Raw genomic sequence first — 57671 nt, 5'->3', positions numbered from 1 at the left:
TTAAATGTATACCTAAATACGGCTGCATGATCAGTAGGGGTCATTTCCGTTTCAATCCCATTTTCAAATGTAACCCCGTAATAATGCGCTTGAGCGATTTCATTCTCATGTTTGAAAGCTAATGCACGGGTATCACGATTTACCTCTGGCTTTCCCTCTGCATCTGACGGCATGACTTGAAATGTCTGCCTGTCTCCCATCCATGGACTTGTTTCATGACTTAAAGAAAACGCCTGAAGTGTTGGAAGATTATCATCATTATTACCTTCATTATAAGAGTAAAGCCAGTCAGAACCTGCATTTGTTACCGGTGTCCAAAAGTTAAATCCATGGGGAACTGCAACGGCTGGGAAGTTATTCCCGCGAGAAAAGGTCCCATTGGATTGTGTTCCTCTAAGTGTATTAACATAATCAGTAGGATTTTCATATGTTTTTGCGACTGGATTTCCGTTGATTTTAATATCATCGATGTGCCCTTTAAAAGTTGTCGGTCCTTTTGGATTATCGTATGCAATTAAAATTCGCTCTATTGTTTTCCCTTCAGCAATTTCACCAATTGAGGCATTTTTATAATTCCATTGATTGGCATAAAGTGTTTTCGAATCCCCCTGTTCTTGTGGATTCAGTTTTATACCATGCTGATCAAGTGCATTTAAGTCATGCAAATATGTGCCATCTGAAAAAGCTAAATCAACTGATGCGTAGGTACTTGCATAGTTTGTATGATTATTGTCAGTAAAAGCGGGAAAAATATAATAGGATAGTTCAGTATCCTTGGTTACACTAATATTTACATCAAGAATTTTATTGTAGGAGTACGCTCTTCCGTCTGTCAGATGTGAGCCTTCATAAGTAATTGCATTTTTTCCTGTCCACCCTACATTTGCCTTCGAATTATAAGTACTTGAAGGTCCATTCGTTATCTTTGTTTTCATATCTGAAGGTGGTGGATCAGGAACGTCTATTCCATTAGAAATTGCGAGTTCTGATAGTTGAATAATAGATTCTCCACTGTTTTTTGTAATTTTCAACTGGTAATATTGATATTTTTCCGAGTTATCAAATTCATATACTTTCGTTTGATAACGTTCATCAAACTTTTCACTAGTTCTCGTGTCAAGTGTTGTCCAATTCTCTGCATCGTTTGATCCAGATAACTCCCAATCTCGTGGATCTCTTCCAGGATAATCATCGGCTGATGTTAGCGCATATTTTACGACAGAATCCGGCTCTTCAAGCTCCACTTGAATAGTGGCAGTATCTTCAAACGTTAACCATTTTGTTGTATCATCGCGGTCTATTAACTTTTCTTTTGTCTCACTTGGCGGGTTTTCCCCAGATACTTTGATCTCTATAATCTCATCTGTAACATCACCTTGAATACCATCAAATGGAATATTACCATCTATTCCAGAGGACATTTTATTTCCATCTGCATCTTTTTCCACCGTAGTTTCCCAGTCTAGTTGCGGATCATCTGGCTCAAATGAAGTAAAATAATCTGTCGAATTAGCTGAAGCTGTTTGAGTAGGTAGAATAGGGATAATTCCTAACAGTAAGACGAAACAACATACATTAGCAAACATTCTCTTTAAATGTCTTTTGTTCATTTACCTTTTACCTCCCCTATTAATTACTATAGACTTTAAATTACTGTTATTCACTCCTTTCATTCAAAATATAAATTTTATTTTATCTACGTGCCTACTCTAAAGCTATAGATTAAATTTTATTAAGCACATAGTAAAATCCATGTAGGCATAGATATATAACCCATTTAATAGGTTAGTATTATTGCATTGTTCTAGATTTAGAATGCTATTCTAATAAGTAGCCAATAAATTAGAGTTTTATCTTTATGTGTAATATGCGTAAATCAATTACGGTAACAACACACTACAAGGGATTGCACCAATATTCAGTTCCAGGTGAGTTATATAAAGTAATACTATATTTGACCCGATAGATTATTGAATAAGATCAATCCCTCCACCAGTAATGTCTATGAGCAGGTAAGCTTAACAATATAAATGGTACCTAATAGTAATATCCTAACAACGCTTATTCATGGATAGACAAAATCTTAAACTATCCCCTATTTAAAAGGCCAAGTCATTTAGAGACAATATTTATCCCTTAACTGACCCAGCCAACAATCCTCTCACAAAATACTTACCTAGAAAAATATATACAAGAAGGGTCGGGAGTGCAGCAATCAATGCACCTGCCATTTGGACGTTCCACTGAACAATTTGACTTCCTGATAAATTTTGTAAAGCCACCATGACAGGTTGTTTATCGGAAGTTGTAACAGTGACAGCAAATAAAAATTCGTTCCATATGTTTGTAAATTGCCAAATGGCTACTACGACAAATCCTGTAATAGACAGCGGAATAATAACATGCCGGAAAATACCTAGAAAACTCGCACCATCAATTTTGGCGGCTTCAATCATTTGATCTGGAATATTGGCATAGAAATTTCTAAACATTAGGGTCGTAATTGGTAATCCATAAACGACATGTACCAAGATCAAACCGGGTATCGTATTATACAAATCAATTTGACGTAAAAATTGAATCATAGGAATCAAAATGCTTTGATATGGAATAAACATACCGAATAAAATAACTGTAAAAATTGTTTCCGATCCTTTAAATTTCCACTTAGATAGGACGTATCCATTCATTGCTCCAAGGATAGCCGATAATAATGTTGCTGGTACAACTAGGTAGATGCTATTCATTAAATTTGGTGCTAATTTTGAAAAAGCCTCTTTATATGAACTAAAATCAATCGTTGAGGGGAGGGTCCACATCTCGGCAAGTGATACTTCATCCAAGGGCTTAATACTTGTCACTATGATTACGTAAACAGGAGCCAAAAAAAGTAAGGCAAAAAATATAAGGATTAAATATTTAATCGTTTTACCTATAGGAAATGACATTATTGTTCACCCTTTCTACTATTCCATAAATACGGAACGATGAATACCGCCACCAATAAAAGCATGATTATAGCTATTGCTGCACCGTTAGCATAATAGTTACCTCTGAATGTCGTTTCAAACATGTAAACTCCAGGAACATCTGTAACAAAGTTTGCTCCAGGTCCCGTCATTGCATAAATCAAATCGAATATTTTCAATGAAATATGAGCCATTATAATCACGACACTCATAGTAATAGGCAGGAGCATTGGTAGAATTATTCTTCTATATATTTGAAATTCACTTGCCCCATCAATTCTTGCTGCTTCCCTTAATTCATCCGGAATACCACGAAGACCTGCCAAATACATTGCTAATGAAAATCCAGTCATTTGCCAAACTGCAGCAATAACAACTGCTATAATTGCTACAGGTAAACCAAATTCAATGCTTCCCCATTCGAAACCTGCCAAAATATTTGTGTCAGTATACCATTTTGGCGTTATACCAAAGAACTTTAAGAAATGATTAAATCCTGTTGATGGATTGAGTAACCATTGCCAAACAACCCCTGTTACAATAAATGATAATGCCATTGGGAATAAAAAGATATTACGAAACAGCGACTCCCCTTTTAGCTTCTGGTCAATTAAAACAGCAATCCCTAACCCCATAATAATGACTAGCCCTATAAATAAAATAGTGAAGAACAGTGTATTACGGAGATCTGCCTGAAAACGAAAATCACTAAATAAATATTTGTAGTTTTTGAGACCAGCAAATGAAAAGTCCGGCACAATTGTATTATAATTGCTTAATGATACATATCCCGTCCACCCGATGAAGCCATATACAAAAACTAAAATCAAAATTAGTGATGGGAGTAGAAAGGCTACAGCTGTCCATTTGTCTTTTGATATACGTTTTCTTTTTTTTACTTGCACCTCTTTTGACACTACTGCTTCCCCCCCTCTTAAACATTAAATTGTATCTAAAAATTTAAAAAATAAAACACAAAGTAGTTTCTTATAAATAAGAAAAGGCTACCTTATAAAGGTGGCAGCCTCTTCCATAACTTAATCTACATTTCAGGTGCTGCATTTTCTAGTGCCTGAATAAAATTATCAATATCTCCTTGTGTCACAAATATATTTACAGCCTGGTTGGCCTTTGTTAAAAATCCTTCTGATGCTGCTGATCCATGAGCAAGGCTTGGTACTAGACGTGCACTTGTAAAATCCTCCATCGCATCTTTTCCATAGTCATCATACTTTTCTGGATCCGCATCTACACGAGCAGGAATTCCACCTTTTAATGGATTAAATGTATCCTGTCCTTCAACTGAACCAAGAACGGTTAAGAATTTCTTGACATCATCAGTATTTTTTACACCTTTTGGAAGTCCAAATGTATCAGTAATCACTTGAAACATCCCTTCTGTTTCAGGGAAATCGAAGTAACCAAAATCAACATTTGTTTCCATATCTAAGTCATTGGAAAAATATCCTTTTGCCCAGTCACCCATATTCAACATTGCCGCTTCTCCATTAGCAACAAGCTGGGCTGAATCCTGCCAATTACGTGATGCGTGATCTTCATTGATGTACTCTAGCATCTTTCCAAAAATCTCGGCCGCTTCAACAACACGGTCATCATTGAATTCAATTTCTCCATCAAATAATTTCTGGTAATCATCTGGACCAAGTACTCCTAATAGGATGTTCTCAAAAATTTGAGTAGCTGGCCATGACTCTTTGTCTCCCAAAGCCAAGGGTATGACGCCTGCATCATCCAACTTATCAGCCGCTTCGAAAAACTCATCAAATGTTGTCGGTATATCAATGTCGTGTTCCTCAAATACTTCCATGTTATAAAAAACTGGATTTCCACGATGGACGTTGACTGGAACCGAGTAAATATTTCCATCATCGCTAACAAGGTCAATCAGCTCTTCCGGGTATTTATCCATCCAATTGTTTTCCTCATAAAAGTCATTTAGTGGTTCCATTTTATCCGCTGCCACCCAACTCTTATTGAGTTCCTCACCACCATGTACTTGGAAGGTTGACGGTGGGTCGTTACCTTGCATTCTTGTAGCTAAAACAGCTTTAGCATTCGTTCCTGCCCCACCTGCGACTGCAGCGTTTTCTACATTAATGTCTGGATGCTCCTCTTCGAACAGTTCAATCAATGCAAGCAGACCTTCTTCTTCACCAGCACCAGTCCACCAGCTAAAAATTTCTACATTACCGTCTTCTCCAGCACTTTCACTTTGATCACCCTTATCAGTTTCATCATTTTGATCAGACGATGAATCAGAGCTGCATGCCGCCATAACAAGGGCAAAGGCTAAAAGAATAAAAATACCATACAATTTCTTTTTCATGTGATTAATCCCCCTCCTTTTGTTAGCGTTTACAATTACATTATAAAATAATTAACTAATAATTATTTCAATTTAAACTATATTAATTTACGAATTTCTTCACTTTTTTAAGATTTCTTTCTCATATTGCTTGGGTGACTGTTTATGATGATTTTTAAAAACCCTGCTAAAATAATTTGGATCTTTATATCCGACCATAAAACTAATTTCTTTTAGAGAATAATTATTCTTTATAATAAGCTCTTTAGCTTTATCCATCCGAATTTTCGTTACATAATCTATGAATGTTACTCCAAATTCCTCCCTAAAGAGACTTGAAAAGTAATTTGGACTTAATTTGACTGTAGCGGCAACTTCCTCCAAACTTATAGACTGGTGATAATTATCAAGTAAATACATTTTCACTTGCATCATAGGTTGTTTTGATTGATAAAATTCATTTATCTTTATCCCACACATATTGATAAAATTGCTCCAATCATTATAAGTTTGTAGAGACAATATTGAACTTTTAGGTGGGACAATATGATTATTATCAAACAACTTTTTTATTCTTATATATAAACGTTCCCTATCTGCTGATAGAAAAAGAGAATTATTTTCTTTGTAAAGTAAAGACGCCTCATTTCCTTTTCCTTTTTCAATAGATTCACATATATCAGCGATAATGTCTTCCAGCGTTTGATTATTCTCCTTCAAAAATCCATATTTTCGTTTCTTATCAGATTTAAGCTGAATGCAAGCCTCATATGCTTCATGATATGAACTTTGTAATTTATCCAAACTTTTATAAGAATAACCCGTACCGATAAAAATATTTTCTCCAATAGCAAAATGTATTTTTTGTGTGATTGCTAATACTTCATCTTTTTCTAAAACATTATTTGCTATCATATGCTATCATACATACAACTAGGTGATTTTCTTTATCAAGTAAAACAAACTGGTGATCAATGTTTTTTTCTATTTCAATTCTGATTTTATGTAAATCGTGATTATCATCAGTCATAAAAACAAGGAAAAATCCACTTTTCATTTCAGGATAAAGTTTTCTTTTTATCTGTAACGTATCCTTTGGTAATGGATGGTGCATAATTCCATTTATAAAGCGCTCTTTAAGCCACTCTTTTGACCTATCTCTCTCCTTCTGTTGCTGCCGGTCATTCTCAATATCTTTTTTCACGCGAAGCAGTGCTTTAACAATTTCCTCTTTTTTACCAGGCTTTAAAATATAGTCTTTAATACCGTATGCCATCGCCTGCTTGGCGTAATCAAACGAATCGTAAGCTGAAATCATGATAAATTTAATTGAAGAGTCATAGTTATATATTTGTTTGATCGCTTCTAGCCCATCAATCCCTGGCATCTTAACATCCATGAAAATAACATTGGGACTAAGTAATTGAGCTTGTTCTATGGCCTTTCTACCATTTACAGCCTCACCTACTACTTGTATTTCGCTAAAATTTTCTTCAATGAACTTACGCATTGCCTTCCGTTCAATAAGCTCATCTTCTGCAATTAAGACACGCATTAAGCATCGCTCCTGTCTTGATTATTTAGGTAACAGCAATCGTATTGTCGTACCTTTTCCCACTTTTGACTCAATTTCAATAATATTATGTACTTTATAAAATAGTTGTAATCGGCGAATCACATTTATGAGACCAATCCCTGTTGAATGGCCAACATGGTCTTCTTTTCTATCTGTCAGTGATGTTATTTGATTGATAGTTTCTTGATTCATACCTACACCATCATCATTCACTTCAATAACGACTTTCTTTGCAGTTTGAAAAATATGGATTGAAATAGCCCCACCCTCTTCTCTTTCTTCAATTCCGTGGATGAAGGCATTTTCAACTAATGGTTGCAAAGTTAACCGTGGAACTTGTCTATCGAGACAACTTTCATCAACCTTTAAATCAAAAAATACTCGTTCAGTAAAACGCGTTTGTTGTATATGGAAATATCTTCTTACGACCTCCAATTCGTCTCCAAGCATGACACTTTTATCAATTTTGCCTAAGCTGTGTCTGAGCAAAGCTGCAACTGATTCAATCAGCGAAGAAGTCGTTTTGGCATCTTCCAAATATGCCATTTTTGATAAGGTGTTTAAAGTGTTGAATAGGAAATGAGGATTTATTTGATTTTGCAAATGTTTTATCTCCATGTCTTTCAATAGCTGGTCAAGCTCAGATTGATCCTTGATCTCCTCTACTAAGCCATGAATATTAGTACGCATATCATTAAATGTATCCCCAAGAAACTTCAGTTCATCATTAGACTGAATTTTTACCGGTTCTCCCTGCAAATCTCCTTGCGATACCTTTCGAGCAGCATCTGACAATGCGTGAATCGGCTGAGTTATTCCTTTTGAAAACCATAACGCAAAAAAAATCGCAAGTATAATTGTTGTCAAAAATAGAAATGTTATAAACACAAAAAAGTATTCATTACGCTTTTGAAGTTCATCATATATAGGATGATACGCAGTTAATTCAGCATCCAGCAGTTCTAATGTTGCCTCCTGAATATATTGTGATGCTTTTCTTGTCTCCTCCAAATGATGTGTGTATTGTTCAATATCATCCAGTAAAACAAAACCAACAGTGAGCTCAGACTCATGAATGAAAGTATCGACAGTGTTGATATAATTTCTCAATTCTATTTTTTTATCATCAAACACTGTATTTAATACCTTTTCCTTTTCTTTAACTAGCTCGTCTTTAAGTTGATAGAATTCAGGTACACGGTTCGGTTCAGATTCACCAACAAAGGTTCTGGCAAACGTATATAATTCATCTGCTTGTTGTGATATTGAATTCAGGAGTAAAAATCTCTGAAAACTACTATGATAGGTATTTGTTAGTTTGTTGGAACTCACAAAAATAGAAATAGCTGTCACCTGAAATAGAACTAAAAAAACCAAAAAATATACTAGTAATTTCCCACGTATTGTACTCATGGTTCTTCACCATTTTCAAAATTCCTCTGCAAATCTTCTTTATGTATTATAGATGTATCAATATACCTTTTGTTCTCCAAAAGATCGTTTGCCTGCAAATCTATCATGATGTCCACTGCCTCTTGTCCCATCAATTCGGGGTCTTGTGCAATGGTAGCTTCAATCTCACCATCCTGAATTTTTTGAAGTGTACGCGGCAAGGTGTCAAATGCTAGAATCAGTACATCTTTAGTTGGTGCGATATCCCTTAAACCCTCAACTATACCAATCCCATCAAGAGCACTAGTGCCAGTAAGCACATTTATTTCAGGATACTCTTTAAGTAAAGTGTATGCAGCCTGAGCAGCTCCTATTTCAGTAATATTAGATTCTTCCAAGGATACTATTTTCAATCTAGGATGAGCTTCAATAACCTGTTCCAGACCAGCTATTCTCTCCTGCTGGCTGATTGAATCATTTCTTCCCGTAACAATTCCTATATACTGTTTACCTTTAGTATTTTTAATGATAGCTTGACCTAGTAGCTGCCCCGCCTTATAATTATTCGAGCCTACGTAGGCTTTCCTCTCACTATTTTCCACATCTGTATCGATGGTAATTATCGGTATGCCACGCTCGATCCCCTTATGGACAAGATCAACAAATTTTTGACCCTCGATACCGTGCGTGATTATTCCATCAACTTTTGCGGAAATCATTCGATCCAATAACGTTAGGGCTTCATCATTATCAGCTTTTTTCGGTGCAATATAATCAAGATATATCTCATTTTCACGTGCAGCCTTTTGGGCCCCTTTTTGGATCAGATTCCAATAGTCGTTGTCTGCTTCTTCAGCAACAAGGGCAAAATGATATGTATAATCCATTATCTCACCTGGCTCAGTCTTCATATAAAATGTCTTATAACCGAAATATAGCATGCATCCTGCACATATAAAAAAGAGTATAGCGCTTACAAAATAAAGTTTATATTTCATTCTCTTATCCACCAATTCCCACCCACCTATAATTCAACTTAAATTTTATTTTAGCATGATATCAAGTTGTTTAAAATGTGACTGGAGTATCAAACACTTGTTCTTTATTTGATAAGGTGTATTCAGTCCAGTCGTTGACTATGTTTTCATATTTTTCACAAAGTAACTTGGGTGCCGTATACCGCAAATGGCTTAGAGGATGGGTTAAAATTAAATGGCCGCATGTCTGAAAAACACTTAGGTGTGTGCTTTGAAACACAAGGTCCACCCGCTTCACTACATCATAAAGATCTTCCGTCTATCGTATTAAAGGCAAATGAGACGTATGAAAAACAGACCGTGTTTTCGTTTGAGAGTAAGTTAGAAAAAAAGGAACCTATTTCTTAACTTGAGAAATAGGTTCCTTTTAAGTTCATTAAAAATGTTGATGAGCGCCTACCTTATGATGGACTTATAAAAGATTTGTCTAAACCCCAAGTTGTTATAACGATTATTACATGTTATAATTGTTATAATTTATACGCGAGGTGAATTCCATGAAAGAATATGAAAGAAAGATAACCAAAATCGGAAATAGTTATGGCATAACATTACCACAAGAGTTATTAAGAGAAGCTGGCATTGACTATGGTGATAGGGTTGAAATTGAAAAAGTGGACGATAAAATCTATATACAAAAAAAGAAGAACATGATAATCCCCAAAGGACTAAGCCCTGACTTTTTCGAAGTTCTGGAAAAAAATACAAAGAAACACGAAGAAACATTGCGTGATTTAATCGATAGATAATGCGATATTTAACATATATTGAAGTAGCCGCTATCAATCAATATGTCATTGAACGCTTTAGTCCAGGTGAACAAATTGGAATTAAATCACCCAGCTTACTTGATTCGGCAGTAAATCGTCCAAAACAATCTGCTTTTGGAACGGACGCCTACAAGTCGATTTTTGAAAAAGCAGCAGCTCTTTTTGAATCAATTGCACAAAACTACGCCTTTCATAATGGTAATAAACGTACTGCATTTTTATCACTCGCACAGTTCCTATCTTATAATGAATACCATTTTGAAATGGCTAATCAAATAGAACAAGCAGATTTCACCATCAATGTCGTCAATAAAAAATATACCTTTTCTGAAATAGTTGCCATTATCGAGAAGAGTAGTTCTAGAATGGAATAGGGTGTTAAAATAGCGAATTCCATGGTAGGTATAGTTTAAACTCAAAGATTTAACTAAACCCCAAAAATGTAAAAGCAAAGCTATTTCCTCGTTTAAAGAGTAGCTTTGCTTTTAAATTTATCTCGGATCAAACAACTCCATCAATAACAGTGCCACCGCCCCAAGCGTCATCATCGCCCAATTCAGAAGCTGTTATTTATGAATTACATTAAATTAAAAAGAAGGAACACTTGTTCTGTGAATTTTATTTTGATATACTATAGTCAGAATCACATCTTGATAAACCCTCACAATTAAAAAAGGATGTGTTATAATGCAAGTAACAAAGCGACCTCTCGATTTTACTTCAATTGATACTAGCCTACACGTTGTGAAAGACGGACCTGCAGATTACAACAATAATAATTCAGAAAAACAAAGTAACAAAAGAGTTAACCTGCTCAAACGAATACCACTTCATCGTTTAATGGATTTAAAAATTGACTACGCCTTCAAACAGCTATTTGGTAATGAAAAAAACAAACAAATCACAGTTGTATTTCTGAATGCCATTATACAAAAGACAGGGCGGGAACCGATAAAAGATATTTCATTTATCAACGTTGAAGCCGGTGGAGAATATTTCGATGATAAACAATCAAGACTTGATTTCTTAGTTGTGACCACTGCTGACGAAAGAATCAATGTAGAAATTCAATTTACCAATAAATATAATATGATAAAACGTTCCATCTACTATTGGTCAGGAATCTACCGCACTCAACTACAAACGGGAATGAGTTATAAGGAGCTTCAACCAGTTATCTCAATTAACGTGATGAACTTCAACATGATTGACAAAACTGAGCGTTTTCATACGATGTATCACTTACATGAAGATGTAGATAAATTCAAACTGACAAATGTAATGGAATTTCACTTTATTGAAATGCCAAAACTACTAAAGGCTTGGAAAGAGGAAGAACTAGATCCCTGGAATGATTTCTTAGCAAGATGGCTATTATTACTTGGCATGGTTGACCATCGGAACAACCAATATTATGAAGATATTTATCGAGAATTGGAGGTGATCGCAATGGACGATAAAACATTGAAAAAAGCCTTTCATAACTGGGAAGAACTTAGTTTGACACCTGAACAATTTTTAGCCTATGAATCCCGACTAAAGCATATCATGGACGAAGAATCAGCTAAGCGTGAAGCTGAACTCCGGGCACAAGAAGCTGAAAAAGAAGGAATGAAAAGAGGTATGAAAAGAGGTGTGGAAAAAGGTGTGGAAAAAGGAGTGAAAAAAGGGGTAGAGAAAGGTTTGAAAGAAGGTGAAAAAGAAGGCAGTAGAAAAGCTAAAGAACTAATAGCACAACGCCTTCTAGCAGACGGTGCAGACATTGAGTACGTTATAGAAATAACGGAATTAACAAAAGAAAAAATACTTGAAATCCAGCATAATATAAAAAATTAATCGCCATAATTCCTTCACTCTCCAGTCTATCTCGGAGAGTTTTTATTTTGACCTGAGCTATGGAAACATCGAGCAATCTTTGCAAGAATATTCCATAACACAAATTAATGTTTTACTAGGAAACAAACCGCTATCCTCACCAACTTTATGACCTTCTCCTTCAAAAAAATTGAAGGTCGCTTTGCTTTTAAATTTACCTCGGATCAAACAACTCCACCAGCAACAGTGCCACCGCCCCAAGTATCGTCGCATCATCGCCCAATTCGGAAACAACAACACGCGTTTCTTTCGCTTCCTTCGTCAATCCTCTCATGCTGATTGTCTCGCGAATTGGTCTTAAGATGAAACGTTCTGATTTCGAGACACCCCCACCAATAATAATCAATTCAGGGTTTAATACATGAATAAGATTAGTGAGCCCTATTCCTATAATTGCTCCCGTTCGTTGCAGCAATTCTACGCATTCCTTATCGTTTTCGAGAGCGAGTTCATAAACCTCTCGACTAGAGGTGATATTTTTTCCTGGCATCCTTTTATTTGCCCGGTTCACGATTGACGGCGCTGAAGCGAACGATTCCAAGCAGCCTCTATTTCCGCACTCACAACGTTCCCCGTTCATATCGATCGTCATATGCCCGACTTCCCCAGCTAAATCCGTTGAACCGTGATACAGTTTCCCATTGATAGCTACCCCGGCACCGACACCAGACCCTAAATTAACAGCCATCATACTGGACACATCACCATGTTCTCCAAACCAAGATTCACCCAGTGTCATCGCACGCGCATCGTTTTCAACTTGAACAACTAAATCGAACTCCCTCTCAAGTTCATCTTTTATTGGAATATTGCTCAACTGCAATATAGGCGCGAACAAAGACGTTCCCCTTGCCACATCAACGACACCGTGCATCGCCATGCCAATTCCAAGAACTTTCGACCGCTCTTTGACATTTTGAAGTATTTTTCGAATACCACTTTTCAATAAATCAAGAAAAGACTCATTCGTCAATGGGGATTCAATCGAAACAACCACCCTGTCTTTTATTTGACCAGATAAATTACTAAGGATACACTCAATGGTTTTTGGCCCTGCGTCAACGCCAATCACATAAAAGCCATCTTTATTTACTAAAAGCATGGTAGGCTTCCGGCCGCCTTTTGATTCCCCTAACTCACTTTCTTTCACCAAATCCTGCTCAATAAGCTCACGCACAATACTGCTCACCGTTGGCGGAGTTAGCTTCGTTTCCTTAGCAATTTGCGCACGCGAAATAGGCTCGCTCGTGCGAATCTTATTTAAAATAATCGATTTATTAACCGATTTCATTAACTGAAAAGTACCCCGTTGCATAATACGTCCCCCAAAAGTTTAATAACTCTAGTATAGCATATAAAACTCCTATATACCTCAAATTAATTAAATTAATTAACTAGAAATTACAGTACGATATTTTTTAAATACCTACAATACAATCACAATTTGTAAAAATTAAATGCAGTGGCCTATCAACTGTGAGCGGATCGAACAAGTAAGTGCAACAATTAAGTAAGTCGACGGCTATCTCGCCGGGAGCCTAAGTCGAATCAGCACGAATGGGAGACTCGCGACGCTCGTTTGAGGCTATTACCGATCGACCGGGGTCTAGCGTTGCGCGACCTAAGGTAGAACCCGCGCGACCTGAGGCTGAGGCGGCGCGACTTCGGATGAAACCCGCGCGACATGAGATTGAGGCGGCGCGACCTCGGATGAAACCCGCGCGACATGAGACTGAGACGGCGCGACCTCGGATGAAACCCGCGCGACCTGAGGCTGAGGCGGCGCGAACCAGGATGAAACCCGCGCGACCTGAGGCTGAGACGGCGCGACTTCGGATGAAACCCGCACGACCTGAGACTGAGGAGGCGCGACTTCGGATGAAACCCGCGCGACCTGAGGCTGAGGCGGCGCGACCTCGGTTGAAACCCGCGCGACATGAGACTGAGGCGGCGCGACCTCGGATGAAACCCGCGCGACCTAGAGCCGTAGCTGCGCGACCCGGAGCAGATGCCGCGCGAGCTGGGGATGATCTCGCGCGACCGGGTTCTAATACTGCTCGAGTGAACATGCGAGTGAACATGTAAGTAAGAAAGCGAGGCACTTTACTAAACAAAATACCTCCCGACATTGACCACGCTGATTCCAATAATAACTACAATACCGACCAAAAATATTTTATCAACGGTTCTTTCCTCTATTTTGGCGACTAGGTTGCTGCCAACAAGCCCTCCGATGACACCACCTGCAATCATATATGGCAGCATGGATAAGTCAAATTTACTGAAACCTGTCGTTGAAGCTGTATATACGATGGATGATAATTGAGAGAAAAAGATAATAAAAATCGAATTAAGTCCGGCTTGCTTGGGCTTCATGGAAAAGAGAAGTGTTAAAATTGCCACGTTAAATGGCCCTCCACCAATACCTAAGAATGCAGCGAGCACACCTAACACAAACCCAACGCCAATAATGATTACTGGATTTGTGAGTTCATATGTTTTCAAGACGTGTTTATATTTAACAAAAATAAAAATCAAGACCATTAACCCTGCAATAATCGCAGCCTGGATGAGGGTGACGAGATCAGAGTTATTAATCATCTCGACCGTATAATTAAAGACAACTTTTCCGATGATTCCTCCTGTAATGGAGCTTAAAGCAATCATCATGCTGATTTTTAATTTAATTTGGATATCCTGTCTGACCGAGTTGATGAGAGATACCATTGACATGGAAAATACCGTTGAGGCAGATAAAATCCCGATGGTTGACACGTCGTATTGACCGAGCAAATCAAGGACAGGTTTAATGATTATTCCCCCACCCAGTCCAGCGAGCGCTCCAAAAACGGAGGCAATCAGTCCAATAAGTAAGTATAATATAGCGATGATGTCGACCTCCAATGCACAGCAAATTTTGGCTTTTAGATAAGCCGTCACTGTATGTGATAGGATATGTGAATAAAGCGCGATGCTGCTCCTTAAGAGGGAGCTTAAGCAAAATGGGTTTTTCCAGTAAGATGTGTTAGCCTTTGATTGAATATACTTTTTTAGAAGGCAATTCTAGGCAATTTAGTTGGCCGCCGAATACTGCGCCGCCGTCGATGCCGATAATATTATTTTCTCCAAAATACACTGTGTGGTCACTATAAATGTTGTTTAGCATGGGTGTGGGTGTGTGGCCGAACACGACGGTTTTGGTTCCTGAGTAATTTTGATGAAATTCATCACGGATCCATACTAAATCGTATGGGTCTGTGTCCTCGACTGTGCGCTTTGGGTCTACGCCGGCGTGGACGAAGATATAATCGTCAGTTTCATAGTAATAGTCAAGATTCTCCAGAAAAGTGACATGGTCGTGAAATGCTTCTGAATCAGGCATTGTCATATCTTTAATCGTTGAGTCGTAACATTGTAAGGTATAAAGGGCACCATTTTTCTCCCATCTTGCCAGGGCGCCTGGTTCGTTATGATAGGCAGCAACCATCATGTCGTCATGATTTCCTCGTAGGACGATTGCTCCTTCAGCTTTTAATTCAATGACCCGATTTAAGACCGCTCGTGAATCTGGTCCGCGATCGACATAATCACCTACTAAGATAAGTTGGTCTCGACTTGCGTTATAATTCGCCTTTTCAAGTAGTAATTCGAATTCTTCAATTTTCCCGTGAACATCGCTGATTGCCAGCATTCTTTTCATAATATCCCTACTCCTAAGTCGCAGTGTTATCATTTATCATATCATGATTTTCAAACTATCTGCCATTAAACTTCATAAAAATTAAAAATCTCTCATTCTATCCAGAAGAGAGATTTTTATCTTAACACCTATAGAAGGGGATTTCTTTTGGTGTATGATCGATTAAACTATTGCCTTTTCATTTTCAATAATAATTTTATTTAATTTCGTTGTGACAGGATTTGCCAGTGTATCGCCGACCGGACATGTCGCTTCGATAAACTCAACAAACTTTTCCACCTTTTCTCTTGGTTCGTCTGTATCGATGTGAATATTGTAACGAATTTCACTGTACCCTTTTCGAACGTCTGATAATCCTAGAAAGCCGTCTGTATCCAAATCGCCTTCAAGTTCCACCCAAAAATCATTGAATGTCATGTGGTGTTTTTTAGCAAATGCCCCGGCACAGATAGCTTGGCAAGCACCTAACGCCCCAAGCACGAGTTCAACGGGGTTCATTCCAGTATCAGTCCCGCCCAATTCCTTTGGTTCATCAACGGTTATCTCAAAATCACGGGACTTCACTTTAACTTGAACGCCTTCTTGCAAATGAGCGGTTGCTTTAAAAATTGATTTAGGCATGTGAAAAGCTCCCTTCAATGAATGATTATTTTCTATCTACATTCATTATATAACCTTTCATCCGTAAAGTCTGTGGACAGTTTGTGAAACATTGAGCAGGTGATAAGAATTATTCTTACAAAAACAACCTTTACATCTTCACACGTTTCGCATATTTTTCAATTAACGCTTGATTGCGCTCATCGCCACCCTTTACATTCGCACTTAGAAAAATCGGGGGTTCGGCTCCCGCTTCCGTCATAAGGTGAATCGTTTCGGCAATGATAGCATTGAGCATCGCTGCCCCAATAACCGTTGAACCTGGAGCGAAGCGGACGTCTACTTTTTCATGAGACAGAAGCGCGTCACCTTGAGGGATGTGTGTGTCCAATACGAAATCTGCTACTTCAAGCAATCGCTGACCGCTCGAGTGACGTGACGGCTGGCTAAGGGAGTACTCTGTTGACGTGACTGCGATAACGATAGCTCCTTTTCTCTTCCCATATAACGCGACATCGACGGGGACCGCGTTACGACCAGAAGTGGAAATGACAATCATCACGTCTTCAGGTCGAATATCTTGGTCAGCCATAAATTCTTTGGCATAATTCTCTTTCGTTCGAGTTCTGAAGATTTCACGGCGCTTTGGTGAAGCATGAGTGGCTCGTGTAAAATCGGATTGACTGGAACGAGTCCTCCTGCCCGGTAATATAATTCTTCCGCTAAAATATGGGAGTGCCCACTGCCGAATAAGTGGAGCACGCCACCTGCTTGCAGTGCCGTCGCTATATTTTCCGCTGCTTTCGTCATTGTTTCAGCCTCATCTTGAGTGACCTGCTTTAACAGTTTATCTATTTTCTGCATGTATTGATTGATCATTGAAAAGCCTCCTTATAATATGGATTCTCATTCTAGTATAAATCGATTTTAAAGACATTTCATTTTTCGGGTTTTTTGCTTAATTAATTATTCAATTTCTATTACCGTAAACCACCGTTTTAGATCGTATTCACTAACCGAAATTAATAATTAATGTGATTGCGTCGACTATGCATTCATGCTATATTCAAGCTAGTATTATACATTTAAAGTTTAGCACGTTTCATGTTTTATCCTAGATAAGCAGGTGATTATATGAGGTCCTTAGGAATAATTCTAATGTTAAGCGGCTTAGGCTTAATTGGCTGGTTTGGTTTTCAGTATTGGAACAGTATGGAATCTGTGCAGCAAATAGAAGGTGCCAATGTGGTGAAAGACAATACAGATGATTATACAAATCCTTTTTCAGCAGATGATAAACAAATAAATAGTGAGCTACCCACAAAGAATACGGCATTTCAATTAGGCGATCAGATGGCAACCCTCGTGATCCCTTCCATCGACCTTGTTTTTGATGTCTTTTTAGGAACAGACGATGATGTGCTCGCGAAAGGAGTTGGCATGTATCAAAGCGACCTCACGACGACACCGGACGTCGGTGGTCACACTGTCTTATCAGGCCATCGTGACAGTGTTTTTAGTCCAGTCGGAGAGCTTGAGCATGGTGAATCACTTTACGTGCGTTACCAAGGCATAGATTATCATTACGAAATTGAAAAAACTTGGATTACCGATGCTGAGGATCGAAGTGTCATTGTCGAAAAAGATGAACCCACCTTGACGCTATCAACATGTTATCCTTTTCGTTTCGTCGGCAGTGCCCCAGACCGGTATATTGTCGAAGCAAAATTAGTGGATCAAGGAGATTTATTGGATTTGGATTTTTAAATTTACAGACAAACGCAAAACCCACATCTCGTATCGATATGGGTTCAGATAAAACGTCTTTAAATTTCATTTGTCTCGAGCAACTCATAAACAAAAAGTTCTCCATCAATTTTTTTAACGACTAATTTTGTTCGAAAATCTTTGTCGTCGGTTGAATCTTCCTTATAGATTGTGAAGGATTCTAGTACCGTCACTTCCCAAGTTCCATCCTCTGTTTCATCGATCGATTCGATTTCCATATCAAGGAAGTCTTCCGTGATATTTTTTGAGTCAAGATAATCGATGTAATCACGGGCTTCCTCCCAGCGTGGGCTGTCCTCGACAATGTAATCTTCCATGTAAGAAAAATCGATATAGTTAATCGCGTCCACACTCGCGCGGGTATAACTTTCTAAAAAGTCATCCATTTCATCGGCTTCGGCTAGGTCTTTAGCCGCTTTGACAGTTTCATCGCTTGGTCCAAAAACTTTTTGTGACCCTTCCACTGTATCTGTTCCCTCGAAGGCTCCCCAGTAGTCGTCACTTATGTCAGCAATGCGCCAAGACTTTTCTTTAGTATCGTAATCAAGTGTTGTGACTAGTAATTTATAGGTCTCATATAATACCGGGGTGTCTTCCAGTTCATGATAATCTTCATTAAAGAGGTATTCCGTGACTATATTAATACTGGGCGTCTCTTCATCTTCATTAAAATAAATAGAATTGCGGTCGATATTTAGTTCCATGAATTCTCCCGAGTAATACCAATCACCAAACAGCTCATCAGCCATCTTTTCTTTAAGTTCTTTCTTAACCGTTTTTGAGACGTTCTTCAATGGATCTGTATTGTTCTCTGCAAAAGCTTCGACATATTGCTCACCGAAATTTGTCAGCAATTTAGTCACTGCTTTATAGTCATCTTCTGATAACACTTCCGCCTGGATGGACATATGTTCTTCAGAAATGTCGATTGGTTCTGATTCAACTTTGCCCCATGGCATCTTTACGACTGTTTGAACTTGTTGGGAGCCGTCTAAAATAAATGGGCCGACTGGCTTGGTGGATCCCTCGTCATTAATAGGAATTTCATCTTTTCCTATTTTAATTTGTGTGTTTTCTAGATCTAAGTCAACGACATTTTCTATGTAAAAAGTAACATCAGCAACATTGATATCCATATCTAAATAGGTTTCATCATCGTAATAATCAGCTAGAGTGATTTCGCCTTCTTTCGTCGTTTCCCCATAATCACCCTTAAATGATGCTTGTACGTTATAGATTCCTGGGATAAGCGGACCGTGCAATGTTTTTTTGCGAATATCCGGTTCAATCTCGTTAAAAGAAAATGTCAATCCTTTCACTGGGTCTGGATAATAGACAAACTGATCTGCCGCTTCCATTTTGTGAGCTTTATATAAAAATAAAAACTTCCCATCACGTTCAACAGTGAATAAATCATGCAAGACGTACTCGCCTTCTTCTTCAACCAACTTGATAAGGGCCTTTGCTTCACCCTTTGAAGCTGACGAACCATTTTCATGCATAACTAATTTTTGTAAGGCTTTTGGATTGTTTTCCATGACCGCTTTATAAAAACGTTTTTGTACCGCTTCTGGTGATTGATAGGACTGTGCCCATATGCTAAAGCCAATTAACAGAACCGCTATCCCCCCTACAATAGATAACATGCGCTTTTTCTTTTTAGACATGGGAGCGCTTGGAGTCTGATTAGTCTGTCTAGTGGTACGCCTTTTCTCTTGAGATATATTTTCTGAAGACGACTGCTTCATTACATTTTCTGTTGAAGTGCCCTTTTTTTTCGAATCATTTACTCGTTTTTTTCCATCAACAGGAGTTCCACAATGGATACACACCCTATTTTCCGGTTGGATTTCTTTTCCACATTCCTTACAAAATCGCTTCATTATACTTTCCCCCTGGTTTTCCTCGTTGTCGATCAAATCTTAAAACAACTCTTAAAATGAGACTAAAGTCTTGTTTTTTATAGTTATTTGGAATTATATCACAATTTAAGTATAAATAGTCGTATTTAAAAGTTTCAATCAAACGTTTGATACATACCAGGAAGTCTAAGTAAAAGGAAAACAGGGACCATATCTATAAAAATCACAAGAACATTATGCTCCTAGCGCCTCTTGCTCAAATAGCTCATAATCAAAGCGCTCTCCTCTTAACCTTAAATCAAAATAAAGTAACGCATAAAAACTACCGACATAGGGCACAAACAGCACATATGGTACGCTAAAGGCTATAACATCAGGAACTTGAGCTCCGTTTAAAACTGTCTTAAAAAAGGCTCCAATAACTAAAACGGTGATCATCGTAAACGATGATATAATCAAGAAAGAACCGAACACCTTCCAAAATGATCTACCAACAAGTTCAAGACTTCTGATTAAAGAGGTTAATAGATTCTTCTTCTCAAATACGACGGAAGGAGCGAATAAACCTAAATAAACATACAATAACATACCTGGAATAACGAAAAATATTATGCCCAAAAAATAAAGGAAACAGTATATTGTCGCTGCAAAAAATAGAGTAGGCATCACTTTAATAGTTTTTAAAAATGCTTGCTTTACTTGTGTGAAATAAGGGGTATCTGAATCTAAAAGTAATAAATAGAATACATTCGCCCCAGTAAAAGATGATTAAATTACCCGGAATCGATAATAGAAAAATGCGCTTCCCTCTATCCCTTGCGTACTTGATCAACTCAACAAAGACATTCTCTGAATATGTATATTTTTTAATTTCATGTCGATTTCCCCTTTAGAATATCCTATCCCACTTACTAATTAGTTTTCCCTTAATATTCACTTAGCACGACGATCCGAACGCCCAATATTCTTCCATAAGTTCTTCTAAATTAGCAGAGATACTTTTATCCTCGATATCTATACATCTTAATTCTTTAATAAGCTTTTCCATATTAGAGACTTCTTGATCCAATTCCCCTAAGTCTATCCATTCAGCAAAAGCCTTTCGCTGTTCTTTTTCTATTCTTAACAATCGCGTTGAAGCAGCCTCTCCTTGATCTAAATCATCCAGAATTTCTCTCACGATGGCTTCGTCTTTAATGTACTGCTTATTTTTTGGATCCTTCAATAATCTTCTTAGAACACCTCTCGCCCGCAATCCGTCCTCATATAACACAGCTTGTAACTCTGAACTACACATTAACCATTGGTGAAAAGTGTTCATTATTTCTTCCATCATTGTGTTCGTAACTTTGTCTATTTCGTGCCGCAATTGTTCTTTAAACTTGAATAACTTTTCAACGAGTTCAATTCTTAGTGTCGTTATGCGAATAATTTCTTCAAAATAAAACAAATGATATGCCATCGCTTCTGTCTCTGATTCATTTAAAACAGGAGCTAAATCTGTCATCATTTTTTTATATTCAGGAATGATGGGATTATACCGTTTAGCGCCATCTTGTTTTAAATCTGCCTTTAGCTTTTTGTTTGCAAACTCATATTGCCCTAAATATATGTAGAATCGAAAGCACTTTCGAGAAATCTCTTCATTTTCAATCAGTACTGCATCCTCATCACAAACAACGACTTTCTTGGGGCTAACCCTATCAATCGGACCTGTTGTCCTTAAAATGTGATAATAATTGCCGTCGACTTCAATGGGCAGACTCATATCTACCATTTGGTACCATTTCTTATAAGGTTGAATGGCATTTTCAAATATCCCTGCCACCGGCCTAAAAGTGATATAATGTCGTAACAATTTTCTCTCTCCTTACGAACTCTTTGTAGTTTGAATAAGTATAAATCGATGGTGGTGGACTGAGTAAAGCGGGTTATCGCCCGAGTGGAGACCTTTACCGCCCGAGCTGCTCCTCGCACCGACCGATCTGAACGCAATCAATTCTAATATAAAAAATTCTCACAGCATTTTAAATCTTAGTTTACCAAAAGAGTCTCTAAACCCCCATCCCACTATTAAATTTCATTCAACTTCCGGAAAATCATCACGATTCATCATATAAATAATATCGCCAACCACATCTTCAAAATCACTCGCCTGGTTTGTCTGCCTTACGAGCTGAGCATTGTCCTCATCTTTATTATTTTCAAAAACAACGTAATGGCTCGCCCCTTCAACCTCAACCCTGAAATACCTCGTACTATTTTGAATACCTGTAGCTGTCTGATTAATCTCATACTCCTCTTCGTAACCATCTGCATCCCTAAACGTCATAACCTTTTCCTTTGAAAAATTAATCTCGACTTGCTTCCCATCTGCCCCTACTGCATACCAATCTCCCGCATATTTATTTGATGGTTTACAGCTCACCAATAAAAACAGCACAAACACACCAAGCACAGTCATTTTACTTAAATTCTTCACGTCATCCCCTCCTGCTTTCCCAATCACCAACCATTATACTTAATACTCAAATAGACGTGCAGTGCAATAAGTACCATTTCAATACTTCAAAAAGACTAAAGCAGCAATCGTTCAGGTCTAAAGAACTAGTATCCTTCCCTCAACAAAAAAACTTCGGACTGGGACACCGTGCCTGTCCCCATGTCCCACACCCAATTCTCCCTTTTTATATAGCGTGCTTTTCTTGTTTAAATTTTACTTTAGTTGTTCCTTGTTTCATTGTTAAGACATTTCCATACAACAACCCAAACATGAGAACAATCCCGCATATCAGAAGGATAATATCACCTATTTTAAAGTATCCATAAATAGCAGCAGCTGTAAGTAGAGTGAAGAAAGGATATAACAAACTATATACAATTAAATACTCAGCACTTTCTGGCCTTATCCATAACTTTCTCTTTTCAAGATTACTTAAATTAACGACCTTTTGTAGATTTCTTTGATTTACTTTACTAATATACATACGTAAAGAAATAACAGAGATGATCATAAAAAGAAAAATAATAATTCCTAGCAGTGACTGGGTTTGAAATTCTATATATCCTGAGATAGACTCCAGTAATTTAGATAATAAAACTGTCATCCCAATTCCAAAAATACTGATAAAGCTTGCCTTCTCTTGTTTTACAGTCGGTGACTTTATCTGGTCTAAAACTTCCTGATCACTGACTTTATACACAGTATGTGGCATCAGCCAATAAACAAATGGAATGAACATTACCCAGATTGGTTGATCTGAATCAATAAGATAATGCTCGTTTTCAATAGATAGGAGCTTATATCTTAATCTCATACTCTTTGCTGTAAAATTCACTTCACATTCCATCTAATTACCCCCAGCCCCAGTTCGTTGGATTAATCGCCCTCCAACCACTTTTAATAGCCTCACATGTGTTTTCAACAAAGTTAGTAGCCATTTCTTTAACTTCTCTGCCAGCTTGATCTAGTTTTTGCCCTATATAAGCGGCACTGCGTAAGAACTTTGGTCTTTCGGATAGTGACAAGCGAAATAGTCAAAGAAGCCAATAACTCCATTTTTATTATGTAAAGGCGCCCTATTTATTATCATTAATTTAATTTCACCACTATTATGTCAAACCACGCTTTCGATTGGGGGTATTTTCATATCTCCTCCCCATCATTAAATGTGATATCAATTTGATTTTTATATAAGGCATATCTTGTTTTTGATAAAGCTAACGATAGTGTTCCAGCCAGTACACTCAAGACAATTCCTCCAAAAAACCACCATTTTGATGGGAATATATATAAAATGAAAAAACAGGCAACAGAGAGTATTATCAATACAAATGAGGATATAATTTGTCTAAGATAAAAATCATTTCCTTTACTTAGATATCGCTCCCACTCTTCCTTAGACAAAGTTACCTTTTGAATATTATCAATCATCTTTATTCCAAGATAGTATCCTAACATTAGCCCTAATATAAAAATAAAAAGGCAAATAATCACATAAGCAAATATGTTATCAAACGGAAGGATTTTTACTGAAAATAACTGTGTAAATGCAAAAAACACAAGAAAACCAAAGGTGAATTTTGAGGCATTTATTTTCTTACCTTCCGCCCTAAAGACTTCTTTTGTCTTGGCATCCAAGTATAGAGTATAACTATTCTCCCTTCCTGGATTTTCTGTATAAAATGGAACAAGTCTCAGGTTTTCATTATTTTGCAAACCGTTCATCCTTTCGTAAAAAATCAACTAAAAGTAAACTTTTAGAGCCTGATGTGACCAGTCACTGCATGCCAATCCCATTTGTAACATTTTTTATCAACAATATCTCTTATTATTCCGCTCCATTATATCATTATAAGCAGGCATCCCCTCAAGCATTTCTACATTATAATTCCGAATGGATAAATCGCCGCTTTTAAACATAGATTCCATTCCTGAAATAAAGGATCGCAATTCATGTAAGGCTTGTTTTGTCTCTTCAAGCGCCCGGCTTCGTATTCATCAAGAATAGTGAGCTCCTCGATAATTTCCCTTGCCTTTTCTTTTCCACGCTGAACATCTTCCACGACCTCAGATTCATCGATCCTTTTCACCGAAACAATTTCTTCTACATCTGCTAAAATTTCATTCGCATCGTCTGTAAGCTCAGTGGCCTTCTTTTCAACTTCATAGTTGCCGTCTTCCACATCATAACTTCTCAAATATTTCTGGCTCACGTTGCCATGCGTATTTGTTTCGAAAGTGTCTACTGCCTATATTATAAAAGCCCATACTTTGACTTTGTATGGGCTTGCTAGGTTTTATTGTTGATAGACTATATACCTTTTACTTTAAAGGCTCTGTTACTTCACCTTTCTTAAATTGACCTTCATTTTCTTCTTTCCAGTCACTAAATAGTTTTTTAAAACGGTCTTCTTCACTGTCTTTAAAACCTTCAAAAATAATTTCATCAATATTTTCCTGATTAAAATAAAATACATTTTCAGGTACTAATCCTTGAGGATAAAAACATCCAGAATAATCGAACATTGTTTGTTCCCCATCTTTTTCAATGATGGGACCACGGTTTAAAATCATTAATTTATTTGTTCCTTCTTTTAAATATACTATTGTTCCTATTGGTAGCAATGGAATTCTCCTCCTTGACTTTAGACAATAGTCTTTATTTTCCCTTTAACTTTTCTGTTCTCTTCCAGTTACTTAATACTACCTACCCTTCTTCAATATTTTCTCACGCTATAATGGGGGTATAAAATTTATTTTAGTTCCTGTAACGTTACTTTTAACTAAAGATTATACGGTATAAATTTCTTTTTCCTAAGTTGGGATGAATGGTAGTTGTATTACATAAAGATAATAATGATAAAAATACTATAAAAGAAAAAATCCCGATAAAATTACTGGTTTGTGTAAATGCGAAGCCTAAGGCTATGATAAAAATTAAAAAAAACAACTGAATAAAAACTGGAACCAGATATTGCCTAAAATACTTAGGCTTCAGTTTTATTGTCCTACTATTTAATTCTGTTAAGTCAACTAATTTACTCAACCTTTTCCCCAATAATTTACGCATATACAATCTAACATTAATTATAATTAAAGTAGATATAATTAAAAGAAATATATTTGACAGTACATTTGTTTGCATACTAAAATCCATGATAGGTTTTAATATTCGCGAAAGTACGGCGGAGCCACCCACACCTAAAATAAAGATGACACCTAAGTTATTGCCATCAGATGTTGACTCTTTTAACTTTTCAACTATTTTATAGTCAGCTTTATATACTTTCTGAGGCATCCACCAAAATAAAAAAGGGATTAAAATTGTCCAAACGGATTCCTCAATATCGATAATATAATAAGCGTCATCCACACTTAAGATTCTATATCTCCTATTTCTAGAGAGAAATTCTACCTCGCACTCCACTAGTTACCACGCCCAATTCATTGGATTTATTGCACTAACACCATCTGATATTACCTCTCCGGCCTGATCTATTTTACGAGCTACCAAATAGTAATGATTCGACATTGTCATAGAAGTGAATAAAGCCATATTTAACACTATTGGCAACTTTAAGCTTTTTTTCAGATTCTCTGAGATTCATACTCCTCTTCATCCTCATCAACTCGAGATGTCATATCAACATCTGAATGATTTAAAATATAGGTATACTCCTGAAAATAGTCGAATTTTATTCCCCCGGCAGGGAATTCCTCTCGTACTTCTTTTTGCTCCTCACCCGTAACCAGTTGCTTCCTACCATAAATCATCAATCGTTTGTTTCCACCTTTTAATAAAACAATTTGGCAACAAAGGTTCCATTACTTAATCACGATTCCTTTTTTATTAAGTTCTTTTTTTTCTCTTTTATTTGGTTTTTGAAATACTACATAATCCATATTAGCTTTCATAAAATAATATCTATGTATAAACTTGGTAGCTATATAAACACATAACAAGGTTAGAAAAAAGTCTACTCCAAGAACATAATAATATTTTAGTATTTCTGCCTCTCCCACAAATTGTCCTACGATATATCCTAATGCGGGGACAATCGCAATGACTGTCGCATATCTTGAGTTTTTATTGTTTTTATCACTATACTTTAGTTTTAAGTGTATATCTTTAAATTTAGTTATTTGATACTTTATTATCACATAAGAACTGATAATTATAGCAAAATTTAATATGATATAGTACATGATTGAATAAATATTTAATGAAAAGTAAGAAATAACCTGGAATATTGTATAAAACGTGATAGCACCAATTGCCCCATATCCACCCAGAAATTTAATTGTTTCTATTTGTGTAGAGTATGGATTTTTAATTAACAAACGCAAGCACCAAAGATTTAATATAATAGCAAAAGGGACCATTATCCATAAAAATTCTATTTTCATTAACGCTAGAAATGACAGTAACAAAGGGAGGTCATATAAAATTAATACGAATGTTGCTGAACCCCACTTTACGTTGTCAATATCAACAAAAGATAGCTGACTAATTACGAAAGGAGGTAAGTTTTTGTATTTTATATCAGGTTTTATTTTCATCTTCAAAATCTCCCCTAATGTAAACCTTTCTGCTCCAGTTGGAATTCGTTTCTAGTTAATATCTCCATTTTCCAAATTACTCTATTCTACGCGTGAGAGCCAAAGTACTTGATTGCTTCATCTTTACTTTTTCAATGGTCTGATTTTCATCCTTTTTCCCAAATTGGGATGAATGGTAGTTGTATTACATAAAGATAATAATGATAGAAATACTATAAAAGAAAAAATCCCGATAAAATTATTAGTCTCTAAAAACAAAAGTATTGCACCGATGACTATGAGTAAAAAAAATAAATAAGAAAAGATTGGGACAATACATTGCTTAAAAAATTTAGGTTTTAATTTTATTGTTTTACCATCTAATTCTTTTATGTCAACAAATTCATCTAATCTATCCCCCAACGAACCACGTATATGTAATCTTAGATATATAATAATTAAAGCAGATATGATTAGCATCAATATATTTACCAGCAACGTTGTCTGTATACTAAAATCCAAGATAGATCTTAATAGTCGAGAAAGTACAGTTGAACCGCCAATACCCAAAATAAAGATGCTAACTAAGTTATTGCCACCAGAAGTTGACGCTCTTAAATTTTCAACTGTCTCAAAATCTACTTTATAGACTCTCTGTGGCATTAACCAAAATAAAAAAGGGATTAAAATTGTCCAAATGGATTCCTCAATATCGATAATATAATAATCGTCACCCACACTTAAGATTCTATACCTTCTATTTCTAGAGAGAAATTCTACCTCGCACTCCACTGGTTACCACACCCAATTCATTGGATTTATTGTACTAAGACCATCTGATATTGCCTCTCTAGCCTTATCTATCACATTTCTAAGCAAGCATTACACTTTTAATTTTTGTAATAGCCAATACTCTTCAAATAATTTTCTTTTGTTTTTGGATATATTTTCGTATAAATTAAAATGAAGATCCAAGTGGTTAAGGCTGACGGTATTATAGGTATTAAGCCTATCGGATTTACAAAGATACCCGCAATTATCAAATACAATAGGAGAAGGTATATAATAGAAATCATAATAAGAAAGAGATAAGATGCATAAGAAAATGCTTGTATACCTACTTTCAAACCACGTTTGTCTAATTTGTCTTGTATTAATTTATTTGCTTTAATTTCATGAATTGCCTTCTTAAAAGGATATAAGAAAAAGTTTTTCATTATTCTTCCCCACCCATTGTTTTAATCATCAATCGTTTGTTACCACCTTTTAATAGGGCAATAGATCCGTTTGGTAATAGCGTACCCATTATTTAATCACGACCCCTTTTTCAACAAATTTTTTCTATTTTTTAGAGGGCTGTTGAAATATTACATAAGAAATATTTGCTCTCATAAAGAAAAACCTATGTATAAACTTCGCTGCTACATATACATCAAAAAGTGTAAAAAAGTAAAATACCACAAGGGCAATAAAGTGCTTTAATATGAACGTGTCTTGAGCACTTTGGCCTAACATGTAACCTATTGCCGGTGCTAACGCTAGTAATCCCATGTACTTAGATTGATTACGGCTCACCTCTTCTTTTAATGGATCTTTAGAATATTTATCAATTTGGTATTTTACTAGTATGGAAGAAATAAATATCGTCACAAAGTTTATGACTATATAATAATAAATAGATGTGATATTAAGAACATAAAACGACATGCCCTGTACCACAATAAATAAAGAGATGGCTCCAATCACGCCATAGACTCCTAGGAATAACACCATCCAAACTGAGTTGAGTACGGATTTTTTATTAAAAGTCTTAATCTCCATAAATGAATAATTATGATAAGCGGTGCAACAACCCATAAGACTTCTATCTTGAATATACTTAATAAGCCCGCAGCTAAAGGAATATCGTACAGGATAAGTATAAGTCCTATAACTGATGTTTTAACATCTGATATAGGTATGAATCCCAATTGTTCCATGAAATGTTGAGATAAATTTTGATGTTTAATAGTAGGGTTTATTTTCACTATTTTCCTCCCAATGTTTTAACTAATATAATTTTCATGTAAACCAGCCGGCAATTGTTTTTATGCCACTTTGCACACCATCTTTTATGTGATTGGTTAAACTTTTCCCTCCAATTTCAATACCTGCAACATATGAAACTACATAGGACATTCCAAAAGTACGTTTATTGGTCCGTTTGGCTCGTGGGATAAATGCAGGCGGAACAATCAAAATAACCAATAACCCCATCTTTATTATGCAGAGGTGCTCTACTAATAATCATTAATTTAACTTTTCCTTCATTGAGACTAGCAACACTACCTATAGGTAATATTTTCATCTTCTTCCCCTCCATTATTTAGATTGATATCAAGTTTATTTTTATATAATTGGTATCTGGTTTTTGATAAAATTATAGCCTGGGTTCCTGTCAGTATACTCAATAAAACCCCTCCGAAAAACCACCATCTGGAAGGTACTATGGTGAAACATACAAAGCAGGCTAAAGAAGCTAAAACCAATATCACGACAAATACTATCTGTCTAATATAATAATGATTACCTTGTTTAAGGCATTGTTTCCATTCTTCCGTGGATAAGGAAATCTTTTTCACATTTTCAAGCATTTTAAAGCTCAGATAATGTCCAAGTGATACACATAAAATCATTACAATAGAACAAACAGTCAGTAAAGCAAATTTATTATCAAGAGGAAAGATTTCAATAGGGAAAAACTGTACAAATGGATAGAATATTAATATCAAAAACGTAAACATGGGCGCACTTATATTTTTATTTTCCCCCTTGAAAATAGATTTGGTTTGAGTTTCAACAAATAAACTGTAACTATTTTCTTTACCGGGATTCTTTGCACAGAAGGGAACAAGTGTTAACTTCTGATCTCTTTTCATATCGTTCCTCCTTTCGACAATGATTAACTAAAAGCCGATTGCAAGAACCCAATGGTCCCACTCACGGCATTACCAATGCCTTTTTTACATCTTTACCAATATCTACTACCCCATCAACAATATCTCTTCCCCATTTATCATATACCATATCAAATCCTTTAGCTGCAAATGAACCAATCACAAGACCCGAGACAACTGCGATTGCTGTAGTTCCTATGATGCTCCAGTTCCCGCTTCAGATGCAACTGGACCGAGGTTTAAAAATATATAGGTCGTTTCTTTATCCACTCTTCAGCTCCTTTTACTGCTGAATCGCAATTGATTCAAATGTATCTACCGCTTCTTTCATTTCCTTTTGCAGGTTACTATAATCAATTAACGAATGATGAAGTAAACTCATGAAAGGTTCATAAAAGTGCCTATAAAAAGAATGGCCTCCAGAACCCAATCCTATCAGTATACCCAAGAAAACCTACACACCCACCATCTCTGCAACGAGTATCACAAAGGCCCGTACTCAATTTAGTATGGGCTTGTTCAAGTAAGTTGGTACATTTAGTTTTTATTTTTGTGATCTACTAACTATTCAAGCATTATTATTCTACAACATTAAATTTCGGATAAGGAACTTCTTTAATCTTTTCTTCATATTGGTTTTGAAAAAGCTCCTCATCTTCATCTACATATCCCTCATGATAAACTTCAGCAATATCTTCATGATTAAAGAAGTAAGCTTGTTGATCGGTTGGACCAGTGGGATAAATACAGGCGGAATAATCAAAATAACCAATAACCCCATCTTTATTATGCAGAGGCGCTCTACTAATAATTATTAATTTAACTTTTCCTTCATTGAGACTAACAACACTACCTATAGGTCAAATTTTCATTATATTTCCCTCCGTCATTTAAGTTGACATCAAGTTGATTTTTGTATAATAAGTATCTTGTTTTTGAAAGCAATGTGAGTTGACTTCCTGCGAGTATACTCATCATTATTCCACCAAAGAACCACCATTTGGAGGGAAATATGTACAGGAGAACAAAGCAAACTACTGTAAGAATCAGCAAAAGCATTGCAAAGATAGCTTGCCTAGGATAAAAACGTTTGGACTCTTTAAGATAATATTCCCACTCGGATTCTTCCAGATTAAACTTATTAATATTTGTAAACATTTTCCCACGCATGTTATATCCTAATATCATTGAAATAACGGAAAAGATTAAACACATCAATAAAAACGTATATAGGTTATTCATCGGTAAGAATTCAATTGAAAACAATCTTGTAAATACTAAGACTAAAAAGAAAATAAGTAAAAAGCTAGATGTATTTACTTCCTTATCTTCAGCCTTATAAAGATTATTAGTGTTCGCATCTATGCACAAAGTATAGCTATCTTCCTTCCCGGGATTTTCTGTTAGAAACGGAATCAGTTTTAATTGAGTGTTATCTTTCAAATTATTCATCCTTTCCATGGTGACTAACTAATCTTTCAAAGTATACCCAAGGAAACCTACATACCTTACTTCTCTGCAAAAATATTACAAAAGCCCATACTCAATTTTGTATGGGCTTGTTCCAGTAAGTTGGTACATTTGGTTTTTATTTTGTAATCTACTAACTATTCAAGCATTATTATTCTACAACACTAAATTTCGGATATGGAACTTCTTTAATCTTTTCTTCATATTGATTTTGAAAAAGTTCCTCATCTTCATCTACATATCCCTCATGATAAACTTCATCGATATCTTCATGATTAAAAAAGTATGCTTGTTGATCCATTTGACCACCTGGATAAACACATGCGGAATAATCAAAATAACCAATTACGCCATCTTTATTATGTAATGGAGCCCTATTTATAATCATTAATTTAACTTCACCCTCATTAAGACGGATAACACTACCAATAGGTAATATCTTCATCTTCTTCACCTCCATTGTTCCAGTTAATATCTAGTTTGTTTTTATATAATAAATATTTTGTTTTTGAAAATGAGGTTAATCCAGCGCCTGCCATTATGCCCGAAATAATACCACCAAAGAACCACCAGCTGGACGGAAAAATGTACAAGAAAACAAAACAAACGATAGTGATCAATAGCAATAACGATGGTAATATAAACTGCCTGAAATAAAATTGATTAAATGTTTCTAAGCAACGTTTCCATTCCTCAGAAGATAAAGTAACTCTTCTATAATTCTCCAGCATTCTCGGGCTTATATAATATCCAAGAAATACACTTAAAGACATCACAATAACACAAACGCTAATAAATTGAATAATATTATCTAACGGAATGATAGTAACGGGAAATAATTCTATAATCGGATAACCTAATATAATTAAAAAAGTGACTTTTGCAGAACTAATATTTTTAGCATCCGCTTTAAATATAGTATTTGTTCTGGAATCTATGTATAACGTATAACTGTCGTCTTTTCCAGGATTATACGTATAAAAAGGAACTAGACTTCGATATATTTCATTCCTCAAATCATTCATCCTTTCTCTAAATCTAACTAAAAGCGGACTTTAATGAGCCAAAAAATCCAGTCACGGCATCTCCAATATTTTCGGTAACATTTTTCCCAATATCTACAACACCATCAACAACTTCTCTTCCCCATTTATCATATACCATATCAAATCCTTTTGCAGCAAGCGAACCAAGTACAAAACCAGCTCCAACAGCGACTATTGGTATTAGTCCCCCAGACACTCCAAGAGCAGTTGCAACCGTACCAACAATAGCAGTACCCGCGATTCTACCAACATTCGCTGTACCTATATGTCCTATCGCCTTAATGGTTGCATGCTCCACATCCTCACCACTATACACCTGTGCACCACTATCCAGTGCTGCCCCAATAAAAGTTGGACCGTGTTTAGCTCCAAAATTAACTACATTTCGTACTTGATCTTTAAAGCGATCAGTGAGGGTAAGACTTATGTTTGCTCCAGTTCCCGCTTCAGATGCAACTGGACCGAGGTTTAAAAATATATCGGTCGTTTTCTTTATCCACTCTTCAGCTCCTTTTACTGCAGCATCGATAACTTCTCCTTTAGCTTTGCTTTTCAAAAAGTCTTTTATGAAACTAGCACCTGTGCTAACAACACCTGAAAACACAGTCGTGAATGTATTATTATCTACTTCCTCGTTTTTATAATCTTGATAGACGGCCTCTATATATGCACGGGAATCATTATCCATCTCAGATAATTCCGTTCCATTAAGCTCTTGCATTATAATTTTAAAGGTTTCTCTATCAATTTCTCCATTTTCCAAGTCAGCATAAACTGAGTTTAAAAATTCTTGACCATTTTTATCTAGTTTTGTTGACAATTCATCTTTCATCTTCTCAATCTCTGACAATGGCATTTTTTCTATATCTTCACCATATCTAGCTGAAATCGTGGTCCGATCTTTATTATTAATCCGATCCATTATATCATTATAAGCAGGCATCCCCTCAAGCATTTCTACATTATAATTCCGAATGGATAAGTCGCCACTTTTAAACATGGATTCCATTCCTGAAATAAAAGATCGCAATTCGTGTAAGGCTTGTTTTGTCTCTTCCAGGCGCCCGGCTTCGTATTCATCAAGAATAGTGAGCTCCTCGACAATTTCCTTTGCCTTTTCTTTTCCTCTCTGAACATCTTCCACGACCTCTGATTCATCGATCCTTTTCACCGAAACAATTTCTTCTACATCCGCTAAAATTTCATTCGCATCGTCCGTAAGCTCCGTGGCCGTTTTCTCCACCTTCGCAAAGCCTTCATCCACATCCGTCTCTAAAAACTCCTGATTGACGTAGCCACTGGAATTTGATTCAAAAGTACCCACCGCTTCTTTCATGTCCTTAAGTAGATTACTATAATCGATTAAAAACTGATGAAATAAAACCAAGAATGGTTCATGGGCATCTCTGTAAAAGGCGCGGATAGCCTCTCCTCCTTGCCCTCTCAAAGCATCCTCCAATGTATGAAAACCATGGACAGACTTTTGTAGCGCTTGAATTTGATCACGTTTTGATTCAATGTCTTGAACTGTAAAATCAATTCCATCTTGTAAACTGCTCACATCCAACACTTTCAATTTAAGCACCTCCTAAAAACATGTCTGTTGAAAAAATCCTGATGATGAGTACACCATATAGATTATTTCATTAAACGAATATCACCCGCGACCATTCGCTCCGTCTCTTGGAATTCCGCTACCGAATCATCTGTTGATTGAACATTATTTTCAAATAAAGCTTTAAACTGAACAAGTAATTCATCACACTCTTGTTTGATTTCATTGTAAAGTGTTACCACCTCAAGTTTATTGTCCCCTTCAATGTCTTGACCAAATGTCGTCTCCAACCCTTGAATGGACGAGCGCAGTTCTGAAATCCCTTGTTCGACAGGGACACGGGTTACTTTAATTTCACCACTCATGATTCACTCTCCACCTCCCGCTTTTGTGCCAATAAACTTTCTCGTCGTGATTCCAAAGAAGAAATTGTTCCTTCAAGAGAGCTGATTTCTTCTTCTAGCACTTCAATTTGGTCACCTATTTTGTCTTCTGCATCATCAATTTGCTCTTTAGGAATAGCCACAAAACTGACCTGTAATTGGTTCTCTCTGATATCATCCAAATCACTGGCGTTTTCACCGTGCAAGGTCTTTGATGTAAACTCAGGCTCAAGACAAATATCCTTTTTACCAATGAAGTCACTCTTATTACTCGCAAGCTTCGTTAGAGCATCTTCTAACTTACTTAGCTTCTCTTCCTTTTCCATAATTTGCATTTGAGCTGACCCTATCTGTCGCTCCGTTTCCATAAGATACGTATTAATACTGGCTAAATCTGACATATTTTCACCCCACCACGTCATCCTCATCCGTCCAATCTAATCTTAAACTAAGATTAAATACTTTTTTCAACTTTAAAAATTATTATACTTGATTATATACTGAATTTGTAGTGTATTTAGTACTGTTTCTCTAGCCGAAAAGCTTGATAAACATCGATTGTTAGTACTAAATAACTAGTAAAACTAGTTCTAATTATTCCCATCAAAAAACCTCGGCCTGGGACACCGTGCCTGTCCCCACGTCCCAAGCCGAAGTTTCATTAATGGGTTTTCATTTTATCGGGAAGTGCATGGATGGAATCTATCAATATGTCGAGCTTCCCCTCTATGCGATGTAGCAAATACAGCGTCACCACAATTGGAAACCCCACCTCTCTGACAAATGGAATCCAAGCGTCCATATAAATGACCTCCTTTTCAACAAGTTAATCTGAAAAATATCCCCCTAATAAAACAGACCAGCTAACAATCGCTGGTCCTGTTTTAATACATCCATTCACTTTAATAAATCTCAATCTCTTCCACCTGACGGTCAACAACACGCGCTAACTTCTTAGCAACAAGATCACCGCCGCCTGACGTAAACGCATCCTGAGCAATAATCTCATCCATCACATCATTAACCAACTGCTCATCAACCGGTTCAGCAGGATTATCCAATGAATACGTCACCGTTTTACCATCATAATTTTCAAATTGCAACTCCAACTTTTTCATCAGTCCACCTCCTTTCACGAAGTCAAAAAGACCTTTTTTAAAAAAATCCAGACGTGCCGCTCACCCATAAATCTACATGTCGGTTAAATTATTCTGATGTGATTTCAGAGTTGTCACGTCTTTCTACAGTGTGCAACTCGTGCTGTTGTAAACTTGCGATGCCTTGAGCGATCTCGAATAATTGTTCCGCCGTTGCGTTTTCTTTCACATTATTAAAGCTTTTCGCTTTATAAATAGGATCCCCAGTTTCAAGGTCATCCCCTGTGTAAAACACTAGGCGTAATGATGAACTCTTCATTTTAGCTTCTGCCATGTTTACCACCTCCTTCACTACTACAATCGTTCGAACTAGGACTTAGGTGGCATCTGATGATTAAATTATTTTCCCGTGGGAAATGATAACTACATATAGTTTAAGGGCTGTCCCTTACGTAAAGTTATTACTTTAGCTTTTAGACTACACATTTCTGACTACTTATTGTAGAATAATTAACAAATGTGTAAGGAGTCCTATTATGAATGTGATTAAACGTTCCAAGAAAAAGTGGATTTGGATAACGGTTTCAATTATCTTAATCTTGCTAATTTCCGGGGGAGCTTATGCTGCCCACTTATATAATAAAACATCAAATGTCATTGAAGAATCCCATGAAAAGGTCGGCCGAGATAATGAACATTCCGCTCTTCGCGAAGAAGCAGTAGACCCAATCGAAGATAACGTGACTGTGTTATTTCTTGGTGTCGATACGAGTGAAGAACGAGCTTATGAAGAAAAAAGCCGGACAGATGCTATGCTTGTCGCTACATTTAATAAAGATGAAGGAACTGTTAAACTACTAAGTATCCCTAGAGACACATATGTCTACGTCCCTGAAATCGGCTACAACACTAAAATCAACCATGCACACTTCCATGGTGGTCCAAAAGCATCAGTAGAAACAGTAGAAGATTACCTAAACGTTCCAATTGACTATTATGTCAGTTTAAATTTCGAAGCGTTCATCGAAGTTGTCGATTCATTAAATGGCATTACGTATGACGTCCCTTATGAAATGGAGGAAATGGATTCAAAAGATAAAACAGATGCCATTCACCTCTATCCAGGACGACAAAAACTAGATGGCGAAGAAGCATTGGCATTAGTGCGAACACGAAAATATGATAGCGATATAGAACGAGGCAAGCGTCAACAAGAGGTCATCGAAATCATTGCCGATAAAGTAACGTCCGCATCATCAATTTTCAAACTAAATCAGTTAATTGAAGCCATCCGCCCTAACCTAAAAACAGATCTATACATGAACGATATTAAAAGTTTCATGGAATATGGACTCGATAAAGACTTTAACATCGAAAAGATAAACCTTGAGGGTGATGGCGATTATATGGATGACGGATTATGGTATTTTCATGCAGACGAAGATAGTTTAATAGACGTGCAACGCGAATTGCGCAATCATTTAGATTTGCCTGCTTATAGTTCTGATGATGACGATGAGTATAACGAATATGATGATCACAATGATGTTGATAATAATGATGATTCATTTCAAGAAAACAATGACCACCAAGAAGATGACTCACATATTAAAGAATCATAGATATAAAAAGCAAAGCAGCTCTTAACTTTTCAGTTAATAAGCTGCTTTTTTCTCACATAGTTATAGTAATAATCTAACAGATACCCTATTCTCTTTTAAACCTCATCCTTACAGCAAACTCTAACACTTTCAATAGTCTTTTAAAGCGTACAGTTGGCTGCTTTAAAAATCGGTAAAACCATTCTAAATTTAATTTAATCCAAAACTGTGGTGCTCGCTTCACCTCGCCGGTCAACGTATCAAAACTGCCGCCAACGCCCATGAACAACCCTTTATCAAATTCCGGCATATGGCGAGCAATCCATTTTTCCTGCCTGGGCATACCAAGCGCTACAAAAATAAGATCGGGATTGGCTTTCCGTATCTTTTCAGCAATAGACTTATCAGCAATATCAAAAAAACCATGATGTCGACCTACAATGTTTATGTCAGGGTATTTCTTTTCAACTTCTTTAACTGCTTTTTCATTAACCGCTTCTTTCGCCCCTAAAAAATAACAGCTTAATTTTTCCTTATCTGCGTATTCTAGCAAATCAAACATTAATTCAAAACCAGGAATTCTTTCTTTTAAAGGATCATTTATCCAATTGGACGCTTTCACAATCCCAATCCCATCTGGAATAACATAATCAGCAGACTGAAGAATTGCTTTAAATTCGGCATCTTCACGAGATTTCATAACAAATTCAGGATTTGCCGTAACTAAAAAGCTTTTCTCCCCGTGTTCAAGACGCGGATAAAGGTCTTTTTCAAGCAGTGATTGCCTCGTTGTATTGTAAAAGTTAATATCCATAATCATAACTAGATTTTTTTCCATGATTTGAAACCTCTCTCACTAAACTGTCAAAATAAATTAAATTTACCATTTAAAAACAATGTGATATGTTGTCGAATTTATACTTTTCATTATGTCTATTGTACTATATAATAAAGATAACATTTAGTAAGTTAATGATTCTTTGTGTTCAAATTGTAATCAAAATGTGATTTACTAATCGCCTAATTCATAGTAGAATTAATATTGGTTTATTATTTACTGAAAAATGTCATATACAAAATTATGATATCATTTAATAATTAAGAGTGCTATCATTTTTAGTGATTTATGGGAATACGAGAAATGATTTAATCATTAGTCACAATGGTGAGGTCTGTCGTTTCCCCATTTAATATAAATAACGGAGACTTTTAAATAAAGGGGAAGTTTAATATGTCAAAATATAAAACACCAAATTCTAGGGTGGTGCAACATAAAAAGAAACGAAAGTTAAGGAAAAGAGTTTTCTTTGTGCTAATACCTTTAGTCGTCTTTTTATCAGCCCTCGGTTATGCGGCCTATCTTTACATGCAGGCTGATTCGGTACTTTCTGACGCTTACGATGATAGTGGTAAAGAAAAGTCAGATCTTCGCGAAAAAATTGTTGACCCGAAGTTTGATAATGTGTCCGTCCTAATTATGGGTGTTGATTCCAGTGAAAAAAGAGAGAACGCTGACACTTCACGGACAGATACCATGATGGTGGCCACATTAAACAAGGAAGATAATTCAGTTAATCTGCTAAGCATACCGCGTGATTCGTATGTTTATATTCCCGAAGTTGGACGTGAATCAAAAATCAACCACGCACATGCTTATGGCGGTACAGATGCAGCAAGAGAAACCGTTGAAAATTTATTAGATATTCCAATCGATTATTATGTGAAAGTCAACTTTGAGGCCTTTATTGATGTCGTTGACGCGATAGACGGAATTGATTTTGACGTTCCTTATGAATTTCAAGAACAAGACTCTAAAGACAAAGCCAATGCCATCCATTTATTAGCAGGAGAACAAAAGCTTGACGGTGAAGAAGCGTTAGCTCTTGCCAGAACACGTAAAAAGGATAATGATGTTGAGCGCGGCAAAAGACAACAAGAAATTATTAAAGCCATTATGGATAAATCAACTTCACTAAGTTCAATTCTGAAGTTTGATGATATTATTCGGGCTGTTGGAAGCAATATGTCAACAAACATGTCACCAAGCGAAGTGAAAAGTTTTGTTTCTTATGGTACAAAAGGAAACTTGGACATCAATACATTAACATTAGAAGGTAATGACTACCAACCAGGTTCCACATATTACTGGCAAATTGACGAATTGGCTTTAGAAGATACTAAAAAAACACTCCAAGAACATCTTGATTATCGGTCCACAACATTAACCGATAACAACGAACAAGAAAACTCTGTAGACAGAGCAAGCGGATATTAAAAAAGAGCTGACTTTAAAAGTCAGCTCTTTTTTTGAGTAAACATATTACTACCGCACAATTTGGTAGTGTTCTCCTCCGACCTATGGGTGAGGCCGCGCGACCTGGACGGGATGCTGCGCGACCTGAGTGGGTTCCCGCTCGACCTAAGCGAGTTACCGCCCGACCTGGACGGGTTACCGCGCGACCTGAGCGGGTTGTCGCCCGACTGAACGAATATTACGCAACAGAGAAGTTTTCCCAACAAATTAAAAAACGGGACCCAATCTCTTATGAGAACTGGATCCCGTTTAAATTCAACGTTCCTTAGTCAGTATCTCTCCCGAATCGCTTTAACGAAATTAGTCAACGGTTTATAGTTTTCATTAATCAGTCCTAAGCTTTCGATGAGTACTTGTAGAACTAAAATCGCAATACTAAAGATTAATGCCGAGCCCCACATCGTTGTCATTGAAAATAAAATCGCCGCTAAACTAAACATCGCGCTTAACGAGTAAATGAATAAAACCGTTTGTCTATGCGTAAATCCAGACTTGACGAGTCGATGATGCAAGTGCGAGCTATCCGGGCTCGTCATCGGCTGTTTATTAATAAACCTCCGCACCATAGCAATCAATGTATCCGCTATCGGTACACCCAAAATAAAAATTGGGATAATAAACGAGATCACCGTGACATTCTTAAACCCAAGCAAGGATAAAACGGCAATCATATAGCCTAAAAACAGCGCACCCGTATCCCCCATAAATATCTTGGCAGGATGAAAATTATAACGCAGAAAGCCAACCGTACTGAAAAATAGCAAAATCGCCATTGTAAACACATAAACGTTTCCCATAATAACGGCCATACCTGAGATTGTGAAAAGCGCAATCGACGACACACCTGCCGCTAAGCCATCAAGCCCATCAATAAAATTAATTGCATTGGTAACCCCAACAATCCAGAAAACTGTAATAATGGAACTCAATATTCCGAATTCAACTTGTCCTCCAAATGGCAAATTAATAAACTCAACCTGGAGTCCGCCCCATAGCACGATGACAGCTGCCACTCCAAACTGAATAAAAAATTTCAGTTTGGCAGATAAATCATACAAGTCATCAATAATTCCCATCACCAAAATAACAACCGCACCACCAACAATAAACAGATGATACGTATTTTCCGGACGTAAAATCACCAAACCTATCATAAAACTCGTAAAAATAGCCAATCCACCCAATGTGGGGATTGGATTTTTGTGTACCTTACGTTGATTTGGCTTATCAGTAATATTCCATTTTTTAATATACTTTATAAATATCGGTGTTATTAACAACGATATAATTAAACTCAAAAAGGCTAAGAGCGTTATCTTAATCATCTAGCCCACCTCGATTTTTTGGGAGCATATAGTATGCATAAGCTATAATATTCTATATTTCTAGTATACTTATATATTCTCTATCTATTATAAAGGTTTAAGGAGAAAAGTGCCAATGAAATTTTGAAGGTTCAAAAACACACCTTTTCACATCTCCTTTAGACCATGGTTGAGTAAACATTTTTACTGTTAGCCTTTTATATTATTAAAAATTTTACATTTTGATAATATCTAAAATAACACCTTTCTAAGTGGGGCGAAGCATTAATAAGACTTTGAAGATAAAAACAGAACCGTCTCTTATCTAAAAGACTGGTTCCTTTATACGAAAACAACGTGTATCTTTTTAGATTAATACACTTCTGTAATTAAATGAGTGAATTTCATAATTCCTAGTCCTTATGTGGCAAGGGTTTAAAAATATAAAAAAGATAGTACCTCCCAAATCTTGTATAATGGTAGTTGACCAAAACAACCAAAAAGAATGGAGGAGCGTACTCCCTATGACCATTATACGACATGGAACCTACCAAAAATATATGATGCCATTATTTCAGCGATAGATATGTACGCTATTTATTCTGAAGTTAGTAAAAAACCTCGACTGGGCGCGCCTACAGAACTGAATTATGCGGCGATGATTATTTCCGTCTTCATTCGATATGCAGAGCGCATTCCAACCATCAAAGACCTTATTAAACGTCTTAATGAAGATATAGCGTTCAAACTAAATTGTGGCCTTCTTGTTTCAGATGACATTCCGTCTGAAGCCTCATATTCAAGGCTTCTAACGAGTTTAAGTGGATCGAACATCCTAGAAAAGACTCAAGAAAAACTTATCCTTCAAGGCATCGAGGAAGGGTATATTATCGATGATACCGTCGCGATTGATGCGACTCATTTTGTAGCCCGTGATCAGGCACCGCCTAAGAAAGAAAAGCCTAAATCAGAACCCAAAAAACGTGGACGAAAGTCAAAGGCAGAACGTGACGAGTGGCTAAAGGATCAAGCCGTGAAAGAGGCTAACCTGCCCATTTATGAAAAGAAAATTGAAGCTCAGTTAGACGTATCGTTATCCGAGTTACGCACTGAAGTTCCTCAAGACCCGAAATGGGGCGTGAAGAAAAACAGCGATGGCAATAAAGGGCATTTAGCCGTTGGAACCTCAAGCCAATATATCTTACACTCTCTCTTTTCGTCTGGGAACCTAAATGATGGGAAAGCTGCCATCCCTCTCTTAAAGGGTATTGATGAGCGTTTATCCCTTCCCGATTTGCGATATCAGACGATGGATGCAGGGTATGATTTTGAAGCTATTTATAAACAAGTACATCACATGGAACACCAGTCCGTGATTGCTTATAATAAACGGAATGAACCCGAGTCGGTCAGTTTTGACAAACACTTTGCTCCGACTTATTTTCGAGAACATTCTTATCAATATGATAGTTATGATCCCGATATATAACATTGAAATAGACCCGGCCAAAAGAATGTCATGACTGTCCCTTATTGAATGAAGACCTCTGTCAAAAAATGTTTAAAATGAAAATTACGAAAAGCCTTAGAAGATATACCGCGCCCGCGAGAGGATTGCAGGCTTGGCAAAAGATTCACAACCACCGTACAGCTGTTGAGCGAGTCAATGGGTATCTTAAAGAATTCTTTCAGCTTAACAATGTTCGTTATCGAACCGGTAAACGTGCCAAAGTTCATATTGATATCGTAACGCTTATTTATAATGCTTCAAAATTAGCTGTTGATCGCATCAATCCTTTATTAAGAACAAGCCGCATAACATTTAACTTGATTTGAGAATTAGTTTTAAAACCAATTTAAAATTCTGTAGGTCTTTGAAATTTTAAAGAAAGCAATTATGAAATTGATTCAAATAATTAATCGAAACGTCTAGATCGCCATTTAACTTTCTAATTTCATCCATTAATAATTTTCACTCTACTTTGTTGTACTAGGTACTTAAAGATTTTGTTCATGGTCTTTTTAAGTTTCCGATAAATACTCGAAATTTAAAAGTGGAAGGATATAACGACTACAATAACATCACCATTCATAATTTCGTGTACATAGAACCTTTTAGCTATTATTTTTCATGTATTCTCTTTAAGTGTTTATAATGAATCCATGTTTCTTGTCCGTCTAATTTACCAAGATACCAATAATGTTTCCCTGTCTTTTCAGTCCTAATTGCCTCAAATTCTACATCTTTGTATTTTTTTAAATCAGGGAAAACAAAATTTTTTTTCCCACCCCAAGGACGAGTATAACCAAATCCAGTACCCTTAAGAACAAAGGTCTTCGGGTCATTGTCAATCATTATATGAAGACGACTGGAAACTTCTGAAGCCTTCATCCAGCCAACTACTCCATCTACTCCACTAGGCTTATTACTCAATAAATAAAATTTTTCATTGTAGTAAAAGGCTTGCCGTTTTATATAATATGAACTATGTTTATATTTTTTAGATGAGAATTTATCTTTGTGATCACGGGGGCTCATATATATGTAAGTCCCCTTAGTCCTTATATGTCCCATTCGACTAATAGCCTGCTCCTTGTAAACACTTTCTACCTTTTCTGGACTGGATTCAATATCAACTAAATTTTTTAGTTCATGTTCTTCTTGATTTAATGATAAATTCTTATAATTTTCCCTTTCCTCATTAGACATTTTTTTCCATCTCTTAAGAAATTCTTCATATTTGGGCAAAACATCTTTTACACTACCATATTCTTTCACACGTCCAAACTCAAGCCACAATATTTTTTCGCAAAACTGTTTCATTTGACCAATAGAATGACTAACAAAAATCATTGTTTTTCCTTGTTTCTTAAATTCCTTCATTTTACTCAAGCTTTTTTCCGCAAAGGCTTTGTCGCCTACCGATAAAGCCTCATCTATAATTAATATTTCAGGATTCACATTAATTGATATCGAGAATCCTAATCTTGATTTCATACCGCTTGAATAAGATTTTACCGGTTGATCAATAAAATCACCTAACTCAGAAAATTCTATGATACTTGGCTCAATCTCTTTAATCTCGTGTTTGTTAAATCCGAGCATTAAGCACTTCAGTTCAATATTGTCTCGACCAGTCAAGTCCCCTTTTAATCCTGCTGACACCGCTATTAGAGAGGCCTCTCCATTCACTTGAACTGTACCCGATGTTTGCGGAACAATTCCTCCTATAATGTTGGATAGAGTGGATTTACCAGATCCGTTAATACCAATAAAACCAACTATGTCTCCCTTTTCCGCTTCAAAGTCAACATCCCTTAAAGCATAAAAGTCTTCACCAAAATTCTTTGGAGAAATTAAGTCGAGCAGGCGTTCTTTTGTATCATTATAAAGTTTATATTTTTTACTTACATTCGTTACCACAATAGCTTTTCCCATATTAATCACGAGCCTTTATAAGTAATCAATGAAATGTCTCCTAAACTTAATGTGCAGTACTGAACCGATAATAAATAGTACAATGACTAATCCCCAAAAATATAATGTATATTGCCAATGCGTTATAAAATACCAATCTGTTCCAAAAAAGGCAGCACGGTAGCCTTGAATTAAATAAAACAGGGGATTTAACTTCATTAATTGCATAAGTTTAGGAAAATCGTCTAATAATGTTATTGGCCATAAAACCCCAGATAAATATAATAACATTCTCAATGTTGAATTTAGGAACATATGGATATCTCTTATCATTGTAGATAGCGTGGAAGTAATAAGTGATATAGAAAAAAGTAAACAAAAAGTCGCTATAATAAAGTAAATAAATTGCCAATAATAAATTGTGGCATAATAACCACTAAATTGAAAAATAACGATGGAAATAAGCAACATAATAAGATGGATATAGAACTTTGAAAATATAACATAGTTAGGAATAACGCTCATTGGAAAATTCATTTTTGAGAGCATTCGCAATCTCGAATAAATGGACTTAGATCCTTGTATAATCGATTGATAACAAAAAACCCATAAGAAAAAGCCTGCCAGTAACCATGTGAAAAATGGAACTTCCATTCCGGCTATCTCGATTGGAGCTCTCTTTCTTATAGTTCCGAATACAAACCAGTAAATTAAAATTTGTATTATTGGATTAATAATTTCCCAAGCCATGCCTAAATAATTATTCCTATTATGACTCTTTAACTCATATAAAGATAATCTTCTGATCAAATAAAAATGTTCAATTTGTTCTTTTAAAACAGTAATAGCTGATTTCATAAATATATCCTCTCAAATCTCGTTGAGTTAAGCATTAATTAAAAAGTTAAGTGTACAGTATTGAATTATACAAGTCTCAACTTAAAAAAACAATAAATAGTAGGTCTGTATCATTATAATACTTAACCTACTATCTATTTCAAGATTTCATTTACAACCCTCTCACTTGCTCTGCCATCATCTAAGTAACAAAACTTATTACTAAATGATGTTTCGTTTACCATGGGTTTGTTATTATTCTGTTCTACTTTTTTAATTTCTTTAATTAACTCATCAGTTTCCTTAACTAAAGGACCCGGCGCTTTCTTTTCAAAGTCATAATAAAACCCACGAAGTTTATCTCTATACTCATCAATATCGTATACATAAAAAAACATTGGTCTTTTTAAGTTTGCATAATCAAAAAAAACAGAAGAATAGTCAGTTATAAGCATATCAGACATTAAGTACAATTCGTTAATATCTTCATAGGAAGAGACATCATAAACGAAATTTTCAAACCCAGTTAAGTCAAGATTATCGGAGACAAGATAGTGCAACCTTAAAATTAAAATATAATCTTTCCCAAAGTTTTCCTGCATCTTTTGTAAGTCTAACTCTAGATTAAACTTATACCTTCCCCTTGTGTAAAATAGATTATCACGCCAAGTTGGTGCATAAAGAATCACATTTTTATCCAAAGGTAACTTAGCTTTCCTTTTAAGCTCACTGATTTTTTCATTATTATTAAAGTTTATCAAAATATCATTTCTTGGATACCCTGATTCAATAATCGTTTCTTTAAATTGGAAAGCTCGTTTAAAAATAGTAGTAGAATACTCATTCGCTGAAACTAAGTAGTCCCATTTATTTGCTTCTTTCAAAAAATTTCTTTTGTATCTTTCAGTATTTGTTCCTGGCATATAGACTTCGTCCATATCCGCAGCCAGTTTTTTTAATGGTGTCCCATGCCAAGTTTGGACATAAGTTGTGCCTCTTGGTTTAGGTATCCATAAGGGAAGTCGACTATTTGTAATCCAATACTCTGCTCGGGCCATTATCATAATCCATTTCAGCCCAAAACGTGATAAAGCATGTAGATCTTTATGTCTTAAGTTCTTTGCTACTTTTCTATCAAAGCTCCAGTATAACTTATATTGAGGATAGTTTTCTTTAATATATAAGTAAAGTGCCTTTGGATTATCACTAAACTGTTTTCCTGAAAAACTTTCAAAAACAATAGTGTTTTTCCTTTTTGGTAACCTACTTGCTATTTTAAAAAAACTTTTTATACTTTTTTTTACATACCGATTTCTTCTAATTAAAAGTATGACCTTTTTAAACTGGTTTAAGTTTTTCATCTTTTACACCGCTATTTTTTTTAGTATTTTTTAATCTTCTTACAAGACTTTTTTTATTTCCAAATTCAGCAATGGCTTTACTAATTTCAGACTTAGCCAATTCTGTCTTACCAATCCCATTAGAAAGATCTATTAGATAAATTCTAACATCTAAATTTTTTGGTACCAATTTAACTGCTTCCTTAGCAAAAGATATTGCTTTCTCATACTCCCCAAGATGTTTTAATATGTCTATTTTAAGTTTAATAGCTAATTTATCGGTTGGTAATAAATCTAAAGACTTTTCTACTAAATTATAAGCCCAAATAGGTTTATTTCTCTTAAAACATGTACTAGCTAACAGCCTATAATAAATATTTGATTTACTTCTATTACTACTATTATATTTCGGTACCCCTTTATTATCGATAACCTCATTCACAAATTCTTTTAGTTGGCCTATTTTCAAAAGATGCGGAGCCATCCCGTGTCCACCATAAGGTACTTCAACCAAAATTGAATTCGGAAAAGACTTTAAAATATGTTCATTAACATAACGATTGTCTAGCTTATTTTTAGGATCATACACTATTATAGGCGAAACAACCTTGTTTTTCGGAAAGGAAAGATTATGTTTAAATTCATACTTTTGAATAACTTTTTTTCTTCCATAAATGGGATGTATGGATAATCTTGGTGATATAGATAAAATCCTACTATTTAGAAGAGAGCCAAAATATAAGGTTAAATATGCACCTAGACTAAACCCGTATGAAACAATATCATCATAGCCTTTTGTTATAGGTTTAACAGCCGCTATAAAGTCACTTTGAGATAAATCTTGTTGATATGTTTGTTTCTTTCTTTTTCTTATAGCAATTATATCAACATTCTTTCTACTTAATAGTTTAAAAGCGAAAGGTTGAGTGCTCCATACCATATTAATTGAATCAAAAGTTATAACAAGTTGATTCGTTTTGGTGAATTTTTTGTAATACTCAATTCTACTTTCCCCATTATCATAAATAATTATCTTGCTATAACCAAGTTTATCGTTTGTAACTTTTTCGCCAAACTCATTCAAAGTTAAATTGAACTGATTAGTAAACTTACCATGATCACCTATAATTTTATATAACATAGATAATTTAATTCTCGCTTTATATGGAGAACTATCTTTATATTTATAATTATAGCTCTCTAATCGCTTAATACTTGTTTGCCAATCTTTTTTTGATATAGCGACATTAACATATTTGCTAAACATCCTTCTGTTATTTGGATGACATTGCAAACCATTAAATAAAACCTCGTCCATTTTATTTAATAATCCAATTTTTTTACACCAATCAGCCAAGTCAAAGTAAATTTGAGGGGGAATAATTTTTTGTTCTTTATTAATATATTTATCTAAATAAGATATAGCCGCATTCCAATTCTTATCTTTTTGTTCTAAGTATGCCATTTCTTTATTAATCTCAGGATTATTGGGGTGAATGGTTAATCCCTTTTTAAACATATCTTTAGCCTTGTTACTATCGTCCCTTAATAATTTTTTCCCTTTTAAAAAATAGTATCTTTCATCTTTTTTTACCATTAGGATAAATAAATTGATTCTACCTTTAATTTTACATATTAAAGATTTTAGCTTTTTTTTCACATTATTCACTTCCATCCTGAGAACAATTATAAATAAAATCTTATTAAATAAATATCGTTACATGTAAAAACACCCACGTTAATATTAATTGTAAACTTTTGAACAAAACTAATGATTTAACATTAATTGTTGCAATTAATTTACTTTAAAATACTATTTTACATTTGAAGACTTAAATTAACCGTAACAAACATCTCAATAATGATTAATAATCACTACTGTCCAGTACATACTTTTAATATTCATATTTATTTTCCAACAACATATCCACTACTCGTTTTGTAGCAAAGCCATCTTCTAAACCACAATATTTTTGATAAAATGCTTCATATTTATTTTCATAATTATTTTGGATTGCTCGAATGTTATTTATGCCGTCAACTAACTCTTCTGTCGTACGTAACAAAGGACCTGGAGCTTCGTTTTCGAAGTCCATATAAAATCCTCTGACTTCATCTCGGTAGGTTTCAAAGTCGTATGTGTAAAATAACATTGGACGCTTTGTATTTGCAAAATCAAACATAACTGAAGAGTAATCTGTTACAAGTATGTCTGTAATTAATAGCAAATCTTGAATATCAGAATAGTTCGACACATCCATAACAAATTCACCTAGTGAGCTATCGATATTTAATTTGTTACCTACAACAACATGAGTTCTTATTAACAAAATATAGTCATCCCCAAGCCTTTCCTTCATTTGAGACAAATCCAAATTCATTTCAAATTGAAACTTGTTTTTCTTATTTGTTTTATTATCTCTAAATGTCGGGGCATACAATATAATTTTTTTATCTAAAGGAAAACATAAATTGTTTTTTATCTCTATTGCTAGTTCATCTTTTTTATTTTTATAAAAAATGTCATTCCGTGGGTAGCCTGTTTCAATAATATTACCATTAAACCTAAAAGCACTTCTAAAGGCGTTAGTTGCATACCTACTTGGAGAAACTAGGTAATCCCAATTTGAAATCGCACCACTAACCCTTTCAACATAATCATCACTACGCCCTTGCACATTTTCTATATCATGTAACATCTTTTTTAAAGGAGTTCCATGCCATGTTTGGATATAAATGGTTTCAGGCCTCTTCTTTATATAAGTTGGGAAGTTTTGATTGTTAACCCATACCTTAGCTTTAGCTAAATAATAATAATAACTTGGGCTCAATCGTTTAACTCGTTTAGTTTCAAGATTTCTAAAGCGAATATTTTTATTACACACCCAAACAACTTTATAACCACTATCTCTATTTACTAACTCTTCATATATATTTTTTGGACTATCAGCATACTGTTTACCAATCCCGCTTTCAAATAGGATAAGCTTCTCGTCAACCGGAAAAATTTTTCTAGCTACTTTATAAAACTTTTTCATCGTAGGAAAATAAATTTCACTTTTCCTAAATCTTTTAAAAGCTGTTCTATAAAATTCAGTTTCTCCAATCGATTGTACCAATGACTTATTTGTAATTCTTTTGCTAACAGCATTATATATCCTTAAGCAATTATTTGTATCCCTATATTCCAAAAACTTACTAGCTTTTATTTTATTATTCTCTGTCATTTGAAAGTCAGAACTAGAGTATTTTTTCACCTTCGTAAGGATATCATTTAATTCAAAAACAATATCTCCAGGCAAATCCTTATCTAAATTTAGATGTGATCCGCGATTACCAATAAATCTTTTGCGATCGAACTGATAATATATTATTGGTTTGTTCAGGAAGCTAAAGTCAAAAGCAACACTTGAATAATCCGTTATCATCATGGAGCTTTCCTTTAACAAATCTTGGACATCTATTTCTCCTTGGCTAATTATTTTAACCGGTGCATCTTGGAAAAAAGGTGTATATTTTTGCATGTTTGGGTGTAAACAAAATAATATTTCAAAATTATATCTCCTTGCATACTCATGTAAAGTTTCATTTAAAACCAAATCCCTATACCTTTCAAAGTATTCACTTTCAAGAAACTTACTTTCTTCTACTAGCCATTCGCGCCAAGTAGGAATGATTAACAATTGTCTCTTAACAGTTTCAGCATTGTCGAATAAGCGATCAAATCTTGACAATCCTGTAATAGCTACTTCTTTTTTTGAATAGCCAAAATCATTAACTACTATTGACTTTTCACGTTCCGAACTAACTAAAAATAAATCAGTTGAAAATGATAGCGAATTCTTACCATAAAAGTGTTCTGTATTTTTGGTACCCAGAATGCCATGTTGCAAGAATACTTTTTTCCCCTTAACTTTTTGGATAAAATCAGTAGTTCTTAAGGGATATAGATAATCAGGATGGTGCGAGCCTATAATTCTCGATGCCATTAATACGTTTTTAATATGCTCCTTAGATTTAAAATACACGATATTACCTAAATGTTTTACATTCTTTAATTCTGGGGAATCCTCTTCTATGACATAATAAACTTTTTTATCGGGATGCATTTTTCTCATATACTTAAAAAAGTGGTATCCTGTATCTTGAGCCTTATAAGGCCTTTCACCTATGATCCATATATCTTGTTGTTTATAGAACATCCTAAACAGCCATGACCATCTTGTCATCCTTTTTAAATATGAATATGTTTTGTGTTCGAAACTGTCAACTTGTAAGGATAAATTAAATCTTTTAACTGTATAATAAGGACTAATTGAAAATATTTTATCTCCCCTTGCTGCGCTACTTCCTTTTGTACGGAATCTTGCTCTAAATCTTGGATTTCCTATCCGTAATTGCACTAGTTCTTTACAATCATGAAAAGCAATCTCAAAAAATAAATCATATACATCGTCTTTAAATAAAGGGTTTTTAAATACCTCGTTTAGATCCAAAATAACTTTATATTTGTATCTATTAAGACCATATTTCTTTCTAACATCGTCTTTAAGATGAGAGATAATAACAGGAAACGTACTTTCTTCAGAAGTTTCCCTGCCTTTAACAATTAAATTTATAGAATTTATTTCAGAATTTCTTGTGAATAGTTTTCCATTAAAAGTAAACTTATTTTTCTTAGATTTAAGATTATCAATTTGTATGCTTTTTTTCTGTGATACATTTTCATTTATTGCTACTGATATATTACCTTTAGCTGTTTTATAAAAGTTATAATAATCACTCTTTTCCCATTTTGGCTTTATGTCAAATATATTTGTGTTCAAAAATCTGCCCAATCTTATTAAGGATTGATAATATTGAATGGCTTTATCGTCATCTGATACTATTATTTCCGATTTAGTTTTTATTTTTTCTCTCTCATTATCATCTAAATCTTGAATAGCAACTTTTACATTTAGGTACAAATCATATATTCCATCTATGTTAAGATATGAAAGTAGTTCTTTAGTATTGATTTTAACCCAAAAATCCGAACCTTCAGTAACCTTCAAGTCATAATTAAAGTCAGCTTCTCTATTTTGAAAGATAAGATTTGTAACTCTATATCTATTGTCAACCTTACCTTTTATTAAAACACCATCATCTTTTTGAATGATTTCTAAGGTATCTTTTAATACTTTCTTTTTCCTTCTGAAGTTATGAGTAATTTTTTTTATTCGGTTAAAGAACATTTTAAGACTCCTTGCGTTAGTATATTAAGTAGTGTTTTTTTCATTTTTTCAATACAATATTATAACATAAAATGTAACTAGTTTAACACTTTCATTATTTATAATGTTTATTTACAGCTTTTATTATTCACATTTTACATCAGTTGAAGAACTGATCTGTACTTTTTAAAAAAGAGCACTTAACGTCAAATACATAGACAAATAAACACACATTAGTAAGACTAAGGTTAAGTATAAATTCACTCTTTTGTTTTGTACAATTAATGTTATAAACTTTTACAAACAGTACTTTTAAACGATAAGGGAGAGAAATTTAAAGTAGAAGGTCGACGAAAGATAATTAACAGCGTAATTATGTCTATTATTATCGTTTTCAGGGACCGAACACATTCAGAGAAGCATCAATGGAGATACAAGGAAATAGGTATAAGACCAAATGTACCATAAAGTTATATCAGGAACAATCTGAGAACATCGACCAATTAATAAAATTAATGAATGGATAGATTAATTATACTTCATATATTTCATTATTCATATATCAAATACTTTAACACTAAATCAGACGACTGTTATCAAAGTTACCTAGGTTATTCAGTAATACTATCACTTAGTGAAAGTATTGAAAACGATACTTTCGACTTTTTATTAATATAATATCTTTAAGTAATCGAGTAGAGGGGAAAACCAATAGTTTCCCGCCCCTCTCACACCACCGTACGTACGGTTCCGTATACGGCGGTTCAATTTATATTACAGTGTGTACTTTTAAATAGTAATCTTGGGCAAAGGGGATTCCCCTTTGCCTTAAATGTTTATTTGATAAGGCTCTTTGGACGACCTTCGATAGTCCAATAAAACGATATCCCTTTCGGCAGTATGTTAACCCTTTGGCTTCCTCTACTGGTATCCCGAGTTTGACAAGGGACTTTATTCGCTTTTTACTATTTTTCTTACGTTTCGTCAGTTGACGCAATTTCCTTTGAAATTTCTGAACTGATTTTCCGTGTGGTCTTGGTTGGAAATTCTTTTTATTTGTGTCATAGTAAAAACCAAATCCTAAGAACTTCGTTTTACTAGACCGAGAAACTCTACTCTTTTCCACGTTTACTTTCAGCCCTAATTTCTTCTCAATGAATTTTGTAATAGAAATAAGCACTCTATTCGCTGCCTTTTCACTTCTAACGAAAATGAGACTATCATCTGCATATCTGACGAAGTGAAGTTCTCTTGCTTCCAATTCTTTGTCCAGCTCATTCAACATAATGTTGCTTAAAAGCGGGCTCAGGTTGCCCCCTTGTGGGGTTCCTAATGGTGTATCTTCATATTTACCATTGACCATGACACCACTAACGAGATATTTTCTTATAAGCGAGATGACGTCTCCATCTTTTATCGTGTGGGAGATAATTCTCATCAATTTATCGTGATGAACGGTGTCAAAGAATCTTTCTAAGTCAATGTCTACCAGCCAGCTATATCCATCGTTTATATATTCTAACGCTTGAATTACTGCCATTTCACAGCTTCTACCAGGTCTGAAACCATAACTATATTCGCTGAATTGTCGCTCAAATATAGGGCTTAGTTTCTGGGTAATCGCTTGTTGGACCACTCTATCGACAACCGTCGGTATTCCTAGTTTGCGCATCTTTCCATTTTCCTTTGGAATCTCTACTCTCGTAATGCCGGTGTCGGTTTGTATTTCCTTTTCCGGATTTGGGAACGCAGTTCGTTCTTATACTTCCTTAGATGTGACTTCAATTCTTCTACAGTCACTCCATCCACTCCACTTGCACCTTTATTACGATAGACTCGCTTATAGGCCTGGTTCATATTTTGATTACTTAAAATTTCTTCTAAAAGTTCCACACTCGTTTCTTCCTTTCCTTTCACGTGACGAAAGACACTTCTCTTTTGAGTATCCTCTGAGATACGCTCATACTTTCCTCATTAACACATTCTGAAGTATATCCTTCGTGCAATCATGGCGTTGAAACACTATAAATTGTTCAGCCCTTCATGATTAGAATCACTACTACGGCTTCGGCTGACTTCTCACGATAAACCTTTTTCGACCAGCTTTCTTATTAGGGGACTCCTCAGCTGTTCGTGAGACCTCCCAAGGTAAGACAACTATCCTTCCTCTTTCACTCGTCTGATTTACCCTATAGGGTTACGCACATCTTTTGGACTTTGACTTGTTATGGAGTCTTATCCGCCTATAGAGCCTTGGTATCAGATTTCTGTTCGTCGAGCCAAGATTTTGATACACGCTTCCTTCAGTCCTTATCTCGCGATAAGTGCCTTGCGTTTCTCTAGTGGTTGGTCGATGTGTACCCCCACAGTGGACTTACACCACTTAGATAGTTGCCATGCTTGGCGCACATAAAAAGGCTTTGCTCCTAGGAAGAAAGCAAAACCTTTTATTATATATTTCATCTTTTTTTTGTTAGGTGGTGATCATGAATCCAAAGAGTCTGACCGTTATATTTACCTCGATACCATGTATTATTCCCTACTTTCTCTGTCTTATGAACTTTAAATGCCTTTCCTTCAACTTTTGCGAAATCCGAATTGCTCCATATCTTGTTCTTACTGCCACCCCAAGCGCGATTATAAGCAGCGCCTTTACCTTTAAAATAGAATGTCTTTTCCTTATTGTCGACAGATTTATGTGCATAGGTTATAATATCTTTTTTATTCACCCAGCCGATTGTTCCATTTGTACTGCTTGGTTTAGTGCTAATTAAATAAAATGTGTCTTTATCAATCTTGGCTTGTTTTTTAATATAGTAAACTTGGTTGGTATGTGTCGAGCCAGCTGTTATCTTCGCATTTTTATCCTCTGGTTTACTGTAGATATATGCATTCTCGTGCTTAATCTCACCTAATCGGCTTGTCTTCTTTTCCTCTTTAGAAACTAAATGATTCTCGTGAATCCAAAGCGTCTGACCATTATATTTACCTCGGTACCATGTGTTATTGCCAACTGTTTCCGTCTTATGGACCTTAAACGGTTCTCCCTCAACCTTGGCAAAATCTGTACTATTCCATAGTTTATTTTTACTTCCACCCCAGGCACGATTATAGGCGGCACCTTTTCCTTTGAAATAGAAAGTCTTTGATTTATTATCCACAGCTTTATGAGTGTAAGTTGTAATATCTTTTTTGTTCACCCATCCGATTGTTCCATTTGTACTGCTTGGTTTAGTGCTAATTAAGTAAAATGTATCTTTACCTACCTTAGCTTGCTTTTTAATATAATAGACTTGGTTTGTATGCGTGGAACCCGCTATCATATCCGCATCTTGATCTTCTGGATTACTGTAGATATTTGCATTTCCCTGCTTAATCTCGCCTAATCGGCTCGTCTTCTTTTCTTCTTTGGCAACTAGGTGATTCTCGTGAATCCAAAGTATTTGACCATTATATTTGCCTCGATACCATGTATTACCAGCAACTGTTTCTGTTTTATTGACTTTAAACGCCTTACCTTCAACCTTGGCGAAATCGGAACTACTCCATAACTTCCTTTTACTTCCACCCCAGGCACGACTGTAAGCAGCACCTTTTCCTTTAAAGTAAAGAGTTTTTGAGTTATTGTCTATTGCCTTATGGGAATGAGTTGTAATATCTTTTCCACTAACCCACCCGATGGTGCCATTTTTGCTACTTGGTTTATTACTAATAAGATAGAATTGCTGATTTTCTACTTTGGCTTCTGCTTTAATATAGTAAGCTTGCTTAGTATATTTAGAGCCAGCTTTAGTAGATTTACTCTTTGTTGGATTGTCATAAATTTTGCCATTCGCTGATTTTATTTGTCCTAGTTTACTTGTATTCGCTTTTTGAGCTGAAACTAGTTTATTATGCTTTTCAGTGACAAGTTTAACAAAATCATTCCAATTATAACCCCACTGAGCAAAATAACCATGAGGATCCACATGAGTGGTCCCACCGAGATGGTTACTGACTGCCTTATGAGACCACAATGAACCCTTGCCTGTTGTTTCTGCACTTGTTACTCCTAAACTATAGTCATACAACTTTTCTGCAAGATAATCAGCATAATTATTTATAGAACGGGCAAAGTCATCAAAATTGTTAACCCTTACTAATTCAACGTGGATAAAACGCTCATTAGCATAGCGGCCGGCACCCCATGCACCTATATCTGTAGGATGTACTTCAATAATACGAGATCCATCTACAAAAGCGTGCACAAAAGCATTTTTATGATTTCTTGACATAAAGGCAATCTCACCAGTTATGGTAGAGTTATTATTTGCCGTCTCGTGAGCAACTATCCCTTCAGGTTTGCCAAAACCGTTTCGATAATTGAACTTAGTCAAATGCCCTATATGGTCTGTTTCTTGTTTTGCAACTGATAGATTGTTAGATTTTATGTAGTCATTAACGTCAGGATAGTCGGAAAACGTACTAATGCGAGGTGTAGACTCCTCTTTAGGATGCTCACTTTCAAAGTTACCTTCTCGCCAGGCTTCTGGAATGTATTGAAGTTCTTCCTCTGTTAATTCACTAATGTCTTCCCCATAAACTTCTGTACCTTTTTCAATGCCGAATTCATTGGTTTCCTTCGATTCATTAGTAGCATCTTCATTGCTCTCTTCTCCAGCATAAACTAATGAATGTTGGAAGGAGGTCATTGATAAACTAATGACTACTATCCATATAAATCTTTTCAAAAATAGAACCTCACTTTCATAATATGTAGTCTATTCTAGATATTTTAATATACTAGTTTAATTGATTTCAATATATACAAACAGTTTTTGAATAAAATTAAGATATACGTTGTTAAATCTTTGATGTTATGAAATCAACCCCTTTAATAATAAAAACATGTCCTTATAAATATCGGCTAAGCTTAAACGATATTAATAAGGAAATGACTTTTTAACAATCAAGATAGAAATATAACCTGACTAAACGGATTCTTTACTAATATAACTTGAAAAATTATATTGAATGTAGTTTTAATATCCAACCAAAATCAAAGTGTCAAAAAAAATACGCATATGATGCTGTCACCATAATCCATTTTGCTTACATCATAAATGCACCATGTAAAACAATCTCACTCCTGGTAACATTAATATTTCACTTTAGCATATTCCATTTTCACTGCTTTCTTTCCTTATAAGAAAAAGTTTTCCTACATTTTGGCTACTAATATGTGAAAACACGTAAAAAGTCTCTTAACAAGTCTCTTTTATTAGCCGATAATAAAACTAGTGAGTTGGCTAATAAATAAGAAAGGAGAGTTGTAGAGATATTGAAAAAAGTTAGTATTTACTTGATTATCTTGATATTTCTCTTCCAAGTCACCTGCATACCTGTCAGCGCTGAAACAAATGAACAGACAGGTAACAACACAATGACTAAAGTTACAGTTGAAAATAAATCAGATCAAGTTTTTCTCTATGAAGAGGAATCTGAGTATAGTGAACAACTAGCTGAATTGGAAGACGGAGATGAAGTAACAATTTTAGATATCTTTGAAAACATTGCTTATGTTGAGTACGTTGACAAAGCGTCCAATGTGACCTATCAAGGGTATTTAAGTAATGATTATTTAACATTGAATAATTTCAACAAAGAAGATATAACAGATTCATTCGAAAAACAAGAAGATAGTAATCAAAAAAAGAACAAAGACTTTCAACATGTTAAATCGGATTTAGAGGATAGTTATACAAATAAAGAAGAAGTTACACTAGATTCAAATATAAAAAGCAACAATGAAGAAGTTGATGAGGAAATAAATAATACAACAAAATCAAAACTCTCAAACTCACAACAATCTTTTAAACTTGCAAAAGACTCCAATTCTATTCAAGGATATGCTTTAAAAAGACCAACTTACGTGTATGATTCTCAATCGAGAAATTCAAAAAAACTCAAATCATATGAACAAGGCTCCAGTCTAAAGTATAAAACACTGAATAGCAACTGGTATCAAGCAACTATCAAATATAATGGTGAATGGGTCACTGGATATATACATGTTAACGATGTGGAGACATTCCCTGATAAACAAACAACTCAAAATGGTTTAGCTGCCAAGAGTCCGACAAATGTGTATCAAAGCCCGACGAAAGATAAAGTCCTTAAGTCTTACAAAAAAGGGACCATACTTAAATATAAAACTTTGACAAGTGAATGGGTCCAGGCA

At 35.4% G+C, this 57671-nt stretch carries 57 protein-coding genes and 4 pseudogenes (1 of these 61 running past the window's edge); 9 read left to right on the top strand and 52 right to left on the bottom strand.

The genetic code is table 11. From position 1 onward, the window contains the following. From KQI49_RS00965 to KQI49_RS00930, 8 genes are all read right to left on the bottom strand, one after another. Positions 1–1610, bottom strand: partial view of a GH92 family glycosyl hydrolase gene (locus tag KQI49_RS00965; protein WP_216485918.1) — the start only. The gene continues 2599 nt to the left of window position 1, outside the view; the window shows 1610 of its 4209 coding nt (coding positions 1–1610); the start codon lies at positions 1608–1610; the stop codon falls past the left edge of the window. Between the two features lie 519 nt (positions 1611–2129). Next, positions 2130–2948, bottom strand: coding sequence for a carbohydrate ABC transporter permease (locus KQI49_RS00960; protein WP_216485916.1), 819 nt, complete (start codon positions 2946–2948; stop codon positions 2130–2132). Continuing rightward, positions 2948–3886 (bottom strand): carbohydrate ABC transporter permease, encoded by a 939-nt coding sequence (locus KQI49_RS00955; RefSeq protein WP_216485914.1) that lies wholly within the window; start codon positions 3884–3886, stop codon positions 2948–2950. The genes KQI49_RS00960 and KQI49_RS00955 overlap by 1 nt, the downstream gene beginning before the upstream one ends. A 125-nt stretch (positions 3887–4011) precedes the next feature. Beyond that, positions 4012–5316, bottom strand: a complete 1305-nt coding sequence (locus KQI49_RS00950) for an ABC transporter substrate-binding protein (protein ID WP_216485912.1) — start codon at positions 5314–5316, stop codon at positions 4012–4014. Between the two features lie 99 nt (positions 5317–5415). Further along, complete coding sequence (locus KQI49_RS00945) at positions 5416–6210, bottom strand: AraC family transcriptional regulator (RefSeq protein WP_216485910.1); 795 nt, start codon at positions 6208–6210, stop codon at positions 5416–5418. Next, a complete protein-coding gene (locus KQI49_RS00940) occupies positions 6197–6850 on the bottom strand; it encodes a response regulator (protein WP_216485908.1) in 654 nt (217 codons plus the stop codon). The genes KQI49_RS00945 and KQI49_RS00940 overlap by 14 nt, the downstream gene beginning before the upstream one ends. A 21-nt stretch (positions 6851–6871) precedes the next feature. Then, a complete protein-coding gene (locus KQI49_RS00935; RefSeq protein ID WP_216485906.1) occupies positions 6872–8284 on the bottom strand; it encodes a sensor histidine kinase in 1413 nt (470 codons plus the stop codon). Continuing rightward, a complete protein-coding gene (locus tag KQI49_RS00930) occupies positions 8281–9261 on the bottom strand; it encodes a substrate-binding domain-containing protein (protein ID WP_216485904.1) in 981 nt (326 codons plus the stop codon). The genes KQI49_RS00935 and KQI49_RS00930 overlap by 4 nt, the downstream gene beginning before the upstream one ends. Before the next feature lie 171 nt (positions 9262–9432). On the opposite strand from KQI49_RS00930, the gene KQI49_RS00925 reads away from it, so the two are divergent. The 4 genes from KQI49_RS00925 to KQI49_RS00910 all read left to right on the top strand — a co-directional run bounded on the left by KQI49_RS00925 (position 9433) and on the right by KQI49_RS00910 (position 11906). After that, complete coding sequence (locus tag KQI49_RS00925; protein ID WP_371817490.1) at positions 9433–9648, top strand: hypothetical protein; 216 nt, start codon at positions 9433–9435, stop codon at positions 9646–9648. Between the two features lie 149 nt (positions 9649–9797). Next, a complete protein-coding gene (locus KQI49_RS00920; RefSeq protein WP_216485901.1) occupies positions 9798–10049 on the top strand; it encodes an AbrB/MazE/SpoVT family DNA-binding domain-containing protein in 252 nt (83 codons plus the stop codon). After that, complete coding sequence (locus tag KQI49_RS00915) at positions 10049–10444, top strand: type II toxin-antitoxin system death-on-curing family toxin (protein ID WP_216485899.1); 396 nt, start codon at positions 10049–10051, stop codon at positions 10442–10444. The genes KQI49_RS00920 and KQI49_RS00915 overlap by 1 nt, the downstream gene beginning before the upstream one ends. 313 nt (positions 10445–10757) lie before the next feature. Further along, positions 10758–11906 (top strand): Rpn family recombination-promoting nuclease/putative transposase, encoded by a 1149-nt coding sequence (locus KQI49_RS00910; RefSeq protein ID WP_216485897.1) that lies wholly within the window; start codon positions 10758–10760, stop codon positions 11904–11906. Between the two features lie 193 nt (positions 11907–12099). Here KQI49_RS00910 and KQI49_RS00905 read toward each other — a convergent pair whose 3' ends face one another. From KQI49_RS00905 to KQI49_RS00885, 5 genes and pseudogenes are all read right to left on the bottom strand, one after another. Continuing rightward, on the bottom strand, positions 12100–13260 hold the full coding sequence (locus KQI49_RS00905; protein ID WP_216485895.1) for an ROK family transcriptional regulator: 1161 nt from the start codon (positions 13258–13260) through the stop codon (positions 12100–12102). Positions 13261–14051: 791 nt separating this feature from the next. Next, positions 14052–14849 (bottom strand): sulfite exporter TauE/SafE family protein, encoded by a 798-nt coding sequence (locus KQI49_RS00900; protein ID WP_253286596.1) that lies wholly within the window; start codon positions 14847–14849, stop codon positions 14052–14054. A 121-nt stretch (positions 14850–14970) separates the two neighbouring features. Further along, positions 14971–15645: a metallophosphoesterase family protein gene (locus KQI49_RS00895; RefSeq protein ID WP_216485893.1), complete on the bottom strand. Its 675-nt coding sequence runs from the start codon at positions 15643–15645 to the stop codon at positions 14971–14973. Positions 15646–15807: 162 nt separating this feature from the next. Then, complete coding sequence (locus KQI49_RS00890; protein ID WP_216485891.1) at positions 15808–16266, bottom strand: OsmC family protein; 459 nt, start codon at positions 16264–16266, stop codon at positions 15808–15810. 130 nt (positions 16267–16396) lie between these two features. Next, positions 16397–17124 (bottom strand): annotated as a pseudogene (locus KQI49_RS00885) (SIS domain-containing protein). 279 nt (positions 17125–17403) lie between these two features. Between KQI49_RS00885 and KQI49_RS00880 the strand changes: the two are divergent. Further along, positions 17404–18012, top strand: a complete 609-nt coding sequence (locus KQI49_RS00880; protein WP_253286595.1) for a class D sortase — start codon at positions 17404–17406, stop codon at positions 18010–18012. A gap of 59 nt (positions 18013–18071) precedes the next feature. Here KQI49_RS00880 and KQI49_RS00875 read toward each other — a convergent pair whose 3' ends face one another. The 30 genes and pseudogenes from KQI49_RS00875 to KQI49_RS00735 form a co-directional block, all read right to left on the bottom strand. Then, entirely contained in the window at positions 18072–19916 is a 1845-nt protein-coding gene (locus KQI49_RS00875; RefSeq protein WP_216485887.1) for a TcaA NTF2-like domain-containing protein, read from the bottom strand. A gap of 213 nt (positions 19917–20129) precedes the next feature. Next, the gene (locus KQI49_RS00870; RefSeq protein ID WP_216485885.1) at positions 20130–20477 is read right to left on the bottom strand and encodes a hypothetical protein; all 348 of its coding nucleotides are present in this window, start codon (positions 20475–20477) and stop codon (positions 20130–20132) included. Positions 20478–20832: 355 nt separating this feature from the next. Next, complete coding sequence (locus KQI49_RS00865) at positions 20833–21753, bottom strand: hypothetical protein (RefSeq protein ID WP_216485883.1); 921 nt, start codon at positions 21751–21753, stop codon at positions 20833–20835. 222 nt (positions 21754–21975) lie between these two features. Continuing rightward, positions 21976–22377, bottom strand: a complete 402-nt coding sequence (locus KQI49_RS00860) for a hypothetical protein (RefSeq protein ID WP_216485881.1) — start codon at positions 22375–22377, stop codon at positions 21976–21978. Between the two features lie 205 nt (positions 22378–22582). Further along, the gene (locus tag KQI49_RS00855; RefSeq protein ID WP_216485879.1) at positions 22583–23245 is read right to left on the bottom strand and encodes a DUF443 family protein; all 663 of its coding nucleotides are present in this window, start codon (positions 23243–23245) and stop codon (positions 22583–22585) included. A gap of 129 nt (positions 23246–23374) precedes the next feature. Then, on the bottom strand, positions 23375–23488 hold the full coding sequence (locus KQI49_RS18835; RefSeq protein ID WP_371817489.1) for a hypothetical protein: 114 nt from the start codon (positions 23486–23488) through the stop codon (positions 23375–23377). A 53-nt stretch (positions 23489–23541) separates the two neighbouring features. Beyond that, positions 23542–24114, bottom strand: coding sequence for a hypothetical protein (locus KQI49_RS00850; RefSeq protein ID WP_216485877.1), 573 nt, complete (start codon positions 24112–24114; stop codon positions 23542–23544). A gap of 161 nt (positions 24115–24275) precedes the next feature. Further along, positions 24276–24629, bottom strand: a pseudogene (locus KQI49_RS00845) (T7SS effector LXG polymorphic toxin); the annotation flags it as partial. 91 nt (positions 24630–24720) lie between these two features. Continuing rightward, positions 24721–25023 (bottom strand): DUF4176 domain-containing protein, encoded by a 303-nt coding sequence (locus KQI49_RS00840; protein WP_216485873.1) that lies wholly within the window; start codon positions 25021–25023, stop codon positions 24721–24723. Between the two features lie 154 nt (positions 25024–25177). Then, positions 25178–25825 carry a DUF443 family protein gene (locus KQI49_RS00835; RefSeq protein WP_216485871.1) on the bottom strand — a complete coding sequence of 216 codons (648 nt, stop codon included), beginning with the start codon at positions 25823–25825 and terminating at the stop codon, positions 25178–25180. 161 nt (positions 25826–25986) lie between these two features. Further along, positions 25987–26175: a hypothetical protein gene (locus KQI49_RS00830; protein WP_216485869.1), complete on the bottom strand. Its 189-nt coding sequence runs from the start codon at positions 26173–26175 to the stop codon at positions 25987–25989. A 48-nt stretch (positions 26176–26223) separates the two neighbouring features. Next, positions 26224–26958, bottom strand: coding sequence for a hypothetical protein (locus tag KQI49_RS00825; protein WP_216485867.1), 735 nt, complete (start codon positions 26956–26958; stop codon positions 26224–26226). A 123-nt stretch (positions 26959–27081) separates the two neighbouring features. After that, the gene (locus tag KQI49_RS00820; RefSeq protein WP_216485865.1) at positions 27082–27729 is read right to left on the bottom strand and encodes a DUF443 family protein; all 648 of its coding nucleotides are present in this window, start codon (positions 27727–27729) and stop codon (positions 27082–27084) included. A gap of 98 nt (positions 27730–27827) precedes the next feature. After that, positions 27828–28154: a hypothetical protein gene (locus KQI49_RS00815; protein ID WP_216485863.1), complete on the bottom strand. Its 327-nt coding sequence runs from the start codon at positions 28152–28154 to the stop codon at positions 27828–27830. Next, complete coding sequence (locus KQI49_RS00810) at positions 28154–28243, bottom strand: DUF4176 domain-containing protein (RefSeq protein ID WP_216485862.1); 90 nt, start codon at positions 28241–28243, stop codon at positions 28154–28156. The genes KQI49_RS00815 and KQI49_RS00810 overlap by 1 nt, the downstream gene beginning before the upstream one ends. A gap of 35 nt (positions 28244–28278) precedes the next feature. Next, positions 28279–28683, bottom strand: a complete 405-nt coding sequence (locus KQI49_RS00805) for a hypothetical protein (RefSeq protein ID WP_216485860.1) — start codon at positions 28681–28683, stop codon at positions 28279–28281. Between the two features lie 315 nt (positions 28684–28998). Next, entirely contained in the window at positions 28999–29184 is a 186-nt protein-coding gene (locus KQI49_RS00800; RefSeq protein WP_216486354.1) for a hypothetical protein, read from the bottom strand. Then, positions 29129–29284: a DUF4176 domain-containing protein gene (locus KQI49_RS18830; RefSeq protein ID WP_216485858.1), complete on the bottom strand. Its 156-nt coding sequence runs from the start codon at positions 29282–29284 to the stop codon at positions 29129–29131. The genes KQI49_RS00800 and KQI49_RS18830 overlap by 56 nt, the downstream gene beginning before the upstream one ends. Further along, the gene (locus KQI49_RS00790; RefSeq protein ID WP_216485856.1) at positions 29262–29855 is read right to left on the bottom strand and encodes a hypothetical protein; all 594 of its coding nucleotides are present in this window, start codon (positions 29853–29855) and stop codon (positions 29262–29264) included. Before KQI49_RS00790 ends, KQI49_RS18830 begins: the two co-directional genes overlap by 23 nt. 301 nt (positions 29856–30156) lie before the next feature. Beyond that, positions 30157–30321 (bottom strand): hypothetical protein, encoded by a 165-nt coding sequence (locus KQI49_RS00785; RefSeq protein WP_216485854.1) that lies wholly within the window; start codon positions 30319–30321, stop codon positions 30157–30159. A gap of 130 nt (positions 30322–30451) precedes the next feature. Further along, a complete protein-coding gene (locus KQI49_RS18825) occupies positions 30452–30682 on the bottom strand; it encodes a DUF4176 domain-containing protein (protein WP_371817497.1) in 231 nt (76 codons plus the stop codon). Positions 30683–30722: 40 nt separating this feature from the next. Beyond that, positions 30723–31316: a hypothetical protein gene (locus KQI49_RS00775; RefSeq protein WP_216485852.1), complete on the bottom strand. Its 594-nt coding sequence runs from the start codon at positions 31314–31316 to the stop codon at positions 30723–30725. A 178-nt stretch (positions 31317–31494) separates the two neighbouring features. Next, entirely contained in the window at positions 31495–31788 is a 294-nt protein-coding gene (locus tag KQI49_RS00770; protein WP_253286593.1) for a DUF4176 domain-containing protein, read from the bottom strand. Next, positions 31766–32359 (bottom strand): hypothetical protein, encoded by a 594-nt coding sequence (locus KQI49_RS00765; protein ID WP_216485851.1) that lies wholly within the window; start codon positions 32357–32359, stop codon positions 31766–31768. Before KQI49_RS00765 ends, KQI49_RS00770 begins: the two co-directional genes overlap by 23 nt. A 22-nt stretch (positions 32360–32381) precedes the next feature. After that, positions 32382–33959, bottom strand: coding sequence for a T7SS effector LXG polymorphic toxin (locus KQI49_RS00760; RefSeq protein WP_371817496.1), 1578 nt, complete (start codon positions 33957–33959; stop codon positions 32382–32384). Positions 33960–34027: 68 nt separating this feature from the next. Beyond that, a complete protein-coding gene (locus KQI49_RS00755) occupies positions 34028–34309 on the bottom strand; it encodes a YwqI/YxiC family protein (protein WP_216485847.1) in 282 nt (93 codons plus the stop codon). Then, on the bottom strand, positions 34306–34749 hold the full coding sequence (locus KQI49_RS00750) for a YwqH-like family protein (protein WP_216485845.1): 444 nt from the start codon (positions 34747–34749) through the stop codon (positions 34306–34308). Before KQI49_RS00750 ends, KQI49_RS00755 begins: the two co-directional genes overlap by 4 nt. A 239-nt stretch (positions 34750–34988) precedes the next feature. Next, positions 34989–35129, bottom strand: coding sequence for a YvrJ family protein (locus KQI49_RS00745; RefSeq protein ID WP_216485844.1), 141 nt, complete (start codon positions 35127–35129; stop codon positions 34989–34991). Between the two features lie 100 nt (positions 35130–35229). Continuing rightward, positions 35230–35445, bottom strand: coding sequence for a DUF2922 domain-containing protein (locus KQI49_RS00740; protein WP_216485842.1), 216 nt, complete (start codon positions 35443–35445; stop codon positions 35230–35232). An 88-nt stretch (positions 35446–35533) separates the two neighbouring features. Further along, a complete protein-coding gene (locus tag KQI49_RS00735) occupies positions 35534–35758 on the bottom strand; it encodes a DUF1659 domain-containing protein (RefSeq protein WP_216485840.1) in 225 nt (74 codons plus the stop codon). A gap of 202 nt (positions 35759–35960) precedes the next feature. On the opposite strand from KQI49_RS00735, the gene KQI49_RS00730 reads away from it, so the two are divergent. Continuing rightward, complete coding sequence (locus KQI49_RS00730) at positions 35961–37046, top strand: LCP family protein (RefSeq protein ID WP_216485839.1); 1086 nt, start codon at positions 35961–35963, stop codon at positions 37044–37046. 85 nt (positions 37047–37131) lie between these two features. Here KQI49_RS00730 and KQI49_RS00725 read toward each other — a convergent pair whose 3' ends face one another. Then, positions 37132–37863 (bottom strand): WecB/TagA/CpsF family glycosyltransferase, encoded by a 732-nt coding sequence (locus KQI49_RS00725; protein WP_216485837.1) that lies wholly within the window; start codon positions 37861–37863, stop codon positions 37132–37134. Positions 37864–38256: 393 nt separating this feature from the next. Here KQI49_RS00725 and KQI49_RS00720 point away from each other — a divergent pair, with 393 nt between their 5' ends. Further along, positions 38257–39300: an LCP family protein gene (locus KQI49_RS00720; protein ID WP_216485835.1), complete on the top strand. Its 1044-nt coding sequence runs from the start codon at positions 38257–38259 to the stop codon at positions 39298–39300. Between the two features lie 308 nt (positions 39301–39608). On the opposite strand, the gene KQI49_RS00715 is transcribed toward KQI49_RS00720, so the two are convergent. After that, on the bottom strand, positions 39609–40664 hold the full coding sequence (locus KQI49_RS00715) for a glycosyltransferase family 4 protein (RefSeq protein WP_216485833.1): 1056 nt from the start codon (positions 40662–40664) through the stop codon (positions 39609–39611). A 519-nt stretch (positions 40665–41183) separates the two neighbouring features. On the opposite strand from KQI49_RS00715, the pseudogene KQI49_RS00710 reads away from it, so the two are divergent. Then, positions 41184–42479: pseudogene (locus tag KQI49_RS00710) on the top strand (transposase). 286 nt (positions 42480–42765) lie between these two features. On the opposite strand, the gene tagH reads toward KQI49_RS00710, so the two are convergent. The 7 genes and pseudogenes from tagH to KQI49_RS00675 form a co-directional block, all read right to left on the bottom strand. Then, positions 42766–44067 (bottom strand): teichoic acids export ABC transporter ATP-binding subunit TagH, encoded by a 1302-nt coding sequence (tagH, locus tag KQI49_RS18820; protein ID WP_371817488.1) that lies wholly within the window; start codon positions 44065–44067, stop codon positions 42766–42768. Between the two features lie 30 nt (positions 44068–44097). Beyond that, entirely contained in the window at positions 44098–44919 is an 822-nt protein-coding gene (locus KQI49_RS00700; RefSeq protein ID WP_216485829.1) for an ABC transporter permease, read from the bottom strand. A 134-nt stretch (positions 44920–45053) separates the two neighbouring features. Further along, on the bottom strand, positions 45054–46259 hold the full coding sequence (locus tag KQI49_RS00695; RefSeq protein ID WP_216485827.1) for a CDP-glycerol glycerophosphotransferase family protein: 1206 nt from the start codon (positions 46257–46259) through the stop codon (positions 45054–45056). Further along, positions 46237–47898 (bottom strand): tetratricopeptide repeat protein, encoded by a 1662-nt coding sequence (locus tag KQI49_RS00690; RefSeq protein ID WP_216485825.1) that lies wholly within the window; start codon positions 47896–47898, stop codon positions 46237–46239. The genes KQI49_RS00695 and KQI49_RS00690 overlap by 23 nt, the downstream gene beginning before the upstream one ends. 235 nt (positions 47899–48133) lie before the next feature. After that, on the bottom strand, positions 48134–51472 hold the full coding sequence (locus tag KQI49_RS00685; protein WP_216485824.1) for a CDP-glycerol glycerophosphotransferase family protein: 3339 nt from the start codon (positions 51470–51472) through the stop codon (positions 48134–48136). Positions 51473–52220: 748 nt separating this feature from the next. Beyond that, positions 52221–53344: pseudogene (gene ltrA, locus KQI49_RS00680) on the bottom strand (group II intron reverse transcriptase/maturase). A gap of 566 nt (positions 53345–53910) precedes the next feature. Then, complete coding sequence (locus KQI49_RS00675) at positions 53911–56181, bottom strand: GW dipeptide domain-containing protein (RefSeq protein ID WP_216485823.1); 2271 nt, start codon at positions 56179–56181, stop codon at positions 53911–53913. Between the two features lie 590 nt (positions 56182–56771). Here KQI49_RS00675 and KQI49_RS00670 point away from each other — a divergent pair. Beyond that, the coding region (locus tag KQI49_RS00670; RefSeq protein WP_483887802.1) for an SH3 domain-containing protein at positions 56772–57671 on the top strand (900 nt) is incomplete at its 3' end.

This window comes from Virgibacillus sp. MSJ-26 (assembly GCF_018918075.1).
Taxonomy (GTDB): domain Bacteria; phylum Bacillota; class Bacilli; order Bacillales; family Amphibacillaceae; genus MSJ-26.
This window is presented reverse-complemented; position numbering and strand designations above follow the sequence as displayed.

Coding starts and splice junctions, on each gene's coding strand:
- KQI49_RS00960 (WP_216485916.1), bottom strand. CDS start 2,948: ATGTCATTTCCTATAGGTAAAACGATTAAATATTTAATCCTTATATTT.
- KQI49_RS00950 (WP_216485912.1), bottom strand. CDS start 5,316: ATGAAAAAGAAATTGTATGGTATTTTTATTCTTTTAGCCTTTGCCCTT.
- KQI49_RS00945 (WP_216485910.1), bottom strand. CDS start 6,210: ATGATAGCAAATAATGTTTTAGAAAAAGATGAAGTATTAGCAATCACA.
- KQI49_RS00940 (WP_216485908.1), bottom strand. CDS start 6,850: ATGCGTGTCTTAATTGCAGAAGATGAGCTTATTGAACGGAAGGCAATG.
- KQI49_RS00935 (WP_216485906.1), bottom strand. CDS start 8,284: ATGAGTACAATACGTGGGAAATTACTAGTATATTTTTTGGTTTTTTTA.
- KQI49_RS00930 (WP_216485904.1), bottom strand. CDS start 9,261: ATGAAATATAAACTTTATTTTGTAAGCGCTATACTCTTTTTTATATGT.
- KQI49_RS00920 (WP_216485901.1), top strand. CDS start 9,798: ATGAAAGAATATGAAAGAAAGATAACCAAAATCGGAAATAGTTATGGC.
- KQI49_RS00915 (WP_216485899.1), top strand. CDS start 10,049: ATGCGATATTTAACATATATTGAAGTAGCCGCTATCAATCAATATGTC.
- KQI49_RS00910 (WP_216485897.1), top strand. CDS start 10,758: ATGCAAGTAACAAAGCGACCTCTCGATTTTACTTCAATTGATACTAGC.
- KQI49_RS00905 (WP_216485895.1), bottom strand. CDS start 13,260: ATGCAACGGGGTACTTTTCAGTTAATGAAATCGGTTAATAAATCGATT.
- KQI49_RS00895 (WP_216485893.1), bottom strand. CDS start 15,645: ATGAAAAGAATGCTGGCAATCAGCGATGTTCACGGGAAAATTGAAGAA.
- KQI49_RS00890 (WP_216485891.1), bottom strand. CDS start 16,266: ATGCCTAAATCAATTTTTAAAGCAACCGCTCATTTGCAAGAAGGCGTT.
- KQI49_RS00880 (WP_253286595.1), top strand. CDS start 17,404: ATGTTAAGCGGCTTAGGCTTAATTGGCTGGTTTGGTTTTCAGTATTGG.
- KQI49_RS00875 (WP_216485887.1), bottom strand. CDS start 19,916: ATGAAGCGATTTTGTAAGGAATGTGGAAAAGAAATCCAACCGGAAAAT.
- KQI49_RS00855 (WP_216485879.1), bottom strand. CDS start 23,245: ATGGAATGTGAAGTGAATTTTACAGCAAAGAGTATGAGATTAAGATAT.
- KQI49_RS18835 (WP_371817489.1), bottom strand. CDS start 23,488: ATGATAATAAATAGGGCGCCTTTACATAATAAAAATGGAGTTATTGGC.
- KQI49_RS00825 (WP_216485867.1), bottom strand. CDS start 26,958: ATGAAAATAAAACCTGATATAAAATACAAAAACTTACCTCCTTTCGTA.
- KQI49_RS00815 (WP_216485863.1), bottom strand. CDS start 28,154: ATGAAAAACTTTTTCTTATATCCTTTTAAGAAGGCAATTCATGAAATT.
- KQI49_RS00810 (WP_216485862.1), bottom strand. CDS start 28,243: ATGGGTACGCTATTACCAAACGGATCTATTGCCCTATTAAAAGGTGGT.
- KQI49_RS18830 (WP_216485858.1), bottom strand. CDS start 29,284: ATGAAAATATTACCTATAGGTAGTGTTGCTAGTCTCAATGAAGGAAAA.
- KQI49_RS00790 (WP_216485856.1), bottom strand. CDS start 29,855: ATGAAAAGAGATCAGAAGTTAACACTTGTTCCCTTCTGTGCAAAGAAT.
- KQI49_RS00770 (WP_253286593.1), bottom strand. CDS start 31,788: ATGAAGATATTACCTATTGGTAGTGTTATCCGTCTTAATGAGGGTGAA.
- KQI49_RS00755 (WP_216485847.1), bottom strand. CDS start 34,309: ATGAGTGGTGAAATTAAAGTAACCCGTGTCCCTGTCGAACAAGGGATT.
- KQI49_RS00750 (WP_216485845.1), bottom strand. CDS start 34,749: ATGACGTGGTGGGGTGAAAATATGTCAGATTTAGCCAGTATTAATACG.
- KQI49_RS00745 (WP_216485844.1), bottom strand. CDS start 35,129: ATGGACGCTTGGATTCCATTTGTCAGAGAGGTGGGGTTTCCAATTGTG.
- KQI49_RS00740 (WP_216485842.1), bottom strand. CDS start 35,445: ATGAAAAAGTTGGAGTTGCAATTTGAAAATTATGATGGTAAAACGGTG.
- KQI49_RS00735 (WP_216485840.1), bottom strand. CDS start 35,758: ATGGCAGAAGCTAAAATGAAGAGTTCATCATTACGCCTAGTGTTTTAC.
- KQI49_RS00730 (WP_216485839.1), top strand. CDS start 35,961: ATGAATGTGATTAAACGTTCCAAGAAAAAGTGGATTTGGATAACGGTT.
- KQI49_RS00725 (WP_216485837.1), bottom strand. CDS start 37,863: ATGGAAAAAAATCTAGTTATGATTATGGATATTAACTTTTACAATACA.
- KQI49_RS00720 (WP_216485835.1), top strand. CDS start 38,257: ATGTCAAAATATAAAACACCAAATTCTAGGGTGGTGCAACATAAAAAG.
- KQI49_RS00715 (WP_216485833.1), bottom strand. CDS start 40,664: ATGATTAAGATAACGCTCTTAGCCTTTTTGAGTTTAATTATATCGTTG.
- KQI49_RS00700 (WP_216485829.1), bottom strand. CDS start 44,919: ATGAAATCAGCTATTACTGTTTTAAAAGAACAAATTGAACATTTTTAT.
- KQI49_RS00695 (WP_216485827.1), bottom strand. CDS start 46,259: ATGAAAAACTTAAACCAGTTTAAAAAGGTCATACTTTTAATTAGAAGA.
- KQI49_RS00685 (WP_216485824.1), bottom strand. CDS start 51,472: ATGTTCTTTAACCGAATAAAAAAAATTACTCATAACTTCAGAAGGAAA.